The 57,419-nt window shown below is 66.1% G+C and carries 52 protein-coding genes (1 of these 52 running past the window's edge); 33 read left to right on the forward strand and 19 right to left on the reverse strand.

Going from position 1 to position 57,419, the window contains the following annotated elements:
- The 7 genes from BM287_RS02330 to BM287_RS02360 form a co-directional block, all read right to left on the reverse strand.
- The coding region (locus BM287_RS02330) for a transposase (protein WP_139230599.1) at positions 1-265 on the reverse strand (265 nt) is incomplete at its 3' end.
- A 45-nt stretch (positions 266-310) separates the two neighbouring features.
- Positions 311-823 carry an acetolactate synthase small subunit gene (ilvN, locus tag BM287_RS02335; protein ID WP_090035641.1) on the reverse strand — a complete coding sequence of 171 codons (513 nt, stop codon included), beginning with the start codon at positions 821-823 and terminating at the stop codon, positions 311-313.
- A gap of 12 nt (positions 824-835) precedes the next feature.
- Complete coding sequence (locus BM287_RS02340; RefSeq protein ID WP_090035644.1) at positions 836-2,545, reverse strand: alpha-keto acid decarboxylase family protein; 1,710 nt, start codon at positions 2,543-2,545, stop codon at positions 836-838.
- Positions 2,546-2,631: 86 nt separating this feature from the next.
- Positions 2,632-3,009: a hypothetical protein gene (locus tag BM287_RS17435; RefSeq protein ID WP_139230600.1), complete on the reverse strand. Its 378-nt coding sequence runs from the start codon at positions 3,007-3,009 to the stop codon at positions 2,632-2,634.
- 116 nt (positions 3,010-3,125) lie between these two features.
- Positions 3,126-4,007: an alpha/beta hydrolase fold domain-containing protein gene (locus tag BM287_RS02350; RefSeq protein WP_090035647.1), complete on the reverse strand. Its 882-nt coding sequence runs from the start codon at positions 4,005-4,007 to the stop codon at positions 3,126-3,128.
- A gap of 46 nt (positions 4,008-4,053) precedes the next feature.
- Complete coding sequence (locus BM287_RS02355) at positions 4,054-5,334, reverse strand: MFS transporter (RefSeq protein WP_170857398.1); 1,281 nt, start codon at positions 5,332-5,334, stop codon at positions 4,054-4,056.
- A 192-nt stretch (positions 5,335-5,526) separates the two neighbouring features.
- Positions 5,527-6,186, reverse strand: a complete 660-nt coding sequence (locus tag BM287_RS02360; protein ID WP_211772946.1) for a TetR/AcrR family transcriptional regulator — start codon at positions 6,184-6,186, stop codon at positions 5,527-5,529.
- Between the two features lie 179 nt (positions 6,187-6,365).
- Between BM287_RS02360 and BM287_RS02365 the strand changes: the two genes are divergently transcribed.
- Positions 6,366-7,256 carry an alpha/beta hydrolase gene (locus tag BM287_RS02365; RefSeq protein ID WP_211772947.1) on the forward strand — a complete coding sequence of 297 codons (891 nt, stop codon included), beginning with the start codon at positions 6,366-6,368 and terminating at the stop codon, positions 7,254-7,256.
- A complete protein-coding gene (locus tag BM287_RS02370; protein ID WP_090035653.1) occupies positions 7,253-9,607 on the forward strand; it encodes an alpha-L-rhamnosidase in 2,355 nt (784 codons plus the stop codon). The genes BM287_RS02365 and BM287_RS02370 overlap by 4 nt, the downstream gene beginning before the upstream one ends.
- Before the next feature lie 110 nt (positions 9,608-9,717).
- Here BM287_RS02370 and BM287_RS02375 read toward each other — a convergent pair whose 3' ends face one another.
- A complete protein-coding gene (locus BM287_RS02375; RefSeq protein ID WP_170857399.1) occupies positions 9,718-10,497 on the reverse strand; it encodes a FadR/GntR family transcriptional regulator in 780 nt (259 codons plus the stop codon).
- Positions 10,498-10,625: 128 nt separating this feature from the next.
- On the opposite strand from BM287_RS02375, the gene BM287_RS02380 reads away from it, so the two are divergent.
- The 5 genes from BM287_RS02380 (at position 10,626) to BM287_RS02400 (ending at position 17,402) form a co-directional block, all read left to right on the forward strand.
- Positions 10,626-11,723: an enolase C-terminal domain-like protein gene (locus BM287_RS02380; protein WP_090035655.1), complete on the forward strand. Its 1,098-nt coding sequence runs from the start codon at positions 10,626-10,628 to the stop codon at positions 11,721-11,723.
- Positions 11,724-11,758: 35 nt separating this feature from the next.
- The gene (locus tag BM287_RS02385) at positions 11,759-13,090 is read left to right on the forward strand and encodes an ABC transporter substrate-binding protein (protein ID WP_211772948.1); all 1,332 of its coding nucleotides are present in this window, start codon (positions 11,759-11,761) and stop codon (positions 13,088-13,090) included.
- A gap of 79 nt (positions 13,091-13,169) precedes the next feature.
- Entirely contained in the window at positions 13,170-14,075 is a 906-nt protein-coding gene (locus BM287_RS02390; protein ID WP_090035657.1) for a carbohydrate ABC transporter permease, read from the forward strand.
- The gene (locus tag BM287_RS02395) at positions 14,075-15,037 is read left to right on the forward strand and encodes a carbohydrate ABC transporter permease (RefSeq protein ID WP_090035658.1); all 963 of its coding nucleotides are present in this window, start codon (positions 14,075-14,077) and stop codon (positions 15,035-15,037) included. Before BM287_RS02390 ends, BM287_RS02395 begins: the two co-directional genes overlap by 1 nt.
- 34 nt (positions 15,038-15,071) lie before the next feature.
- Positions 15,072-17,402, forward strand: coding sequence for a glycosyl hydrolase family 95 catalytic domain-containing protein (locus tag BM287_RS02400; protein WP_192628647.1), 2,331 nt, complete (start codon positions 15,072-15,074; stop codon positions 17,400-17,402).
- 45 nt (positions 17,403-17,447) lie between these two features.
- Here the strand turns inward: BM287_RS02400 and BM287_RS02405 are convergent, their stop codons facing one another.
- Both BM287_RS02405 and BM287_RS02410 read right to left on the reverse strand, forming a co-directional pair.
- Positions 17,448-18,419, reverse strand: a complete 972-nt coding sequence (locus BM287_RS02405; RefSeq protein WP_090035661.1) for an acetylxylan esterase — start codon at positions 18,417-18,419, stop codon at positions 17,448-17,450.
- A gap of 155 nt (positions 18,420-18,574) precedes the next feature.
- Positions 18,575-19,576, reverse strand: a complete 1,002-nt coding sequence (locus BM287_RS02410; RefSeq protein WP_244527834.1) for a family 43 glycosylhydrolase — start codon at positions 19,574-19,576, stop codon at positions 18,575-18,577.
- Positions 19,577-20,085: 509 nt separating this feature from the next.
- On the opposite strand from BM287_RS02410, the gene BM287_RS02415 reads away from it, so the two are divergent.
- The 11 genes from BM287_RS02415 to BM287_RS02465 all read left to right on the forward strand — a co-directional run bounded on the left by BM287_RS02415 (position 20,086) and on the right by BM287_RS02465 (position 31,775).
- Positions 20,086-22,569: an RICIN domain-containing protein gene (locus BM287_RS02415; RefSeq protein WP_211772949.1), complete on the forward strand. Its 2,484-nt coding sequence runs from the start codon at positions 20,086-20,088 to the stop codon at positions 22,567-22,569.
- Positions 22,570-23,158: 589 nt separating this feature from the next.
- Complete coding sequence (locus tag BM287_RS02420; RefSeq protein WP_090035663.1) at positions 23,159-23,917, forward strand: IclR family transcriptional regulator; 759 nt, start codon at positions 23,159-23,161, stop codon at positions 23,915-23,917.
- A gap of 97 nt (positions 23,918-24,014) precedes the next feature.
- Positions 24,015-25,178, forward strand: coding sequence for a 4-hydroxybenzoate 3-monooxygenase (locus BM287_RS02425; protein WP_090035664.1), 1,164 nt, complete (start codon positions 24,015-24,017; stop codon positions 25,176-25,178).
- Positions 25,179-25,187: 9 nt separating this feature from the next.
- Complete coding sequence (gene pcaH / locus BM287_RS02430; RefSeq protein ID WP_090035666.1) at positions 25,188-25,952, forward strand: protocatechuate 3,4-dioxygenase subunit beta; 765 nt, start codon at positions 25,188-25,190, stop codon at positions 25,950-25,952.
- Positions 25,945-26,490: a protocatechuate 3,4-dioxygenase subunit alpha gene (gene pcaG / locus BM287_RS02435; RefSeq protein WP_090035668.1), complete on the forward strand. Its 546-nt coding sequence runs from the start codon at positions 25,945-25,947 to the stop codon at positions 26,488-26,490. Before pcaH ends, pcaG begins: the two co-directional genes overlap by 8 nt.
- Positions 26,477-27,610, forward strand: coding sequence for a lyase family protein (locus BM287_RS02440; RefSeq protein ID WP_170857400.1), 1,134 nt, complete (start codon positions 26,477-26,479; stop codon positions 27,608-27,610). Before pcaG ends, BM287_RS02440 begins: the two co-directional genes overlap by 14 nt.
- Positions 27,607-28,773 carry a bifunctional 3-oxoadipate enol-lactonase/4-carboxymuconolactone decarboxylase PcaDC gene (locus BM287_RS18015; RefSeq protein ID WP_244527835.1) on the forward strand — a complete coding sequence of 389 codons (1,167 nt, stop codon included), beginning with the start codon at positions 27,607-27,609 and terminating at the stop codon, positions 28,771-28,773. Before BM287_RS02440 ends, BM287_RS18015 begins: the two co-directional genes overlap by 4 nt.
- On the forward strand, positions 28,766-29,548 hold the full coding sequence (locus tag BM287_RS02450; RefSeq protein ID WP_090035672.1) for a CoA transferase subunit A: 783 nt from the start codon (positions 28,766-28,768) through the stop codon (positions 29,546-29,548). The genes BM287_RS18015 and BM287_RS02450 overlap by 8 nt, the downstream gene beginning before the upstream one ends.
- A 1-nt stretch (position 29,549) precedes the next feature.
- Complete coding sequence (locus tag BM287_RS02455; RefSeq protein WP_090035673.1) at positions 29,550-30,200, forward strand: CoA transferase subunit B; 651 nt, start codon at positions 29,550-29,552, stop codon at positions 30,198-30,200.
- Entirely contained in the window at positions 30,193-31,407 is a 1,215-nt protein-coding gene (locus BM287_RS02460) for an acetyl-CoA C-acetyltransferase (RefSeq protein WP_244527836.1), read from the forward strand. The genes BM287_RS02455 and BM287_RS02460 overlap by 8 nt, the downstream gene beginning before the upstream one ends.
- A 5-nt stretch (positions 31,408-31,412) precedes the next feature.
- Complete coding sequence (locus tag BM287_RS02465) at positions 31,413-31,775, forward strand: hypothetical protein (protein ID WP_139230602.1); 363 nt, start codon at positions 31,413-31,415, stop codon at positions 31,773-31,775.
- A gap of 55 nt (positions 31,776-31,830) precedes the next feature.
- Here BM287_RS02465 and BM287_RS02470 read toward each other — a convergent pair whose 3' ends face one another.
- The 3 genes from BM287_RS02470 to BM287_RS02480 all read right to left on the reverse strand — a co-directional run bounded on the left by BM287_RS02470 (position 31,831) and on the right by BM287_RS02480 (position 33,986).
- Positions 31,831-32,184 carry a hypothetical protein gene (locus BM287_RS02470; RefSeq protein ID WP_090035676.1) on the reverse strand — a complete coding sequence of 118 codons (354 nt, stop codon included), beginning with the start codon at positions 32,182-32,184 and terminating at the stop codon, positions 31,831-31,833.
- Positions 32,185-32,261: 77 nt separating this feature from the next.
- Entirely contained in the window at positions 32,262-33,671 is a 1,410-nt protein-coding gene (locus BM287_RS02475; protein WP_090035678.1) for a type II toxin-antitoxin system HipA family toxin, read from the reverse strand.
- A 3-nt stretch (positions 33,672-33,674) separates the two neighbouring features.
- Positions 33,675-33,986, reverse strand: a complete 312-nt coding sequence (locus BM287_RS02480; protein ID WP_090035680.1) for a helix-turn-helix domain-containing protein — start codon at positions 33,984-33,986, stop codon at positions 33,675-33,677.
- Positions 33,987-34,181: 195 nt separating this feature from the next.
- On the opposite strand from BM287_RS02480, the gene BM287_RS02485 reads away from it, so the two are divergent.
- From BM287_RS02485 to BM287_RS02495, 3 genes are all read left to right on the forward strand, one after another.
- Positions 34,182-34,544, forward strand: coding sequence for a TA system antitoxin ParD family protein (locus tag BM287_RS02485; RefSeq protein ID WP_090035682.1), 363 nt, complete (start codon positions 34,182-34,184; stop codon positions 34,542-34,544).
- A 3-nt stretch (positions 34,545-34,547) separates the two neighbouring features.
- Positions 34,548-35,111 (forward strand): ATPase, encoded by a 564-nt coding sequence (locus BM287_RS02490; RefSeq protein ID WP_090035683.1) that lies wholly within the window; start codon positions 34,548-34,550, stop codon positions 35,109-35,111.
- Positions 35,112-35,549: 438 nt separating this feature from the next.
- On the forward strand, positions 35,550-38,777 hold the full coding sequence (locus tag BM287_RS02495) for a LamG-like jellyroll fold domain-containing protein (protein ID WP_170857401.1): 3,228 nt from the start codon (positions 35,550-35,552) through the stop codon (positions 38,775-38,777).
- Between the two features lie 85 nt (positions 38,778-38,862).
- Here BM287_RS02495 and BM287_RS02500 read toward each other — a convergent pair whose 3' ends face one another.
- The 5 genes from BM287_RS02500 to BM287_RS02520 form a co-directional block, all read right to left on the reverse strand.
- Complete coding sequence (locus tag BM287_RS02500; RefSeq protein WP_090035686.1) at positions 38,863-39,678, reverse strand: ABC transporter permease; 816 nt, start codon at positions 39,676-39,678, stop codon at positions 38,863-38,865.
- A 1-nt stretch (position 39,679) separates the two neighbouring features.
- Positions 39,680-40,597 carry an ABC transporter permease gene (locus BM287_RS02505; protein WP_090035688.1) on the reverse strand — a complete coding sequence of 306 codons (918 nt, stop codon included), beginning with the start codon at positions 40,595-40,597 and terminating at the stop codon, positions 39,680-39,682.
- Entirely contained in the window at positions 40,594-41,790 is a 1,197-nt protein-coding gene (locus BM287_RS02510) for an ABC transporter ATP-binding protein (RefSeq protein WP_090035689.1), read from the reverse strand. The genes BM287_RS02505 and BM287_RS02510 overlap by 4 nt, the downstream gene beginning before the upstream one ends.
- A 39-nt stretch (positions 41,791-41,829) precedes the next feature.
- Positions 41,830-42,924, reverse strand: a complete 1,095-nt coding sequence (locus tag BM287_RS02515) for an extracellular solute-binding protein (RefSeq protein ID WP_090035691.1) — start codon at positions 42,922-42,924, stop codon at positions 41,830-41,832.
- A gap of 406 nt (positions 42,925-43,330) precedes the next feature.
- On the reverse strand, positions 43,331-44,308 hold the full coding sequence (locus BM287_RS02520) for a LacI family DNA-binding transcriptional regulator (RefSeq protein ID WP_244527859.1): 978 nt from the start codon (positions 44,306-44,308) through the stop codon (positions 43,331-43,333).
- A 225-nt stretch (positions 44,309-44,533) separates the two neighbouring features.
- On the opposite strand from BM287_RS02520, the gene BM287_RS02525 reads away from it, so the two are divergent.
- From BM287_RS02525 to BM287_RS02570, 10 genes are all read left to right on the forward strand, one after another.
- The gene (locus BM287_RS02525) at positions 44,534-45,316 is read left to right on the forward strand and encodes a LamB/YcsF family protein (protein ID WP_090035693.1); all 783 of its coding nucleotides are present in this window, start codon (positions 44,534-44,536) and stop codon (positions 45,314-45,316) included.
- Positions 45,313-46,044, forward strand: a complete 732-nt coding sequence (locus tag BM287_RS02530; protein ID WP_090035695.1) for a 5-oxoprolinase subunit B family protein — start codon at positions 45,313-45,315, stop codon at positions 46,042-46,044. Before BM287_RS02525 ends, BM287_RS02530 begins: the two co-directional genes overlap by 4 nt.
- A complete protein-coding gene (locus BM287_RS02535) occupies positions 46,041-47,072 on the forward strand; it encodes a 5-oxoprolinase subunit C family protein (protein WP_090035696.1) in 1,032 nt (343 codons plus the stop codon). The genes BM287_RS02530 and BM287_RS02535 overlap by 4 nt, the downstream gene beginning before the upstream one ends.
- A 19-nt stretch (positions 47,073-47,091) precedes the next feature.
- Positions 47,092-47,838 carry a 4-carboxy-4-hydroxy-2-oxoadipate aldolase/oxaloacetate decarboxylase gene (locus BM287_RS02540; protein WP_090035698.1) on the forward strand — a complete coding sequence of 249 codons (747 nt, stop codon included), beginning with the start codon at positions 47,092-47,094 and terminating at the stop codon, positions 47,836-47,838.
- Positions 47,835-49,079 carry an aspartate transaminase gene (locus BM287_RS02545; protein WP_090035699.1) on the forward strand — a complete coding sequence of 415 codons (1,245 nt, stop codon included), beginning with the start codon at positions 47,835-47,837 and terminating at the stop codon, positions 49,077-49,079. Before BM287_RS02540 ends, BM287_RS02545 begins: the two co-directional genes overlap by 4 nt.
- 64 nt (positions 49,080-49,143) lie before the next feature.
- The gene (locus tag BM287_RS02550) at positions 49,144-50,193 is read left to right on the forward strand and encodes a D-2-hydroxyacid dehydrogenase (protein WP_170857402.1); all 1,050 of its coding nucleotides are present in this window, start codon (positions 49,144-49,146) and stop codon (positions 50,191-50,193) included.
- 112 nt (positions 50,194-50,305) lie between these two features.
- Entirely contained in the window at positions 50,306-50,845 is a 540-nt protein-coding gene (locus BM287_RS02555; RefSeq protein ID WP_090035702.1) for a gluconokinase, read from the forward strand.
- 17 nt (positions 50,846-50,862) lie between these two features.
- Positions 50,863-51,234: a hypothetical protein gene (locus tag BM287_RS02560; protein ID WP_090035704.1), complete on the forward strand. Its 372-nt coding sequence runs from the start codon at positions 50,863-50,865 to the stop codon at positions 51,232-51,234.
- Positions 51,235-51,561: 327 nt separating this feature from the next.
- The gene (locus BM287_RS02565; RefSeq protein ID WP_090035705.1) at positions 51,562-52,959 is read left to right on the forward strand and encodes an MFS transporter; all 1,398 of its coding nucleotides are present in this window, start codon (positions 51,562-51,564) and stop codon (positions 52,957-52,959) included.
- A 40-nt stretch (positions 52,960-52,999) separates the two neighbouring features.
- Positions 53,000-53,758 carry an SDR family oxidoreductase gene (locus BM287_RS02570; RefSeq protein WP_090035707.1) on the forward strand — a complete coding sequence of 253 codons (759 nt, stop codon included), beginning with the start codon at positions 53,000-53,002 and terminating at the stop codon, positions 53,756-53,758.
- Positions 53,759-53,768: 10 nt separating this feature from the next.
- Here BM287_RS02570 and BM287_RS02575 read toward each other — a convergent pair whose 3' ends face one another.
- Positions 53,769-54,821 carry a Fic family protein gene (locus BM287_RS02575; RefSeq protein WP_244527837.1) on the reverse strand — a complete coding sequence of 351 codons (1,053 nt, stop codon included), beginning with the start codon at positions 54,819-54,821 and terminating at the stop codon, positions 53,769-53,771.
- A gap of 413 nt (positions 54,822-55,234) precedes the next feature.
- Between BM287_RS02575 and BM287_RS02580 the strand changes: the two genes are divergently transcribed.
- Together BM287_RS02580 and BM287_RS02585 are read left to right on the forward strand one after the other, a co-directional pair.
- Entirely contained in the window at positions 55,235-55,861 is a 627-nt protein-coding gene (locus tag BM287_RS02580; RefSeq protein ID WP_090035709.1) for a DUF2625 family protein, read from the forward strand.
- Positions 55,862-56,230: 369 nt separating this feature from the next.
- A protein-coding gene (locus tag BM287_RS02585; RefSeq protein ID WP_090035711.1) for a 3' terminal RNA ribose 2'-O-methyltransferase Hen1 crosses the window boundary here: on the forward strand, positions 56,231-57,419 show its 5' portion. 227 nt of this gene lie beyond the right edge of the window; only the first 1,189 of its 1,416 coding nucleotides appear in the window; the start codon lies at positions 56,231-56,233; its stop codon lies beyond the right edge, outside the window.

Raw genomic sequence — 57,419 nt, forward strand, 5'->3', positions numbered from 1 at the left:
CGTCGGCGCGGGCCAGCAACAGTGAATGGACCCGGTCCCAGGTGCCGTCGCCGGCCATCCGCCGGTGCCATTTCCACACCGTCTGCCAGGGTCCGAACACCGTGGGCAGGTCCCGCCACGCGATCCCGGTCCGATAGCGATACGCGATGGCCTCGACCATCGTCCGGGCATCCGAGAACGGGCGCCCCCTCCGGCCGGTCGGCCCGGGAAGCATCGGGCCGATCAGATCCCACTGAGCATCCGAGAGCAACTGGAAACGTGACACCACTCCAGCATCACAGCATCAACCCAAAGATTTAGGAGACACGCCCTAGTTGGGCGCGCCTTCCCGCGCGTCGAGTCCAGCCGGCTCTCTGGTCCGCCTGGCGAGGGTGAGGCTGGTTGTCGTGATCCGGGCTGGCTTGAACGCCCTGACGACGTCGAGGAATGCGGTGATCTTCGATGATCGGCCCCGTACTTCGACCGTGATGGATTTGCGGGAGAGTTCGACGACCTCGCCTCGATAGGCCTCGACGGCTCGGAGCATCCCGGGGTCCCGGGATGCTGGCCCCGTGAACTGAACGAGGGCGTATGCGCGAGAGAGAGTGTCGCTCATCACGTTGTGCACCCGTACTGTCTCGACCGACACCACCCGGTTCAGCCGCTTCTGGATCAAGTCGCCGGCGGCCGAGTCGGCTTCGACAACGAGCGTCGCATAGCGCCCGCTCGGGTCTTCGGAGACGGCGAGACCCTCGAGCCGAAATTGGTTCGTTGAGACGATTCGTACAATTCGGGACAAGGTCTCCGGCGCGTTGTCGAAATGTACATCCAGAACATGGCGCATCAGAGCCAACCGTCAGCCGACCGCATCCGGGATACGCGCGTTCGTCTCGGCGATTCCGTTGACGAGCTCGATCAGGAGGCGAGGAGCGTCCATGACCGGGAGTGCGACCTCCACGAAGAAGGGCCGGCCGGGAGTCGCCGTGGCGCGGAGGAGGACCTTCTCCAGTTCACTGACAGTCGTAACACGAACCGCATCCACATGGGTCGCTCCCAATGCGGTGGGCATTGAGGCCCAGTCCCAGCTGACAACGTCCTGATATTTGGCTTCGGGGCTTTGGATGATTCGCTCGATCGTGTAGCCATCGTTGTTCAGGAGGAACACAACGGGATTGAGTCCGCGTGCGAAAACGGTGCCGAGCTCTTGAACGGTGAGCTGCGCGGAGCCATCACCGATGAAGAGGATCGGTCGGCGATCGGGACGCGCCAGCCCAGCCCCGAGCATCGCGGGGATTGCATAGCCGATTGACGACCAGACCGGCGATCCGAGAAGGTCTGACCTCTCGGGCAGGTCGAGATCCAGCGCTCCGTAGAAGGCAGTGCCGGCTTCGGCGATGACTGTGGTGTCGGGGCCGATCCACGGCTCGACGAGGCTCCAGAAGCTTTCGTGATCGAGCGTGGACCCGGGGTCGAGCGCAACCTGCATTCGCGGACCACGAGCCACCGGTACGCAGGGCGGGAAAGTCTTCTCCGCGACAACCTCGCGGAGCACCCTGATCGCATCTTCCAGTCGCACGCCGGGGTAGACGGCGTGGCCGATCCGGGCATGATCGATGGCGAGCTCGACGGCATCGGATGGAATGTACAGGTTGCTGAAGAAGCCGGTCGTGAAGTCGCTCATCACCGTCCCGGCCAGGACCAGGAATGATGCACTGTCGACGCGGGCACGCGCCTCCTCGGAACGGGTGGTCTTGCCCACGTAGGTTCCGAGGCTCGCCGGATGGCGCTCGTCGAGGATCGCCTTCGCACCCGATTGCGAAGCGATCTGCACGCCCGGCAGTTCGGCGAGGTCTCGCAGGTCCTGTTCCACGGCAAGGCGTTGGATACGCGGGCCGGCGAGTACTGTCACTACGTTCTCGGCCGAGGCTCGCACCCGGAGTGCCTTCTCGAACGCAGCGACCGCACCCGGGTCGCTCGCCGGGCGGACCATCACCGTGTTGAGACCTTCCGGTTCGACCGGGGCCGAGGCAACATCCAAAGGGACGCCGATGTAGACCGGCTTGCTCGTCGCTAGGGCGACACCGAGAATCCGGTCGATCTCCGCGGCCGCGTCGGATGCCGACAACACGACCTGCGCCGCCGTCACCTCCGAGAACATGCGAAGGAACCGGGAGAAGTCGCCGTCGAGGAACGTGTGGTGCAGGGGAGTGCCGGAGTCCATGGTCGTCGTGGAGGGCATCCCGCCGATGTGCACCACAGGAACATCCTCGGCAAAAGCGCCGGCAATACCGTTGATGGCGGACAGCTCTCCGACACCGAAGGTGGTCACCAGCGCGCCCAGGCGTCGTCCGACCCGAGAGAAGCCGTCTGCCGCATATGCGGCATTGAGTTCGTTGCTCGCACCGACCCAGCGCACCTCACCGGTCGCGAGCATCTCGTCGAGAAGTGTCAAGTTGAAGTCGCCGGGCAACCCGAAGACCTGATCCGCGCCGAGCTGCGCGAGGCGAGTGGCAAGGTAGCCCCCGACCGTGAGGTGGTCACTCGTGGTGTTTGTGCTCAGTGACATGGCGTTCGTCCGATCGTGTCTTACGCCCGAGTGAGTCGGGAGAGTGTTGGGGGTAGTCGTCGGTCCCAGGGCTGAGGCCCGAGTTCTCAAAGATGGTCGTCGCGTCCAGATCGAACATCACAAGGTTGGCGGGCACGCTTGTCCTGTGTGGACGATGTGCCCGCCTTGAATGACGGCGACCAGGTGCTCGTCGATGTCGGCGAGCACGTCGATGTCGACGCTCGGGTCGGAATCGAGGATGAGTGGGTCGCCGTCGCTCCTTCGCTGACGATTCCAAGTTCCCCGGAGCACTCCAGCAACGCGGCCGCGGTCACGGTCGCCGAACGGATTGCATCGATGGCGGGCTGCACCTGCCCGAGCAGACGGAACTCTTCGTTCTGGTGCCGCTGCATGCCGCCGAGCAGGTCGGACCCGTAGACGAGTTTGACCCCAGCGTCGTGGGCACGGCGGCGCAGGTTGCTCATACTTCTCCCTCACAGTGCGGCGCTCGCTGCGCCGTGATCGACGTCATAACCCGTTCTTGGCGCACCAGGCGACCACGGTCACCCGCCGGAAATTCGGGATGAGACTCTCCGCATTTTTACTGGGCCGTCAGGAACCGTCGCATGTGAGCCAGCGTCCGCTCTGCTGCGGGGCCCCCGCGGCCATTGAGATACCCGTGCTGCGTGCCACGCTCCCGAATCACCTGCACATCCACCCCACCCCGGGCTAGGTCTGCCGCGAAGGACTCCCCGGACGGCCGGAGCTGGTCGCGTTCCGCGTTGATGATCAGCGTCGGTGGCATACCACGCATGTCGTGCCCGCCTGGGAACGCGTAGACCTCGTCCGATGATGCTCCTGCGAGATAGCCTTCATTGATCGCTCGGATGGCTCCGGGCGGCAACGCCGCCGCGTCTTCCGGAGATTCGTCAAGGAAGGCCTGCAGCTCGTCGTCCGACGCGGGGACTTCCGAGTGGAGGAGCGGATAGACCAGAAGCAGAGACGCGAGTTCTGGGCCGCCGACGTCGCGGAGCCTAGCCGCTGCGCTTGCGGCGAGCGTGCCGCCCGCGCTGGCCCCACCGATCGACACTTTGGCCGGATCGCCTCCCCAACTCGACGCGTTGTCCTGAGCCCAAGACGCGGCGGCCGTTGCCTGGAGGGAGGCCGTCGGATACGGAGCTCGCGGGCCGGCCGCGGCCAGATAAGCGGCAACTTCCTCCGGAGTGTGATCCCCGACGAGCGTTGGGAAGTACTTCAACGCGTCGAGCGGTGCGAGCGTGTAGTCCACGGTCGCCACTGTGATGCCATTTTGACTGAGGACCTGTGCTACTTCATCGGCTTCGGGCATGTCGATCGTGCCGAAGATGAACCCACCTCCGTGGAGCCATACGAGCACTGATCCGTTTGGCGCGTCGGCCCGGTAGGTGCGCACCCGGAAATCAAACTCTGCGGCGTTCAAGGTGTGTTCGGTTATTTCCGGCATGTGTCTGTCCTATCTATCGGTGCTGGTCGACGGCGCTGGCGCAGTGTTATCGGACCCCGCGGATGGGGATGACGGCCAGGGCACCCAAGACTGCGATGCCGATCGCGACGAAGAACATACTGATGTACCCACCGAGCAGGTTGATGGCGGATGCAGCGACGATCGCCGCGACTGACTGCCCGATCAGGGTGGCGAGGTTGAGAATTCCGAGGTCCTTTGCCGCGGAACCCTCTAGGTTCGGAAGCACTTGGGTCATCACCACGGAATCGGAGGCCAGGTACATGCCGAACCCGAGACCCATGAACACGGTCATCAGGAACAAGGCGGGAACCGTCGGTGATGCGATCAGGACCACGTAACCGGCAACCGCTAACGCGGAAGCAATGTAAAGGAAGATCTTGCGGCGGCCGAGTTTGTCACTGAGCGCACCGGTGATGTATCCCGCAATGATCGCCGGGACGATCGATGCCAGACCGGTCAGGCCGATCAGCGAGTTCGTGTCCGCGAGGCTGAGCTTGAGATAGTCGCTGATGATGAAAAAGAGGTACGTCTGGAAGATGAAGAAGGCGAGGATGAACAGGAAGCGCGCCACGAAGGCCCAGGCGAAGGCCGGGTTTTTGACCGGATTGATCCAGAAGCTCCGAAGGAATGACCCAAGACTGAACGGCTCCACGGCCATGTCCTTGTTGGGTCGGTCACGCGCGACGAGTACGAAGGCGATCAGGAGCACGGTGAGCCCTGCGCCGAATGCGACGTACGCGAGCGGAAGGTTGAATGCCAGCATGCTTGCAACGATCACGCCGGCTGCGTACCCGAGGTTGAGCCCGAAGCCGATGAACGCGGAAGCCATTCCTCGGCGATCGATTTCGTATCGGTCAGCAATGAGTGCCGCGAGAGGTGCACTGATCGTTGCCGACCCGGCCTGTACCACGCATGCAAGCAAGACGATCAGGGCTACCGATTGCAGCAGTCCGATCCCGCAGAAGGCGGCAGCCATGAGGAGGCCTCCAGCGAGCATCCACGGCAATCTTCTGCCCCAGCGTGATCTCGTCCGGTCGCTGAGTGCCCCGACAAGCGGCTGGACGATCACGGCGGAAAGGATCGAAACCGACGTCACCAGGGCCAGATTGGAAACCTTGTTGTCCGCATCGAGCAAGGTGAGCTGATTGGGCAAGAGGACCGCACTGAATCCGAGGCCTGCAGAGACGATGGCGAAGTTGATGATGCCGAGGAACGGCATCAGCGCCCGGCCGGCGGGCGCGGAAACGCGCGTCGGGAGTTGCGAATCGGGCGTCGTTACCGCGGGAACATCAGGCGACATTGTCATGACAGATCCTTTCAGTGAGGGGGCAAGCGATCCGCGCATCCGAGGGCCTCTGCGGAGTGGTTCACAGGGTGCAGCGCAATGGCTACTGTCTGCGAACGATAGCCACAAAAAACCCTAACGGCAACTGTTTTTATGAATCGCGTGCGCCGGAGCCGTCTTCGTCGGCAGAAAGATCGCGAAAGGATCCGCCCGTTACCCAGTCAGCCAGGGCGCTCCCGCGGACTCGACGACTCTGCCGATGACGCGACGCATGTGGCCGACGATGTCGGTGGCTCCGTCGGTGACGACATATTGCAGCTGCAGACCGTCGAGAGTCGCGACCAACTCCTCCGCGGCAGCGCGTGCATCGAAATCGTCGCGGATGTCGCCGTGTTCCACGAGAGCGTGGATCGACTGGGCTATCGCCTGGATGATCTGCTCGTATCGCTCGGCATAGAGCCGATGCTCCTGGGATTCCGGGTCTGACGCCTGTGCCGAGACCAGCACGAAGAGTTCAATCAGCCCCGGCTCGGCGGCGATCCGCTCGGTGACCTGGAGCAGCAACCTGAACACGGACACCGCGTCCTCGTAGGCGATCGTTTCCGGATGCTGTGGGTATGACGGGTCGACCTGACGCAATGCGACCGCTGACAGCAGGTCGAATCGCTTCTCCGCCACGGCAGAGAGCAGAGCCTTCTTGGAGGCGAAATGGTGCAGGAGACCCTGCGGTGTCAGGCCGACGTCGTCAGCGATCTCCTGCATCGAGGTGCGGTGGTAGCCGCGTTGTTTGAACCTTTCGACGGCCGCTTCGAGGATCGCCTCCCGACGTGCGCGACCGACTGCGTAGCTTCCAGACTTCTTGCGAGTGCGCACATTTGCACCGTAGTACATGCGCAATAGATAAAAACAGGTGTATAACTGGTTTTTATTGAGCACTCGTCGTCTCGAGCGCTCGCACCGAGATGCAAAGGGGCAACGCGATGACTCGAGTTCCGTACGATTCCGAAGTTCAACCGGTGGCCGAGTGGTTCATGGCCACCTACGGTCCGACCATGCCCGCCGAGGTCGTACCGATGGCGCGCGCAGCGTTCGAACAGCAGCGCCTTGCCCGGGGGCTGGATGAACTCGTCGCCGGCCGCCCGGTCTCGGTGACCAACGTGGAGGTCCCTGGTGATGAAACGGGTCCGGCGTCCGAAATCACCATCTTTTCGCCGGAGTCGACCTCCAAGCGGAATGCTGTGTTCTACATCCATGGCGGAGGGATGGTGATGGGCCATCGCTTAGACGGCGCGGAGGAGTTCATCACCATGGCTGAGCAGTTGCAGGTGCCGGTCATCGCGGTCGCCTATCGGCTTGCACCCGAGAATCCATTTCCGGCAGCCGCTGACGATGTACGACGTACCTGGCTCTGGGTCGTCGAACATGCAGCCGAGCTCGGTGTCGATGCGGACGGCCTGCTACTCGTAGGCGCCAGCTCCGGCGGCGGACTGGCGGCTGGCCTGGCCCTGCGTCTACGAGACGAGAAACAGCAGGCCCCTCTGGCCGTCGGCCTGCTGTCGCCGATGCTCGACGATCGCAATGACTCCGTTTCCAGTCGCGACTACGATGGCACCTCGATCTGGGACCGGCGCTCCAACCTGATGGCATGGGACGCGTACCTAGGTGCGGAGCGATCGGCGGTTTCGCCGTATGCGGCACCAGCACGTGCCGCGGATCTCTCCGGGCTGCCACCCACATTCCTGGAGGTCGGTTCTTCGGAGGTGTTCCGCGATGAAGTCACTGATTTCGCGTCCCGGCTGTGGGCTACCGGTAACCAGGCCGAGCTGCACGTGTGGGCGGGCGGTTTCCACGGGTTCTCCGGCTTCGCCCCAGAAGCGCGGGTGAGCGTGGCTTCGCTCGCCGCTCGCGCTGATTGGCTGCGTAGGATTCTCGCGCACCGATGAGCGGCCTTCATCGATCAGACCTGGTGACGACCCACGCGAAATTCGCAGGACGGTTCATCGCGCCGGACTGTGCCGAAATCGAGGCTCCCCGACTTCGGACAGAGGTCGAGATCGTGGCCGGACACGGTGCGGTCGTGGAAGCACGAATGCTGCTCTCTGCCCTGGGTGTGGTCGAGGCGTCGATCGACGGGGAGCAGGTCTCTGACGATCTGTTCACTCCTGGATGGACCAGCTTCGAATGGCGCATCCGCTATTCGGACAGCGACGTCACCGAACTCCTCAAGGAGAAGGCCGGACGACGGGTTGCGATTGGCCTGGCCCTCGGCAACGGGTGGTACCGAACCCGGCTGGAGGGGGCCGGGGGAAGCGTGGCCCCGCACTATGGCGAGGAACTGGCGGGGTTCGCCGAGATCCACGTGACCTTCACGGATGGGCATCAGCAGGTGATCGCCTCGGATGCCACTTGGATGGCAGCACCCGGCGACACGTCCCAGAACGGGTTGTATGACGGCCAGCATGTCGACGCACGGCTTCGAACTCCAGGCTGGAACACGGTCGGATTCGACGAGACAGGATGGGGGTCGGTACACGCGGTAGATGTGGATGCGGCCAAACTGACGCCCTACATCGCTCCACCGGTGCGCCGCCAATTCACATTGTCGCCGGTTCGGATGTGGGAGAGCCCGCGGGGAACCGTTCTCGTCGACTTCGGGCAGAACCTGGTGGGCTGGGTCCGTGTGCGTGTGGAAGGCGCAGCGGGAGACCAGATCACTCTCCGGCACGCCGAGGTGTTGGAGGACGGGCAGTTGGGCACACGTCCCTTGCAGGGGGCGAAGGCCACCGACGTCTACACGTTGAGCGGAGGCCTGGATGTCTTCGAACCCACATTCACGTTCCATGGGTTTCGATTCGTCGAGCTGGAGGGCTGGCCAGGCGGTCTTGCCGGCGTCGGCCCCGAGGCGTTGCTCGCTACTGTCGTCAGCTCCGATCTCCGCCGTATAGGACACTTCAGCTGTTCCGACCCACGTCTGAACAGGTTGCATGAGAACGTCGTGTGGAGCATGCGCGGGAACTTTCTCGACGTGCCGACCGACTGCCCCCAACGTGCAGAACGGCTCGGATGGACAGGGGACATCGCCGTCTTCGCGCCGACCGCCGCGTATCTCTTCGATGTGAGTGGGTTTCTGCGGGACTGGCTCCGAGATATGGCTGCTGAGCAGGCCAAACACAATGGGCGCGTTCCCCTGGTCGTTCCCGACGTCTTCAAATACATGGAACTCCCATTTGCGGCGCCGGAGTCGGTTGCGATCTGGAGCGACGCAGTAGCGTGGGTTCCTTGGGCGATGTGGCGCGCGTACGGCGATTCCGCTGCGCTCGCCGAAGCATTGCCGGCCATGATCACTCACGCAAAACGCGTCCAGACGCTTCTCTCCGAAGGCGGCGCTTGGGACCAGGGGTTCCAGTTCGGCGATTGGCTTGACCCAGATGCACCGCCGCATCGTCCCTGGGAAGCGAAGGCGGATAGTGGAGTGGTGGCCACAGCCGCCGCTTACCGCACCGCCTGCATGGTCGCCGAGGCCGCAGTGGTATGCGGCAACGAAGGCGAAGCGGCAGTGTTCGCAGCGATGGCCGAGGAACTGCGAACGGCTTTCCACCGTCAATACATCAGTGAGGAGCGGATATTCAGCGACTGCACGACGGTGTACACGCTCGCGATAGCGTTCGACCTCCTTACCGACGATGAGCAGACCTGGGCCGGTGCGCGACTGGCGGAACTTGTCACGGAGAGCGGCAACCGCATCTCGACGGGATTCGCGGGCACTCCGTTCATCCTCGATGCACTTACCGCCACGGGACACGACGAAGTTGCCTTCGGCCTCTTGTTGCAGGAGCAGATGCCTTCATGGCTCTATCCCGTCACGATGGGAGCGACGACGATCTGGGAACGATGGGACTCGATGCTGCCAGACGGCTCCATCAATCCTGGCGAGATGACGAGCTTCAACCACTACGCGCTCGGTTCTGTCGCCGATTGGATGCACCGAACCATCGGTGGGATCGTCCCGTTGGGCGCAGGCTATGAACGCGTGCTCTTCTCCCCACACCCCGGGGGTGGCATCGACTCTGCCGAGTCAAGCCTGGACACCCCTCGAGGGCGGATCGCACTCCGATGGAACCTGGCCGACGACAGGCTCGAGATGTCCTTTGACCTCCCAGCGGGAGTGACGGCCGTCATTCCCGATCAGTCAGGAATTGAGCAGGAAGTTGTCGGGCCGTGCAAGAACAGCGTCTTCGCCTCCACGATCTTTGGCCCAGCAGCGCATCCCTCAGCCCTACCTCGCGCCGTCTGAACGGATCGACCGCCACTAGATCTCGAAAGCCCGGAGATACCAGGAAGTTGGTGCTTTTGCCTGGCGGTCGGCGATCCGCTGTGGGAGGTCCGAGTGACGCTCGCGGGTGCTCAGTTGGCCTCGTGGGGCCGCCATGTCCAAGACTCGCGAACATGCCGCGCGATGGCATCTATCGCGTCATCGGTGCGTCCGTCGAGCAGCGCTTCGTAGATCTCCCAGTGCTGCTTGTTGGCGAAGTCGTACATCGCTCGCGGGTCCCGCATGATGCGTTCCGCAAGCGGCATCTCCTCCACCAGGAGCCGAGCGATGCTGGATTTCAATTCATTTCCCGCTCGCTCCCGGTAGATCTGATGGAACGCCAGATCGGCGCGCTGAAGCTCGGTGAGATCGGTTGAAGAGTCCATAACCCGAAGGTGGTCGACCATTCTAGAGAAGTCGCCGTCGGTCAGTTTCTCAGCAGCTTCAGCGACGAGTGAACGTTCCAACTCGGCGCGCAAATCTATTGCATCATCGACAAGTCGGGAGCCGGCGCTATACGTCAAAGCTACTCGGAGCACGCGTTGGTCGAGGATGCTCCATTCCTGGCGTGCCCGAACGACGGTGCCTTCCCCTTGACGAATAGAGACCAGACCGGCGGCTTCCAGAGACTTCACGGCTTCGCGCGCGACCGGACGGCTGACTTCGAACTCGTCCACGAGCAGCGGTTCCGGAGGCAGCTGCGCGCCGACCGCGTATTCCCCGGAGACGATCCGGCGCAGCAACTCGTCGGCAACCGCGGTGCTCAGCCTCTGAGGCCGGCGGCGCGACGCAGGTACGGCGCTGCTCGGGAAGTCTCGAGCGGACAAGCTCTCGTCGAGTCTCTCGGAACGTGAGGCGGTTTCCCTCCACATGTACGTACCCTTTCGGCCGTTTTCCCGTAGAAGCACAATACTACTTGAACAAAAAACGTCGAACGTATAACGTCTAAGCAATCGGAACGTTTGAGCATGGCGAGCTTCCCGGCTGAAAGAAGGCATCAATGAAGATCACCCATATCGAGGCCCACCCCGTGAGGGTGCCCGACGTGCCTCCGTTCCGGTGGCGCGAGGGCCTTCCGGGCAGCGCCGAGTACGGCGGGGCAGATGGGGTCATTCTTCGGATTGGGACCGATACCGGCGCGGAGGGAGCGGCATACTTGTCACGCCTCGGCGCGTTCCCGCTGGTGGCGGCGCTGGTCGAGAAGGTGTACAAGCCTGAATACCTCGGGAAGGACCCGCTTCTTCGGGAGTGGCACTACCACCGCATGTGGGAGTTGGACCGACTTCACGAATTCCCCCTTCCCGTCTTCGGTCTGATCGACGTCGCCCTCTGGGATCTGGCCGGTCGAGTGGCCGGCGTACCCACCTGGAAGCTTCTGGGCGGCATGAGGGAAACCATCCCGGCGTACGCGTCGACGGTGACCTTCGACAGCACCGCACAGTTCCTGGACGTTGCCACCCAATGCATCGAGGCCGGCTACCCGGCGCTCAAGCTTCATGCATGGGGCGACGCGAAACGTGATGCGGCACTGTGCCTTGCACTACGGGCTCATCTGGGCGACGACATCGACCTCATGTACGACGGGTCTGCCGGATTCGACCTGCCGGATGCCATCTACCTCGGACATGCGCTCTCGGAAGCGAATTTCCGCTGGTATGAGGAGCCGATGCGCGAGTTCAGCGTCAGCGCCTATCGAGAGTTGGCCCGGTCGGTCCAGGTGCCGCTGCTGTCCGCAGAGACATCCGACGGGGCCTACATGAACAGTGCCGATTTCATCATGGCCGGAGCGGCCACCTTCGGCCTTCGAACGAGTGCTGGGCTGCGCGGCGGGATCACCGGTGCCATGCGGATCGCGCACCTCGCGGACTCATTCCGGATCCGTGCCGAGGTCCACGGCGGCGGGATCATCTCCGAGCATCTCTGCATGGCGATCTCCAACACCACCTATTACGAATCACTCATCACATCCAGCTCGGTGACTCGTGAATCGATCGTGGGGGCCGACGGGCTTGTGCGCGCCCCTACCGAGCCGGGAATCGCGCTCCCTCCAGGCATCGACTACCCAACAGCCGTCCGGCACCTCGCTCGAGCCGCATAGACGCGGTCCGATCCCATCAAGAAAGGGCAATCACAGTGAAACTATCCAAGTACCGCCGCCTTCGTGCGGCAGGAGTCGGCCTGGCCGCCATCAGTGCGCTCGCAGTGCTTTCCGCCTGCGCCAGCGTCGCCCCATCCTCCGGCAGTACCGGCGGGTTCAAGCCGGCGGCGCAGGATGACAAGTCCGGCATCACCGTCCTGGTCGACCCCACGCGCGAGGCCGCGGTTCAGGCGTATCAGAAGGCTCATCCGAACGTGAAAGTGAAGGTCACCACGTTCAACGGGACCCTGCAGACCAAGATGTCGCTGTACGACAAGGCGGGATCAGGCTGGCCGGACGTGGTCTTCTCCTCGAGCTCCAGCGACCCCACCTGGGCGTCGAAGTCCAGCGGAAGCGGAGTTCAGCCGTACGCTGCACCGCTGAACCAGAACCTTATCCCGCAGTCCACCCTGGACGGGTGGGCGGACGGTTCCCTCGCCCCGTGCCAATTCGGGGGGAACCTGTACTGCCTGCGCAACGACATCGCACAAACAGTGACCTGGTACAACAAGACACTGTTCGACCAGTGGGGATACACGGTCCCGAAGACCTGGGACGACTTCCAGACTCTCGGTCTGAAGGTCGCCAAGGAGCACCCGGGATACCTCCTCGGCGAATTCGGCGACGCATGGGGGCCCGAGATCTTCTTCCAGGCCAGCAAGTGCCCTGTGCAGGGGACCACTGACAAGGCGGACACTATAAAGGTGAATCTGCAGGCCCCAGAATGCACCCGGATGGCGAAGGTCATCGACACGCTGCTCGATGCCGGTGCCCTGGGTAAGCAGAGCTACTTCGAGAAGGGCCTCGACGGATCGAAGGTGCTGATGTCGGTCGGACCATCGTGGTTCGGTCAGTACCTCTTCAACGCGACCTACAAGGTTCCCGCCGGCCAGATCGGCGTCGCCGACCAGCCCCAGTGGGACGCCTCGGCACCGGCGAACGGCAATGTCGGCGGCGGTGTCTGGATGGTCTCCTCGCACAGCAAGAACCTGAAGGCAGCGACCGACCTGGCCACCTGGGTGACCAGTGACACCGGATTCCAGAAGACGGCGCCGACGTACCCGGCGAACAAGGCGGCAGCTGCCGCATGGCTGACGAACCCGGCCAACGTCTCGTATTTCGCCACCCCCGTGAAAGCACCCTTCCAGACGGCCGCCGGGCAGGTGTGGAAGGGATGGGCCAACACCACTTTCGGGGACTCTGCCGCGTTCCAGAAGGTCGTGCTGCCCGGCATCACCGGTGGAAAGAGCTTGACGTCGCTACTGCCCGCCTGGCAGACCGAGATCGTCAACTCCGCGAAGGCCGCCGGTTACAAGGTCGTGCAGTAGCACCACCTCAGGTGCGTCCGTGCGGACGAGCATCGCTTGCCCGCACGGACGCACTACACCCGAAGAAAGGCCCGCAATCATGACTACCGCCCAGACCCTCCGTCCCGCGCAGCGCGAGCGCAGCAACAAAGCTGGTTACCTGTTCGTCGCCGGTTATACGGTGCTGCTGATCGCATTCGGCGTGCTCCCCACGACCTACGCTTTGGCGCTGGCGTTCACCAACGACCAGTGGCAATTCACCGGTTTTGGCCAGTTCGTCGTCGCTGTGACGGATTACCGATTCCTGCAGTCCATGGCGAACATGGGTGCCTTCCTCGTCATCTGGCTAACCGCCACCGTCGTATTCGCCGTCGGCCTCGCTCTAGTCCTACGGAACTTCGTTCGCGGACGAGCCTCGGTGTTCTGGCGATTCATCTTCTACCTTCCCGGGGCGCTTGCCGGCGTCGCCAGCACCCTTGTGTGGATGTTCATGCTCTCCCCGCAGGCCAGCCCGATCGCGCCGCTGCTGCATGCGATCGGATGGACGGACTTCGGCCAAGTCGTGCAACCCCAGAACCTGCCGGGCATCTTCGCCGTCATGGCGTTCTGGGTGGGAGTCGGCGGCTGGATCATCATCATGTACGGCGCAGTGAACAACATCTCCGATGATGTGATGGAGGCGGCCCGGCTTGACGGCGCCTCCAGCTGGCAACTGGCCTGGTACGTTCAGATTCCGATGATCCGGCAGTGGGTCGTCTACATGCTCATCCTCGCGTTCGCCGGCGGCACTCAGCTGTACGTCGAACCGCAATTGCTGTTCGTTGCCAGCAAACAAGTCGATCCCACGTGGTCTCCGAACCAGCTCGCCGTCCAGTTCGCATTCGGCGCGACATCGAACCCGAACGTGGCCGCTGCGCTTTCGGTTGTCCTCCTGGTAGTAGGGCTCATGTTCGCGGTGGTCCTGGTGAAACGATCCGGAATGTTCAATGTTGAGGCGGAGGACTGATGACAGTGACACGCAATCCTGTGAGGGCGACCGAGTCCACAGGGACGACGCCCCAGGTTCGTCAAGCGACCCCGACCCGCAGGCGCCGTCCTCGGGCCAATGGGTGGGCGCGCCCCGTTCTGGTGTGGTTGATCCTCCTGGCCTTCGGCTTCTTCTTCGTGCTTCCCATCGTGTGGCTGATCCTCGCCCCGACCAAGACGTCCACCGAGCTCGCAAATTCCTTCCCCTTCGCAGTGGGCTCCCTCGGCGAAGTGGGTCAGGCGTGGCAGCATCTGGTTGCCTTTCAGAACGGGATCATCCTGCGGTGGTTCGGCAACTCCGCCCTCTACTCCTTCGGCGGGCTTGCCCTTGCCTTGGTGACGAGTATCCCGGCGGGGTATGGACTTTCCCGCATCCGGTTCCGAGGTCGGAAGCTGCTGCTGACGATCACACTGATCGTGATGATCATGCCGGCGGCAACCCTGGTGATCCCGATGTTTCTGGAACTGAACGCGGTCAAGCTGATCGGGACCCCTCTGGCCCTGATCCTGCCCTTCGCCTACTTCCCCTTCGGCGTCTATCTGACCTACGTCTACTTCTCCACTAGCTTGCAGAGCTCGATGCTGGAAGCTGCCCGCATCGACGGCGCCAGCGAGTTTCAGATCTTCTTCCGGATCGCCGTCCCACTGGCCAGGCCGGTCATCGCAATGGTGACCTTCTTCAGCTTCGTCGGCAACTGGCAGAACTTCTTCCTGCCCTCCCTGGTGATGCCCTCCGACGACCAGCAACCCATCCAGGTCGGATTGAGCCAACTCATGTCCTCTTCGCCGGCATTCAACCCCGGAGGGACAGCGAACCTGGGCATCGACGCACCGGAACTGACACTGGCCATTCTGCTCTCGGTCATTCCTGTTCTCATCTTGTTCCTGTTCGCGCAACGCTCACTGGTCTCCGGGATGTTCTCCGGCGGAACCAAGGGCTAGAGCTGGATTGACCGCAATGGGATCTGACCCGGCAGTGCTGATCGGCGATGAGCCGGCCACGCAGTTCACGGACGCTTTCCTCCTCGGAAATGGTTCGCTCGGCGCGACCTTCTACGGAGGCCGCGGCGTCGAGACTTTCGACCTCAACCTCGACACGGTCTGGTCGGGCGGCCCCACGGTGGAGGAAGATGCGGACCACACGAAGCTCATCGCCCGACTGCGCCTCGCGATAGCCAACGATGATCACGAGCTGGCAGACCAGTTGGCGGGACGTCTCCAGTCCGATCAGTGGACCCAGTCGTATCAGCCGGTCGGGCGCCTCTCCTGGACGTGGGGTGATCCGGCGCGGCTCGGCGAATACAGGAGGAGCCTCGACCTGAACGTGGCCGAGGCGAGGGTCGTGCATGCGGGGCAGGAGATGGCGGCGTTCGTCAGCGCGCCCGACGGTGTTCTCGTCGCCGAGACGCTCGGAAGTCCACGTGCAGGTTCCGCGGTTTTCAGCAGCCCGCACCCCGTGTTGCGCGAGGAACGGTTCGGCTCAGGCGACATCGAGTGGATCGTCGCCGCTGGGCGTGCGCCCGCGCTCGTTCTGCCGAACTATCTACCACGGTCAGACTCGGTCATCTACGGCGATGAGCCGACCGGTCCCGGTGCCACGGCACCTGCAGGAATGGGGTGGGCCGTAGCAGCAGCAGTCGTGCGCTCTCCCGCCGGCCGCACGCGGATGATCGCCGCCGTGACCAGCGGCTTCCGCGGCCACCTCGAGCCAGTCAGCATCGACCTCGAGGAACTCATCGCCGAAGCCCGCGCTCGCGTCGAATCAGCATCGACCGTCCCGTCGGAAGAGTTGACCGATCGGCATCGCGCGGATTACCGAGGGCTGTTCGATCGAGCGAGGATCGACCTTGCGCCCTCAGGAGCCGACTCGGCCATCGCTGCCCAGCGCTACTTCGACCTGGGGCGCTATCTGCTCATCTCCTCGTCCCGCCCAGGTACACAGCCGGCAAATCTGCAAGGCATCTGGAACATCGACGTGCGTCCCGGCTGGAGTTCCAACTACACCACCAACATCAACCTCCAGATGAACTACTGGGGAGCGGAGGTGGTCGACCTCGGCGAACTCGTGAGGCCATTGCACGACTTCGTGGCAGATCTGGCAGACTCCGGACGACAGACGGCCCGCACCCGTTACTCGGCTCGTGGTGCAGTTGTGCACCACAACACTGACATCTGGCGGTTCAGCGCCCCGGTCAAGGGGGAACCGAAGTGGTCGAACTGGAGCATGGGTCTGGCGTGGCTCTGCGCGCACCTCGGCGACAGACTCGACTTCGCATGGTCGGACGAGTTCGCTCGAAGTGTCGCTGCCCCGGTGATCCGTGCGGCTGCGGAGTTCATCCTCGACCAGCTGGTCGAGGATTCCGATCAGCTGCTCGTGGTGAGCCCGTCGAGCTCACCCGAGCATCGCTTCAGCCACAACAACACCGTCGCAAGCGTGACGGCCGGAGCCACCATAGATCAGGAGCTGGCTCACGAGGTTCTGTCACGCTACCTTCAACTCGCCGATGCGCTCGGGCTCGCGGATGAGTTCGCGACCGACGTGGCTGTGGCAGTCCCACGCCTGCGCCTTCCCGGGATCGACTCCGAGGGGCGGACCGAGGAATGGCGGCCGGGATTCTCAGCAACCGAACTGGACCACCGGCATCTCTCGCACCTTTACGGTGCATATCCGGGAAGCCGGATCACGGTCACCGCTGATCCGGCCGGGTTCAACGGCGTGCGAGCGGCCCTTCGCTCGCGGCTCGCTCATGGTGGGGGGTACACGGGGTGGAGTCAGGCCTGGGTGTTGTGCCTCGCGGCGAGACTCGGCGAGACGGGGTTGGCTGAGCTATCGCTCTCCCGGTTGCTCGGAGACCTCAGTTCCACCTCTTTGCTCGACCTGCATCCGCATGGCGACTGGCCCGGAGGGAACATCTTCCAGATCGACGGCAACCTCGGAGCGATCTCGGGCATCGCGGAGCTCCTTCTGCAAAGCCACGACGGTGCGGTGTCTCTGCTCCCCACCCTCCCACCGAGCTGGACGAACGGATCGGTCCGCGGGATGCGGGCACGGGGCGGCATCGGCGTCGACATCACCTGGACGGATGGTGAACTTCAGTCGGCGGAGTTCAGGGTCGAGCGATCGAGCGCCGTCGTCGTGGAACTGCCAGCGTGTGTCGACATCCGTCTGATCGATGATCGCGAAAAGCCCGTGCCGCTCATCGCCGTTGCGAGCGCGGGGCAACGGCAACGCTGGGAATGGCGTGCGACCGGCGGTGGTCGGTATCGCCTCCTGGCTGGTAGGACGACGGCGCGACCGATCGCCTGAGCGACTCGTCCGTGCCACTGAACCAGGACAACGTTTGCAGGAGACCTACTCCGCGAGAATTTGTCTCAGCCAGGCGACCTGGCGCCGCCATTGATACGCCTGCCCGGCCTCGTGGCCGTTGAACTCGTACTCGACGATCTGCTTCGCGCTCGCATAGTGATTGAACGCGGCGTAGACCGTTGAGGGCAGCACGATGTCATCCATGAACGCGACCGAGAACAGGCCGGGGGCGGATGCGCGTTTCGCGAACGCCACCCCATCGAAGTAGGAGAGCGTGGTGAAGGTCTGCGCGACCAGGTCGCGGTGCACCGAGAGGTAGGTGCGTAGCTCGGTGAACGGATCTGACGGCGTCAGCGTCGCCGAGCGGCGAAAGTCGCAGAGGAACGGGACATCCGGCATCACAGCGATGAGATCAGGCACGAGGCCGGCGACCGCGAGTGTGATGGCGCCGCCCTGGCTGGCGCCCGCGACGGCGACTCGATCGGCGTCTACGAAGTCCAGGGTGCGTGCGGCGTCGACGAGACGCACGGCATCGGTGAACAGCCGTCGGTAGTAGTACGTTCCGGGGCTCTCGATGCCTCGCGTCATCACGCCGTGTGTCGCAGGACCGGAGCCGTGCGGGTCGGGGGTGTCGCCGCCGGTGCCCCAGTTGCCGCCCTGCCCGCGCGTGTCCATGAGAATGTGCACGAACCCGGCAGCAGCCCACTGGATGCGCTCGAACGGCAGGCCGCGACCGCCGCCGTACCCCACATACTCGATGACGGTTGGCAGCGGCCCCACGCCCCCGAGCGGGCGGGTGACCCAGGCGCGGATCGGCTCGCCTTCGAAGCCCGGGAAAGTCAGGTCTTCGACGACGAGCTGGGTGATCTCGCCCTCGATCCGCTGGAGGCGGATCTCCCCAGTCACTGCTCGTGACTCGGCGAGCGTTACCGCCCAGAACTCGTCGAAGTCGCGGGGGTCGACCAGCTCGGGAGTGTACGCACGCAACGCGGTCGGCGGGAGGTCTGAGAACGGCATGGCTCAACCGTAGTTCCGCGAAGGGCTTGCAGATGCTCGGCCGAGCTGCGTCGCTCCGCTTACCGTTTCCGGGCGCTGGAGGACACGGAAGACCATACGCGAACTCACGCCGGCCGGTTCAGTGACGTCGACGATGGTCGGTCGATGCTCGAGGGTCATACGTCCGGTACCTCCAGCCGCCACTCGTCGACCCAGCCGATCCTCGCCTGACCGCCGGATATCTCCATGGGGAGCCAGACGGCGGGGGAGTTCGCGAGGTCGTCCTGGTTCCAGCGGTCGCCGACATACACGAACGACGATCGGACCCCCTCGCCGATCGGCACGACGGTGCTCACCTGTGAGTCGAAGGTCGCGGAGCCTGCAGGGGCGATGTCCTGCCAGGGCGACCAGGGACCGCGCAGGTCCGTCGCCGTCGACACCTTGTTGTCGTTCGTCGACCAGCCGGTGAGGTCGGAGCCGAAGAGATAGTACGTGCCGTCGTGACGGATCAGGGCGGGCGACTCATACCCGTGGGCGCGGTCGTCCTTGAGCGTCGTCGTCACGAGAGCCTCGGCCGACAGGTAGTCGCTGGCGAGCCGGTAGATATGCAGTCCCTGCTCCCGGTCCTCCGACAGCAGGTAGCCGACGCCGTCCTCCTGATAGACGCCGATGTCACGGCTGGAATTCCCCAGCGGGCGCTCGCTCCCGAGGTACCGGAACGGGCCGACGGGTTCGTCGGCGATTGCATAACCCACCCGGGCGAGCGCATAGTCGGTCGTGTCGATGTGCAGCAGCATGACGTACTTGCCGTCCGAACGACGCAGCACCTTCGGGCGCTCGACAACTCGGTCCGCTCCGATGTCACCGGAGTCGGCGACGAGCGAACGGCGCTCGAATCGCCAGCGGGCGAGGTCCGTGGAGGAATAGCAGGCCACTGCCGTGAACGTCGAGCCGGCACTCTTGTCCTCGCCCCAGGCGTAGAACCGGTCTCCGAACCTCTGAATCCCGACTCCGTGCAACTGGGCCACGTCGCCGCGGTCGTCGATGAACACCGTCCCGGGACGGATGCCGACGGCCTGCGGGGTCTCGAACGTCATTTCAGGCTCCCCCTCCGTCACACCTGAAGGGCAGTAGAACTGCATCGCGATCATCAGCCGGACCATCTGAATGGTCGCCATGCGCGAGTCCGTGATCACCAGGTTGGGTGAGGTCGACGGCGGACGTCATCGGTAGTTCTCCTTCCAGACGGGCCGATCGTACGACGGCCTGTCAATCAAAGCATATATTCAGCAGACGTTTGACGTTTGATGGACCTCGACAATCTCGTGGACGGGTCCGCGCCGTTCGCGTACGGCACTCGGTACCGCACCAGTCCCGGAAAACTTCTCTTGCCCGAGTCCCGTGATTAGGGTTACATGAGACGTTAAACGACTGACGCCCGACTCAACGATGAGGAGATCACGCAATGCGCAAACGTTTCGGCATGTCCATAGGAGCCTCCGGGCTCATAACTGCAGCGGCGATCGTAGCCGCCGTGCTGATCCCCGGAGCACCAGCCTCCGCTGCAGCCACGACTTTGTGGGTCGACCCGGTGAACGGCAGCGACGCCAATTCCGGCACGAGCAGCACGCAAGCATTCCAGACTTTGGGAAGAGCGCAATCGGCGGTCCAGGGCATGGATACGTCGATGTCCGATGACATCGTCGTGGACCTGCTCGGCGGTACCTATTCACAGACCAGCCCGCTCTCGCTCACGGCGGCGGACTCGGGCACCAACGGTCATGTCGTGCGGTGGCAGGCTGCTCCGGGCGCCGCGCCGGTGATCTCTGGAGCGCAGGCTGTGACCGGCTGGACTTCCGCGGGCAACGGCGTGTATAAGGCCAGTGTTGGATCGTTGGACTTCCGGCAACTCTATGTGAACGGTAAGCGCGCCACCCGGGCCCGGTTCCCCGATATCGGCTCCTGGTCCCAGATAACAAGCTCCTCGGCCACCAACAAGACGGTCACCGTCCCAGCCGCATCCGTCGGGAGTTGGGTCGGGTCGGGCTCGCCGGAGATGGTGCTGGAAACCCAGTGGGCTGAGGACTATCTCCGGGTCAAGGACATCACCGTATCGGGTGCGTCCGCGACCGTCAGCTTCCAAGACGCCGAGTCGAACATCCTCTTCCAGCGTCCGAATCCGGTCCTGGCGAACGGATCGCCGTTCCACTGGGAAGGAAATGCGGCATTCCTGACCCAACCTGGGGAGTGGTATCTCGACAACGCCAGCAGCACCGTGTACTACATGCCGCGACCCGGTGAAGACATCGCTGACGCCGCCGTCACCGTGCCTGTTGCTCAGACCGTCCTGGAAGTCTCCGGCACGTCTTTGGACGCGCAGGCGTCTAACATCAGCTTCGCCGGAATCACCTTCACAGGAACGACCTGGACGCGACCGACGACAAACGGCTACCTCAATGCTCAGGGCGGTCAGTACAGCCTCAGCGCCAACATGCAGAACCAGCAGTACATCGGCCGCCCGCCCGCTGCCGTGCATGTGTCGGACGCCACGAACATCCAGTTCACGGGGAACAGCTTCGTCAACGTGGGATCCACGGCGCTGGACTTCGACCACGGCACACACTCGAGTTCTGCCATCGGCAACCTCATCCAGGGCGCCTCGGGCAACGGCATCATGGTGGGCAAGTTCGCTGACCCGACCGTGGAGATGGGCACTCTGTACAACCCTCCGTCCTCGCCCGCAGGCGAGGACGTCAGGGAGGTCGATACGGGCAACACGATCAGCGACAATCTCATTGCCCAGACCGGGCAGGACTACTACGGAACGGCGGGGATCAACGCCGGCTGGGTCAACTCGACCACGATCACCCACAACGAGATCACCGACGTCCCGTGGGCGGGGATCTCGTTTGGGTGGGGCTGGCAGTACACCGCCGGCGCCGCGGCAAACAACACTGTCCAGTACAACGAGATCAGCAACGCCATCAATCGCCTCTGTGACACCGGCGGCATTTATCACCTCTCCAACGACCCCGGTAGCAGCGTCTCGAACAACTACATCCACGAAGTTCGGGGAAGTGCCGGAGGATGCGCCAGCGCCCACGCGGCGCTGTACTTCGACCAGGGCTCAGACGGGATGACCGTGTCCAACAATGTGCTCTCCGACGTCGATAAGACGATCAACCAGCACAACAACGGATCCAATATGACGCTGAGCAACAACACCAGCAGCGGCAAGTCTGTGATCCAAGCAGCCGGTCTCGAACCGGCGTATCGCGCGCTGCGTTCCTCGATCGACGTCGCACAGGGCAAGTCGGCTACGGCATCGAGCTCTGCGTCGTCGAGTTGGGTCGCATCCAACGCGAACGACGGCAACCCGGCGACCGGATGGTCTGCTCGCGGGACGGACACGAACGCGTGGTGGCAGGTCGACTTGGGCTCGGCCATTCCGATCTCGCAAGTCCAGGTCCTCACGCGGCAAGACATCGACCAGTCGGCAACGAGGACGGGATTCCAGATCGAGCTCTCCAACGACCCGACCTTCGCCACGTACGTCACCGTCGGCCGACAGACCAGCACCATCCCAGACGCCGGCAGTGACAGCTTCAATGTCTCGACCACGGCCGCATTCCGCTACGTCCGCGCACAAAAGACGGATGGACAATATTTCTTCATCGCCGATGTGCGTGTCATCGCTGCCGCATCGGCGATCGGAAGCGCTCCCGTCGATCCCGGCACGACAAATGGTGTCTACTACACCCTGACCAGTCAGAGCTCTGGCTTGGTGGCCGATGTCGACGCCACGAACACCGCGGACGGCGTCGCCGTGCAGCAGCACGCCGGCACCGGTGGGATCAACCAGCAGTGGCAGATCACGCCGGTCGGTGGGGGTCTGTACCAGATCGTCAACCGCAACAGCGGCAAGCCGATGACGGTCAGCGGAGGCTCCTTCGCCCATGGCGCCGCCATCGTCCAATTCACTGCCGGAACCGGAAGCGAACAGCTCTGGTATTTCCTGAGCGGACCGAGTGGATCTCTCGAGATCCGTAGCTTCCTCTCCAACCAATCGCTGGAGGTCAGAGGCGGGTCGACCAGTGCCGGGGCCGCGCTGGATCAGTGGATCCCGGTCAACGGGTCCAACGAGTTCTGGAATCTCACTCCCGCCTCGTGATCGGAAAGGCGGAGGGAGGGGCAAGGATCGCCCCTCCCTCCGCTATTGGGCGTCTGATCGATCGCCCGTCACCTCCGCTCGATCGTGGAGCTCCCGCCGAAGTCTGGGATGCGGAGGCTCACTGTCGCCTCGAACGCCACGAGGCAGGGCGCCGCGAATCAGGCGCCTCTTCCGTCCTGCGTACATGTACCTGTGCGGTTCCGGACAGAAAACCGGTCATGAGCGGGGGCGCCAGCGGAATGACTGGGCGAAATCGCTGCTGGTGTCGGTTTGGACTTTCTCGATCTTGAACGGCGGCTTCGAGAGCACGTGATCGATGAATCGTGGCGGCGAGTGCCTGTTTGACCGAGCGGATGCCTGTTCGACCGGTAGCGTCGAATTTTGAACGAGGGCGGCGCGGGTGTCCTGTTGATCGACCGGCTATCAGGGCAGCCTGACCGGCACCAGTCCCTATCGATCGGAAGCAAGCCCTCCGTATTCCTCGGCAGGCAGGGCGGCCGCGGGGCGCCAAGCGCCGGAGTCACGGGGTAGTCCATGGCATCCGCTAGGCCGGATCCCGGAGCCCCGCGGCTGCGGTTAGGCTGACGCCATGGCGGGAGGCGCAGCGGATGAGCGGAGCGTAGCCGCCCGCGTCTTCGCCATCGCCGACGCCTTCGAGCAGGGCGACGAACTCACGTTGAGCGACGTGGCCCGCCGCGCGCGCCTTCCCGTCTCGACCACGCATCGGCTGCTGTCCGAGTGGGTGCAGTGGGGCGGCCTGGTGCGCGGCGAGGACGGACGCTACCGGGTCGGGATCAGGATGTGGCGGTTGGGCACGCGCCAGCCCACCGCCCGGCGGATGCGCGAGGTCGGTCGCCCGTACCTCGACGATCTGCTGGAGGCGACCGGGGAACACGTGCATCTCGCGATCCGCGACGGGCTCGGCGCCGTGTACCTGGAGAGGCTCTCCGGGCCGGGCGCCATCTCCGTCATCAGCGACATCGGGTCCGAGCTGCCCCTGCACGCGACGGGCGTCGGCCTGGTGCTGCTCGCGTTCGCGAGGCCCGAGGTCTTCGACGCGGTAGTGGCCTCCGGGCCGCGCAAATTCCTGCCGAACACGCTCACTGGCGAGCGGGAGCTGCGCGCCCGCCTGGCGGACATCCGCGCGACCGGCCTCGCGGTCACTGTCGAGGAGCTCACGCGCGGGGCTTTCTCGGTCGCCGCCCCTATCCGCGCCGGCACCGGGGAGGTGGTGGCCGCCGTGTCGATCATCGCCCACGCGGAGCGGCGGAACGAGCCGCACTTCGCTCTCGGGGTGCGAATGGCCGCCCGGGGGATCTCCGACGCCCTGCGGACCACCCCCCGCTAGCCGAGGGATTTGTTTCCGCTGAGTGGAAAGGGTGCCCTGCGTCCGCCACGGCGTGGCGATCATGGCGATATCTTCCCGACGTCGTGAGAGGCGGAGCATGCGCACTGAGGTAGCCATCATCGGAGCGGGTCCCGCGGGCCTCCTCCTCGGCCACATCCTTCAGCGAGCCGGCATCGGCTTCGTCATCCTGGAACGGAAGAGCCGCGAGTACGTTCTGGGTCGCATCCGGGCGGGCGTGCTCGAGCAGGGGTCGGTCGACATCCTGCGCGACCTGGGACTCGATGCCGATCTCGAGGCGCGCGGGCTGACCCATCACGGCATCTACCTGCAGTACGAGGGTCGCCGTCGGCACGTCGACTTCGTCGACCTGATCGGCCGTACGGTGACCGTCTACGGTCAGCAGGCGCTCGTCGCCCACCTGCTCGCCGAGCACGACCGGATCGGATCGGACGTGCGGTTCGATGTGGAGGGGGTGCAGCCGCACGACGTCGACACAGACGCCGCGTACGTCACCACCGGCGACGGCGAGCGGATCGACTGCGACTTCGTCGTCGGCGCCGACGGCTACCACGGGGTGTGCCGCTCGGCGATCCCGGGCGTCACGGCGCTGGAGCGCGGCTACCCGTACGCGTGGCTCGGCATCCTCGCCGATGTCGCGCCCTCGACCGACGACCTCATCTACGCGCTCCACCCGGACGGATTCGCCATGCACTCGATGCGCTCGCCCGAGGTCTCCCGGCTGTACCTGCAAGTCGATCCGGACGAGTCCATCGACGACTGGTCGGACGATCGCATCTGGGAGCAGCTCCAGCTCCGGCTCGGGATCGACGGCTGGACGCTGAACGAGGGCACGATCACCGAGAAGTCGATCACTCCGATGCGCAGCTTCGTCGCCTCCGCGCTGCAGCACGGGCGGCTGTTCCTGGCGGGCGACGCCGGCCACATCGTGCCGCCGACCGGCGCGAAGGGCCTCAACTCGGCCATCGCCGACGTGGCCCTGCTGGGCGGCGCGCTGGCGGCGCAGTACCGCGGGGACGGGTCGCCGCTCACCCGCTACAACAGGTCAGCGCTGGCACGGCAGTGGAAGGTGCAGCAGTTCTCGCAGTGGATGACCGAGATGCTCCATGTGCACCGCGAACCGGGCGACGCTGCGACGCGGGCCTTCCGCTACCGCAGCCAGGTGGGTCAGCTCGAATACACGACCGGATCCCGCCACGCGCAGGCGGCGCTCGCAGAGCAGTACGCGGGCCTTCCCTTCTGAGGAGCGACGATGACAGTGCCGACCCAGCAGCAGATCAGCGCCGAGATCGAGGCAGCGCACGCCGCGGCTGCCGCGACGGGGCCGCTACGCATCCATGCGCTCCGCGACTTCGCGCCGTATCGCAGCTCGGCGCTCAGGCACCCCACGCACCAGTTGGTGCGGGCGGATCCCGAGGAGATCGAGCTCGTCTCGCCCGCGTTCGGGCACTCGGACGTGGCCCCGGAGGAGAGCGACCTCACGATCCAGCACGGCGGCGAGCCGCTGGGGGAGCGGATCATCGTCGAGGGGCGCGTGCTCGACGGCGACGGCCGCCCGGTACGCGGACAGCTCATCGAGGTCTGGCAGGCGAACTCGGCCGGCCGCTACGTTCACAAGCGCGATCAGCATCCCGCGCCGCTCGACCCCAACTTCACCGGCGTCGGCCGGGCCATCACCACAGACGACGGGTCGTACCGGTTCGTGACCATCAAGCCGGGGCCTTATCCGTGGAAGAACCACCGGAACGCGTGGCGGCCGGCGCACATCCACTTCTCGCTGTTCGGCTCGCAGTTCACCCAGAGGCTGATCACGCAGATGTACTTTCCGAGCGACCCGCTGTTCGCCCTCGACCCGATCTACCAGTCCATCGTCGACCCGGACGCGCGGAAGCGGCTGATCGCCGCATACGATCACGACATCAGCGAGCCGGAGTGGGCCATGGGCTACCGGTGGGACATCGTCCTGACCGGGCCCGGCTCCACCTGGATGGAGCGGGATGAGGGCGACCATGCGTGAACAGACGCCCTCGCAGACCATCGGCCCGTTCTTCGGCTATGCGCTGCCCTATCCCGGCGACGCGGAGATCGCCGCACGGACGGATCCCGACGCTATCCGCCTGCACGGGACCGTCTACGACGGGGCCGGTGCGCCGGTCCCCGATGCGCTGGTGGAGATCTGGGGACCGGATGCGTCCGGCTCGCCCATCGACCGGCGCGGGAGCCTCCACCGCGACGGCTACACAGCCACCGGCTTCGGCCGCGCCGCAGTCGACCGCGCCGGGCACTACTCCTTCACGACGATCCGGCCGGGCGCCACGGCCGCCGGTCGTGCGCCGTACCTCCTGGTCGCGGTCTTCGCACGCGGTCTGCTGCACCACCTCTTCACCCGGGCGTACTTCTCGGACGACGACCCGTTCCTGGCGACCGTGGCGGAGGACCGGCGCGGCACCCTGCTGGTTGAGCCGGATGGCGAGCGGAGCTTCCGCTTCGACGTCCGGTTGCAGGGCGACGGCGAGACCGTTTTCCTGGACTTCTTCGGGGATGACCGTGGTTGACGCGTTCGACTGGGGCCTGCTCGAACCTGCAGGAGCGGCAGCCCAGGGAACCGGCGACGACACGGTGCTGACCGCAATGGTCGAGACGGAGGCGGCGCTGGTCGCGGCGTGGGACGACCTCGACGGGGTGGCATCATCCGTGTCGTTCGATAGCGGCGCCCTCGACCGCGGACGTCTCGTCGCCCGAGCACGCACCGACGGCGTCCCGATCGTCGCGCTCGTGGAGCAGCTGCGGGAGCAGGCCGGCACGCACGCCGACCGGGTCCACCGGGGCGCCACCAGCCAGGACATCGTCGACACCGCCCTCATGCTCGTCTCACGTGACGCCTTGGCCGCAGCACGAGGCAGACTCACCGCCGCAGCCGGCGAGCTCGCCGCCCGAGCCCGCGAAGCGCGATCGACGCCGCTGCAGGCTCGGACCCTCACGCAGCCCGCCGAGCCCACCACGTTCGGCGCACTGCTCGCCGGCTGGCTCGACGTCGTCATCTCCGCCGGGCAGGCGCTCGATGCCGTGCGCTACCCCGTCCAGCTCGGCGGCGCGGTGGGCACCGGCGCCGCCGTCCTTCGTTCGGGCCGATCTCTCGACGTGCTCGACGCGCTGCGCGCATCCCTCGCCGGCCGTCTCGCACTCGACAACCCGGGTCGCGCCTGGCACACCGACCGAGCCCCGGCGCTGGCGGTCGCAGGTGCCGCCGCGCAGGTGGCGGCGGCCGGCGGCAGGATCGGCCGCGACCTCGCACTGGCCGCCCGCGACGGCTACCTCCGCCCCGCGACCGGCGGCGCATCATCGGCCATGCCGCACAAGAAGAACCCTGTGGATGCGGTGCTCCTCACCGCGAACGGCCTGCGTGCTCCCGGCCTGCTCGCGACCCTCCACACGGCGGCGCTGAGCTACGACGCGCGCCCCGCGGGGGAGTGGCACGCCGAATGGCAGGCATGGCGCGGGCTACTGCGCCTCGCCTCGGAGAACGCCGTCGTACTCGCCCACGCCGTGCCGGACGCCACGATCGTCGCGTCCGACGTCCCGCGGCCCGAGTCGATGGACGCGGCGGCGCTCGCCGCGGCCGAGCACGCGGTCGATGCCGTCCTGGCCCGCCACGAGAGGACGGCGACGCTGTGACCACTCCCCGTCTGCGCGGCTCGATGACCGCGACAGCCCCGGCGGCACCGTCGTCCGCTCTCCTGGTGCTGCTGCCCTCGCTCGGCTCCACGACCGAGCTCTGGGACGGCGTGCTGCCTGCTCTGGCCCGGCATCCCGGCGCTCCCCGCATCCTGCGGGTCGACCTTCCCGGGCACGGCGCGTCTCCCGCGGCACGCGAGCCGTTCACCGTCGCCGAGCTCGCGGATGCGGTCCTCGCGGTGGTGGACGAGGTCGGCGGCGGGGCGTTCCACGTCGCCGGGGATTCGCTCGGCGGCGCCCTAGCACTCGAATTGAGCATCACCGCGCCGGACCGTGTGCGCAGTCTGGCGATGTTCTGCTCCGGCGCGGCGATCGGCACGCCGGCCGCCTGGGCGCAGCGCGCCGCCCAGGTGCGGGCGTCGGGGACGGCCTCGGTCGTCGCGGGGAGCGCCCAGCGCTGGTTCGCGCCCGGGTACCTCGATGCGCATCCCGACGGCCCCGGCGGCCATGCCCTCCGCACACTGGTCGAGGTCGACGACGAGTCGTACGCGCTGTGCTGCGAGGCGCTCGCCGCCTTCGACCGGCGCGGCGACCTCGCGGGGGTGCGCGCGCCGTCCGTCATCGTCGCCGGTGCCCACGACGCGGTGACGACGCCCGCGCTCATGCGGGAGCTGGCGGACGGCATCCCGGGGGCGCGGTTCGTCGAGCTGCCGCATGCGGCGCACCTGATCCCCCTGGAGGATCCCGGGGCGACCGCCGAACTGCTGACCTCCGCGTCTTCGACGGAGGCAGGGATGCGCGTGCGGCGCGAGGTGCTCGGCGACGCGCACGTCGACCGGGCCGCAGCGGCGGTCACCCCCGAGACCGCCGCCTTCCAGGACTTCATCACGCGATACGCGTGGGGGGAGGTGTGGGCGCGCCGGCAGCTCACGCGGACGCAGCGGTCGATCGCGACGCTCGCCAGCCTGGTGACCGGGGGCCACGAGAACGAGTTCCGGATGCACGTGCGCGCAGCGCTGCGCAACGGCCTGACCCGGACCGAGATCGCGGAGGTCGTGCACCACACCGCCCTCTACGCGGGGCTGCCCGCCGCCAACAGCGCGATGGCGATCCTGCGCGAAGTGTTCGCCGAGCCCGCCGAGTCCGAGGAGTCCCATGGATAAGACGTACGTGTCCGCCGCCGAGGCCGTCGCCGACATCGCGGAGGGCGCATCGCTGGCTGTGGGCGGCTTCGGCCTCTCCGGTGTGCCGATCGTCACCATCCGCGCCCTTCTCGCGCGCGGCGTCGGCGGCCTCGAGGTCGTCAGCAACAACTGCGGCGTGGACGGCTGGGGCCTGGGAGAACTCCTCTCCGCGGGCCGGATCCGCCGGGTGATCGCGAGTTACATCGGTGAGAACAAGGAGTTCGCACGCCAGTACCTCGGCGGCGAGGTCGAGGTGGAGCTCACTCCGCAGGGGACTTTGGCAGAGCGCTTGCGGGCGGGCGGTGTCGGCATTCCCGCGTTCTTCACGGCCACAGGGGCGGGCACCGCGGTCTCGGACGGCGGGATGCCCATCCGCTACGCACCCGACGGGTCGGTCGCCGAGGCCAGCGCACCGAAAGAGCTGCGTCCGTTCGATGTGTTCGGATCGGCGAGGGAGTACGTGCTCGAGACCGCGATCCGCACGGACTTCGGTCTCGTGCGCGCCGCGGTCGGCGACCGGCACGGCAACCTGCGCTTCGAGAAGTCGACGCGCAACTTCAACCCGCTGGCCGGGATGGCCGGACGCATCACCATCGCCGAGGTGGACGAACTGGTCGAGCCGGGCGTACTCGGCCCGGATGACGTCCACCTCCCCGGCATCTACGTCGACCGGGTGATCGCGCTGACGCCGGAGCAGAGTGCCGACCTGCCGATCGAGAAGACCACCGTCCGCCCCCGACCGGAAGGAGACTGAGATGCCGCGGTCGCGCGACGAGATGGCGGCCCGCGCCGCCCAGGAGCTGCAGGACGGCTCGTACGTCAACCTCGGGATCGGGCTGCCCACACTCATCCCGAACCACCTGCCGGAGGGTGTGCACGTCGTCCTCCATTCGGAGAACGGGATCCTGGGTGTCGGGCCGTATCCGTGGAAGGGCGAGGAGGATCCGAAGCTGATCAACGCGGGCAAGGAGACGGTGACCGTATTGCCCGGCGCGAGCTTCTTCGACTCAGCGACCAGCTTCGGGATGATCCGCGGCGGCCGCATCGCGACCGCCGTCCTCGGCGCCATGCAGGTCTCGGCCGGCGGCGACATCGCCAACTGGGCCGTGCCCGGGAAGATGGTGAAGGGGATGGGCGGGGCCATGGACTTGGTCAACGGCGCGGAGCGCGTCATCGTCGTCATGGAGCACGTCGCGAAGGACGGCACTCCCAAGCTCGTCGAGCAGTGCACTCTGCCACTCACCGGACGCGACTGCGTGGACCGCATCATCACGGACCTGGCCGTGATCGATGTCACGGGCGACGGACTCGTGCTGCGGGAACTCGCGCCGGGCGTCACCCGGCAACAGGTGATCGACGCCACCGGGGCGCCGCTCGCCGTCGCGCTGGAGGCCGTCGATGTCTGAGCTGCGCGAGGTCGTGATCTGCTCGCCCCTCCGTACGCCGGTGGGGCGAATGGGTGGCACGCTCGCGCCCCTGTCGGCTCTGAGCCTGGCCGAGACCGCGCTTCGCGGCGTGCTCGAACGAACCGGCCTCGACCCGGCCGCGGTGGAGGGCGTGATCGGGTCGCAGGGCTACCCCACGATGGAGGCGCCGGCGTTCGGTCGCGTCGCTGCGCTGAACGCCGGCTTCCCGGTGACCACCACCGGCTACCAGCTCGACCGGCGCTGCGGGTCGGGACTCCAGGCCGTCATCAACGCCGCGATGGAGGTGCAGACGGGCGCCAGCGACATGCTCATCGCGCTCGGCGCGGAGTCCATGTCCAACGCTCCGCTCTACACCGAGCGGGGACGCCGCGGCCTGCCGCCCGGTGGCCTGATGCTGCACGACGCCCTCGCCCGTGGCCGGGAGACTGTCGGCGGCCGCGACTACCCGACGCCGGACGGCAACGTCGGCTCGGCCGAGGAGCTCCGACGGCGCTACGGCATCCCGCGCGATGCGCAAGACGCGCTCGCGCTGCGGTCGCACCGCCGCGCGGTGAGCGCCCAGGAGTCCGGCGCCTTCGACGCCGAGCTGGTCGCGGTCACCGTGCCCGGCCGGAAGGGCGACACGGTCGTGGAGCGGGACGAGCATCCGCGCGCCGACACGACGCTTGAGGTCCTGGCCGCACTCCGCCCCATTCTGGGCCGAAGCGACCCGGAGGCGACCGTGACCGCAGGCAACTCGAGCGGGCAGAACGACGCGGCCGCCGCCGCGATCGTCACGACGCCGGAATGCGCGCTCGCACGGGGCCTGACGCCGATGCTGCGTCTACGCTCCTGGGCGGTCGCCGGCAACGATCCGCGGGTGTTCGGTGTCGCCCCCGTCCCTGCCGCGAACAAGGCGCTGGAGCGCGCCGGTATCGCGTGGGACGACGTCGACGTCATCGAGCTCAACGAGGCGTTCGCCGTGCAGGTGCTCGCCTGTCTTGCGGACTGGGGGATCGACGCCGAGGACCCGCGGCTCAACCCCCGCGGCAGCGGCATCTCGATCGGCCACCCCATCGGCGCCACCGGGCTCCGGATACTCGCGACCCTCGCGCACGAACTGCCGGCCCTCGACGGAACGCTCGCGGTGGAGACGATGTGCATCGGAGGCGGTCAGGCGCTGGCGGCCGTCTGGGAGCGTGTGTGACGGGAGTGACCTACATCTCCATCCTTCCCAAGAACGAGAACGCCCAGTCGCGGATGACTGAGAACCGCGACGTCGTCATGGACCTGCTGTTCACGGCCGCCAAAGAAGTCCTGCAGATTCCCGACAACGACAACATCGTGGAGTTGAACCGGTGCACCACGATCTCGTTCAATCGGTCCGCAATGGAAGCCGCGGTAGCACCCGACGTAGTCGTCACGTTCGCCACCAGCGACGATTACCTACAGCCTCGATTCCAGGCTCTCAGCGACCGGGTGGTGAGCGGCTGGAACGGCCGGTTCGGAGACATCAAGCTGGAAGTGTGGATAAGTCTGATCGACATATCGGGAACCAACATCGAGTTGCGATGAGCTCACGAGGAACGGGTTCCGGTCAACTGTCGGGCGCGTGGAACGCGATGTCGGATCACTCGGCGTCGGCATCGAGGAGGAACCGGTCGATGCCGCGCGAAGGGAGGTAGGCGAAGTTGTAGGCGTAGCCGACGACGACGATCCCGCCCGCGATGCTCAGGCTCACCCATTGGGTCGGATCGAGCACGCCGAGGATCAGCACACTCGCGATCACCACGAGAGCGACGAGGGCTGGGAGCGGCCACCAGGGCATGCGGTACAGGTCGGCCGGGCGGTCGTCTCGTCTCTGGCGTCGCACGGCGATGGCCGCCAGTGCGATGAAGGCGAATCCGGTGACGACGGTGGAGCCCGTGGCGTTGACGAGGACGGTCATCGGGATCAGGCAGGCGAGTCCGGAGAGGACTCCCATGACAATGGTCGCAATCCGCGGCATGCGGGCTGCACCCGATACACGGGAGAGGGGCTTGGCGTAGCGTTGGCCACCGTCTACAACTCCAGACCGCGGTCGGTCCGTACGCCGTCTTCGGTCTCGAACAGCTCCGGGAAGCGCCGCCGGCGGCCGGAGAGGCTCTTGGTTCCGGTGGGGAACTCGTACCGGGAGACGAAGGCCGAGGCGTGCTCCAGCTGCGTCTCGTCGAAAGCCGACGCCATGCTCTCGATCTCCGCAGGGCGGATGCCGTTTCCGGCGGCCACGTCGCGCCACTTGTCGACGGCTCGCACGACCGGCAGCAGCGCTGCGGCGGCGTCCCCCTTGTTCAGCCGGTAGACCTCGCTGGTCTCTAGCAGGTTCCGAATGTCGCGGTTTGACGGATCGTCTTGGTCGCTGATGCGGCGGGAACGGACGCTGTGACCTGCCCGCACTGGGTTGACGTCGTAGAGCGGGCTCAACCGCCACCCGGACTGCTCACGGACGAAGCCGTGGTTCTTCCAGTGGTCGTCGACGTTGCCGACGAGCACAGTGAGGGCCACGCGCTGGAACAGCTCACGCAAGTCGGCAGCCGCGTGCTCAGGCACGAGCTGGTCTACTGTGTCAGCGAAGTCGGCATAGGTGGCGCGGTTGTTCTGCGCGCTGAGCTGCATCGCCGTCATCGCGGAGATGAAGCCGACGCGGTGCTCGCCTGCCCGGTCGAAGCGCTCGATGAGGAGCGACGACTCGTGCTCGGCCAATCTGATGAGCCGGTGCCTCGGCACGCGGAGCCCGGCGTTCTTGGCGATGTCGAGCGCAGTGGCTTCCCACGCCTCGAGGTCCGAGCGGCGGTCGCGGTTGGAGGGCAGCTTCAGCATCCAGAGGCTACCGTCGTCGTCCTGGATCGTCGCTTTCGGGCGTGCGCCGCCGAGGCTGGACCCGGCGAAGCCGAGGATCTCGATGTCCTCGTCGGTGGCCTCGTACTCCTCGAAGCGGGACGCTGCCTCGGCGATGCGACGCACGTCGTGCCGATTAGGGGCGGTGTGCTTCGCGGCCGTCACCCACTGGCCGGGCGCGGGGGCGGCACGAGGGGCGGTGAAGCGCAGAGCGCCCATGCGAGTGAGGTCGTTCTGCTGGACGAGATGGTCGAATTCGCCGATCACACGTGGCTGACCGTTCTCGCGCTGCAGGGCGTACTCGGCGTCGATGAGGCCGGTGCCCCAGTCGTCCGGCGTGACATCCGCGAATGCACCGAGGAGGGTGATGTCGGCGCCGGAGTACTGGCGGCCGGCCACGAGCGGCACGTCGGGGGAGAGAGCGTAACGCCCGGGGTGTGCGAGGTAGGACGGCGCGTACTCGAATGAGCTGCCGGCCAGGGTGCGGCCGCCGGTGAACGAAGCCCGCAGGGAGCCGACCAGGACAGGTGCCGCGGGACCCTCGTCGAGGTAGACGTCGACGGCGTCGAGCAGGGGGATCCGTTCGGTGGCCATGGCCTACCTCCTCTCGGTGTTCCGGGTGCGGATGCCGACTTCCTCGTCCATGAGGGCTCGTCCGGCGGGGGAGTTCCAGGGGTCGGTGCTCTCGACCACGGTGTTCGCGATGCCGAGCGAGGTCAGCACAGCAAGGACGGAGTCCAGGCGGGGAGACCCAGCGCCCTGCTCCAGGGCACGGAGAGTGTCGCGAGTGATGTGCGCTCGCTCGGAGAGCTGGACGGTGCTGAGACCCTGAAGCTTGCGCCAGCGCTTGATGTTCGCGCCCAGCTCAGCGAGGAGCCGGTCGCGTGCCGGAGACTTCCTGCTTACCATGACTACTCCCGCCTGACGTTTATACGGGTCAATTCTAGGGGCAGTTGGCGTGTCTAGCTATCAGCTCTCTTGCGTTTCTACTTTAGGTCCGTCGCGAGGGCGGGTCACGCGCCACCTCCTGGCAGGAAGCGCTCGAGGAATCGCTCGGCTGTACGCCCCTCTACCGCCGCTGTAGCAAGTTGCTACAATCGAGTCATGAGTCACACGATGCCGATGCGGATGGACGGCGACCTCGTCGATGCGGCGAAGGCCGTCGGTGCCGTCTCCAGTCGCAGTGCGACCCAGCAGCTCAGTCACTGGGCGCGCATCGGACGCGAGCTCGAGGCGTCCCCCGGGACCAGCCAGCGCGACATCCAGCGCGTGCTCGCTGGCGAGGCTGCGTACGACGACCTCGGCGAGCGTGGCCAGGCCATCGTGCGAGCGGTCTGGGACGAAGAGATGGCCAAGCGGTTGGCGCGCCTGGACCTCGCTGCGGAGTTCACCGCGGCCGACCGGTCCTGGACCGAGGCGGACGAACAGGGCAACGCCGTCGTCCTCGGCGGCGACGCGAGCGCCTGACACGTGCCGGTTCTCCACCTCGTGGCCGGGCCCAACGGCTCGGGCAAGTCGACCTACGTCGCGCGCCTCCTTCAGTCGGTGACGCACCTGCCGTTCGTGAACGCTGACGTCATCGCTGCCGAACGCTGGCCGGACGCCCAGTCCGAGCATGCCTACGACGCGTCTCGCGCGGCAGCCACCGAGCGGGAACGGCTGCTCTCAGAACGCAGATCGTTCATCACCGAGACGGTCTTCAGCCACCCCAGCAAGCTCGCGCTCGTCGATGAGGCGATCGCGCTGGGCTACCTCGTGCACCTGCATGTGATCCTCGTCCCGGTGGAGGTGAGCGTGAACCGTGTCGCAGAACGGGTCCGCGACGGCGGACATGGTGTGCCCGAGCAGAAGATCCGGGAGCGATACAGCCGACTGTGGGAGCTCGTCGCGAAGGCACGCACCGTTGCCGATCGCAGTGAGTTCTTCGACAACAGCAGCGCCAGCCGGCCATTCCGCCGAGTCGCCGCGTACGAGCACGGCCTGCCTTTAGGTGCGCCGAGCTGGCCCGCCTGGACGCCAGCAGCGCTCGGCTGAGGCGCACGCCACCTCCTGCGCGCCCACATCGCTGACCTGGGCTCGATCAGAGCCGCGGGTAGCAGTGTGAGCGATCACAGAGCGCGCCGTATCGATGGGCACCGCTCCCCGACGCCCACACTCTTGACTGCCGACCGCTGCATCTGCTCTAATTCGAACACAATGTGATCGCTCACAATTACGGGCGATCACAGTGGCATCTCGACCCCGTTGCAATGGAACCTGAACGATGAAGATCACGATTCCCGCGCTCGCCCCTGCCGCGGCAGTGGCGGCGCTCGCGCTGTCGGGGATCGATCGACGTCGACCAGGGTGGTCGCGATGCGGCTCTACCGCGTTCGGGCGCGGTACTTCCGCCACTGCCCGGAGCTGAACATCCATCTCCTCCACGAAAGGCGCACCATCATGCATTCTGACGACTCCTCGAGGCGACGGCGCGTGGGAAGCGGCATCGTCGCCGCTTCCGCCGCGGTCGCCGTGCTCGCGCTCGCCGGCGCGGCCGTCGCGAGCCCGCCTCCGCCCGATCTGCTCAGGACCTCGGCCGTGACAGCGGTCCCTGCGGCCTCCGTCATGACCACGACGTCGGTGCCGAAGCCGGCGAGCGCGTGGTCCCTCGACGAAGGAACCGGCACCTCCGCAGCCGATTCTGCGGGCACCGACACTGCGACGCTCGGTTCCGGTGCGTCATGGATCACCGGTGCCGTCGGATCGCACGCGGTGTCCCTCGACGGCAGCCCCAACGGCGCCGTCGTCGCTCCGGCTCCCGCGGTCGACACCTCGAAGAGCTTCACCGTGTCGGCGTGGGTGAACTTCTCATCCGTCGGCGGCTACCAGACGATCAGCGGCATCGACGGGGCGAACATCGGCGGGTTCTTCCTTCAGCTCTCTGGGCAGACCGGGAAGTTCGCGATGACCCGGCGCGCAGCGGACAGTGACTCCGCGGCCGAGGTGCGAGCGGATTCCGACGTGGCTCCCGTGGCGAACACCTGGTACCACGTCGTGGGCGTGGATGACACGGCCTCCTCGTCGCTCCAGATCTACGTCGACGGCCAGGCCGGCTCCGCCGCCTCGTTCTCGTCGCCGTGGCAGGCGACGGGCGCGACCTCCATCGGCCGCGGCGACTACAACGGTCCGACCGACTACGTCCACGGTGCCGTGGACGATGTGCAGTACTTCGCGTCAGCGCTGACAGCGGATCAGGTCGCCAACATCGACGCGTCCGCGCACTGGACGTATGACGAGGGCACCGGGACGACAGCGGCCGACTCGACGGGGAACGGCAACGCGCAGACGCTCGCCGCCGGTGCCGGCTGGGCGGACGGTCGCGTCGGTGCGCACTCGGTGAGCTTCGACGGATCGAGCACCGGGTACGCCTCCGCGGGCAAGCCCGTCGTGGACACGCGCTACTCGTTCTCAGTCGCCGCCTGGGTCAAGCTCGCGTCGACCACCGGCTTCCAGGACATCGCCTCGGTCGACGGCGCGAACGTCAGCGGCTTCTATCTCCAGTTGCGGGGTGACACCGGGAGGTTCGCCTTCACCCGGCTCGCCAGCGACTCGACGAGCGCGGCCGCCAGCTCTGCGTCCGCCAGTGCGCCGCCCACGGCAGGCACCTGGTACCACCTGGTCGGCGTCTATGACGCCGCCGCGAAGACCCTGGCGCTCTACGTGAACGGGACCCTGCAATCCACGGTCGCGTTCACGACCCCGTGGCAGGCCACCGGTTCGTTCGCCACGGGACGCGGGACGTACAACGGTCCCACCGACTTCCTCTCCGGCGATGTCGATGACGTCCAGGTGCTCGACTATGCAGCGACCGCGAACGATGTGTCGGGCATCGAAGGCAACTCCGGAGGACAGCTCACCGTCGACGCCACCAACCCCGCACACGCGCTTCCGAGCAGCTTCTTCGGCCTGATGACGGAGGACATCAACCACTCGATGACGGGTGGACTGTACGCGGAACTGATCAACAACCGGTCGATGATGGCCAGCACCACCGCGCCCGTCGAGTGGAACAGCGTGAACGGCGCCGCCCTCTCGCTGGACAAGTCGAACCCGCTCAACAAGGCTCTGACCCAGTCGCTGCGGGTCGACCTGGGTGGTGCGGACGCGCACCGAGCCTCCGGCGTGTCGAACAACGGATACTGGGGCATCCCGGTCACGCCCGATCAGACGTACTCCGCGCAGTTCTTCGCCATGGGGACGAAGGGCTTCCACGGACCGCTCACGGTGTCTGTGGTGAGTTCCGACGGCTCCACGGTGTACGCGACGGCACAGGTGAACGGCGTCACCGACGCGTGGAAGCAGTTCTCCGCGAAGTTGAAGACGGGCTCGAAGGCGCCGACCACCGCGGATGCGCGTTTCGTCATCACCGCAAGCGGAAACGCGGGTCAGAGTCTGTGGCTCGACAATGTGTCGCTGTTCCCGCCGACGTACGACAACCTCGCCAATGGCCTCCGCCCGGATCTGATGACCAAGCTCGCCGGGCTGAAGCCGGCCTTCATCCGCGAACCCGGCGGCAACTACCTGGAGGGCAACACGATCGACACCCGCTTCAACTGGAAGAACACGATCGGACCGACCTGGACGCGTCCCGGCCACCAGGACGACGCGTGGGGGTACTACTCCACCGACGGGATGGGCCTCCTCGAGTACCTGGAATGGTGCGAGGAACTGGGTGCCCAGCCGCTGCTCGCCGTGTACGCGGGCTACTCGCTGAACGGTTCGGTGGTTCCGCAGGATCAGCTGCAGCCGTACGTGCAGGACGCACTCGACGAGATCCAGTTCGCGACAGGACCTGCGACGAGCACCTGGGGCAAGATCCGTGCTGAGGACGGTCACCCCGCGCCCTTCAGCATCTCGACGGTCGAGATCGGCAACGAAGACTTCTTCGACAGGAGCGGCAGCTACAACTCCTACCGGTTCCCGATGTTCGCGGACGCGATCAAGAAGGAGTACCCGGACCTGAGCCTCGTGGCGACGGCCGCCGTGACCTCGCGCACGCCGGACATAATCGACGACCACTACTACAACTCGCCGTCGTGGATGAACTCCAACGCCAACCTGTACGACCACACCTCGCGGACGGGCCCGAAGGTCCTGGTCGGCGAATGGGCGTCGCAGGAGGGTGCGCCGACGCCGGACCTGGCGGCCGCGATCGGAGACGCCTCCTGGCTGACCGGCCTGATGCGGAACTCCGATCTGGTGATGGGGGAGTCGTATGCGCCGATGCTGGTCGACGTCAACGATGACCGGTGGAAGACGAACCTGATCGGCTTCAACGCCCTGACGAGTTACGTGTCACCCAGCTACTGGGCGCAGTCGATGCTGGCCAAGAACCACGGCGACCAGGTGCTCAACGCCTCCTACAACGGCATCGGCGGCATGAACGTCACCGCGACCAAGGACAGCGTCACCGGAAAGATCTACGTGGTGATCGTCAATCCGAGCTCCAAATCGCAGAAGGTGCAGCTGAACATCACGGGTGTGGACTCGCTCAAATCCACCGGAACAGCCGTCGTGCTGACCTCCGCGAGCGGGACGGACACCAACACCATCAACGATCCGAACAACGTGGCCCCGGTCACGACGTCGATCAGCGGTGTCACTCCGGCGTACGAGCGCGCCGTTCCCGCGAACTCCGTGACGGTCCTCGACCTGAACTGATCGCAGAACTGCGCAAGAGCCCACCCCGGCACGGACGGGGTGGGCTCTTGTGTCTGCTGCGGTCCTCGCTGACTGTGAACCGACCTCAGCGGAGTGCGCGTCTCAGGCCGACCAGTCTCTCGACGACGACGACGATTATGGCCGAGAAGACGATCAACACGACGGACAGGGAGGCCACGGCCGCGTCCGCAGACGTCGCCACATAGTTCATGAGCTGCACTGGCAGGGTCGGCTTGCCCGACTGCGCGACGAAGAGTGCGATCACGAGTTCGTCGAACGAGACGACGAAAGCCATCACAGCGCCGGCGATGACCCCCGGAAGGATGATCGGGAAGGTCACATGCCGAAAGACCGTGGACCCGCTCGCGCCCAGCACTCGCGCCGCCTCCTCGCTCGAGGTGTCGGATGTGGCCAGGCTCATCATTGTCGTGCGCATCACGTACGGCAGGGTGATGCTGATGTGGCCGATGACGATCGCGGCGTAGGTGTTCATCAGGCCGAGCGGCCCGAGTACCAGGACGAGGCCGAGGGCCAGCACGATCGTGGGCACGAGGAGCGGGCTGAGGAAGAATGCCGAGATGGCGCCGCGGCCGGGGAAGTCGTAGCGCTGGATGGCCAATGAGGCGGGCACTCCCACCAGGAGCACGACGACTGTCACGATCGACGCGGTGATCAACGACGTCTGCAGCCCGCTGACGAACACGGTCTTCTGCGGCAGGATGGCGTACCAGTTCCAGGTGAATCCCTCTGGCGGAAAAGAGAGATAGGTGTTGGAGCTGAACGAGATCACCACCACGATCAGCAGCGGCGCGAGCAGGAAGAGATACAGCACGCCGACAAGGATTCTGAAGGCGATGGCTCCGGCGTCGATCCGTCGACGCGAAGGTGTGAGCTGGGTCATTTCAGGCTCCGAGTCTGCGGGCGAGGCGCTGGTACAGCGCGACGACCGTTCCGAAGAGGATCAGGAGGATCACCGAGAGCGATGCAGCGAACGGCCAATTGAGCAGTCCCGTTGTCTGGTCGTAGATTTCGGTCGCCATGACGTGGACACGCCCACCGCCGAGCAGCTGAGGAGTGACGAACGTGCTGATGCTGAGGACGAAGACGAGGAGGAAGGCGGTCAGGAGTCCGGGCAAGCTCAGCGGAAGGGTCACACGCAAGAAGACGGATGCCCGGTTCGCGCCGAGTGAGGACGCGGCCTCCTCGAGTTGAGGGTTCAGCCTCCCGAAACCGGACATCATTCCGAGGATGGCGTACGGCATGAAGATCTCGACGAGGCCGATGACGACGCCGAGGAAGCTGTTGGCGAGCGGGAGGGGTGCGCTGATGATCCCGAGGTTCTTCAGGGTGGAGTTCACCAGCCCCTGAGGGCCGAGGATGACCATCCACCCGAAGGTTCGCACGACCGCCGAGGTGAGCAGGGGCGCGATCGCGAGCGCGACGAGCACGCTCTTCCACTTCGATGACGACTTCGTCAGGAACAACGCGATCGGGTAGGACACGAGGATGCAGAGAACGGCCGACAGGATCCCGAGAAGCAGCGTGTTGCCGATGACGCCCCAGTAGTACGGGTCGGCCAGTGGCTTGATGTACGAGTCGAGCGAGTACGTCGTGTCGTAGAGACCGTCGCCGTGCCCGATGTTGAACGACATCCTGATCATCCACACCAGCGGGTACGCGTAGCTGACGATCAGCGCGAGGAGTGCGGGAAGGGCGAGGGCCCAGGCGATCAGCCGGTTCTGCCGCGTTCGCGACCGCTCGAGGCGGCCGCGGTCGCCGGCCCGACCGAGATTCAGGGTGCTGATGGCGGTCGTGGTCATCGCCCGGTCGCCTCCTCGTGCGGGAGGAGATAGGCATCTGCGGGGTCCCAGCTCAGCTGCACGTGGTCGCCCGCAGAGGGGAGGTCGGACGAGGACGATGTCACCTCGGCGACGAAGTCGCCCTGAGTCGTCGTCACCCGATAGCCGACCGCGTCTCCGGTGTAGGTCATGGAGACGACCGTGCCCCTGAGGGAGTTCGCCTCCTCTGCGTCGTCCGCACGGCGCACCCGGAGGTTGTGGGGCCGGAGCACAAGGGTCGTGTCCGTACCCTCCAGCCCTGGCCGGCCCACGGCGCCGCCTGATCCGAAAGACGGCGCCGCGATCCGGTAGAGCTTCTCACCGTGGTCCGCCGGAGCGAGTTCGGCCTCCACTGCGACGTCCAGCAGATTGGCCCGGCCGATGAAGTCGGCGACGAACCGGGTTCTCGGCCGCCGGTAGATGTCGCGGGGGGCGCCGAACTGCTCGATCAGGCCTCCGTTCATCACGGCGATCCGATCGGCCATGTCGAGTGCTTCGTCCTGGTCGTGCGTGACGAAGAGCGTCGTCGCCCGGGAACGCTGCTGGAGCATGCGGATCTCGGTGCGCATGGATTCGCGCAGCTTCGCGTCGAGATTCGACAGGGGCTCGTCGAGGAGCAGGAGTGTCGGCTCCACGACGAGCGCCCTGGCGAGTGCGATGCGCTGCTGCTGTCCTCCGGACAGTTCCTTGACCCGGCGCTTCGCCAGGTGCTCCAGCTTGACCATGGCGAGCGCTTCGAGGGCACGCTTCCGTTGCTGCTCGCGGTCGACCTTGCGCATCTTCAGACCGAACGACACATTGTCCAGCACGTTCATGTGCGGGAAGAGAGCATAGGACTGGAACACCATCCCCATCCCGCGCTTGTGCACGGGAGTGGAGGTGATGTCGGCGCCGTCGATCAGGATCGAGCCGGAGGTGGGTTCCATCAAGCCGGCGACCATGCGCAGCGTGGTCGTCTTGCCGCATCCGGACGGACCGAGTAGAGCCACCAGGTGGCCCGACTCGATTTCCATGTTGAGCTTGTCGACGGCTGGATCGGTGCCCGCGCTGTACTGCTTCGTCAGGTCGACGAGCGACAGCTTCGCCTGCTCCCTGCGTGCGCCGGAGTCTCCAGTGCCTCGCGCCCGGATGGGTGCAGAGCGCTCACTCGCGGCGATCGTCTGGTTCGTCTGCATGATGGTCCTCAGGTTCGGATTGATCGATGTGGAGGCCGGTCAGCCGCCGATGATCTCGCGCTTCCAGATGTCCGTCCACTGGGAGCGGACCGTTGCGAGCCAATCCGGGTCGTAGGAGATGATCTTCACCGACCCGTCGGTCTTCACGATCCGGTCGGCGACATCGGCGGGCAGTGTCACATTGTCGACGGACGGTGCGTAGTACAGCGCCTTGGCGAATGCGGTCTGAGCTTCAGCACCGAGGGCATAGTTCATGAACAGCTTCGCCGCCGCCGCGTTGGGCGCGTTCTTGAGCAGGTTGATCGTGTTGATCTGGTACATCGTGCCCTCCTTCGGGAAGGCGATCCCCAGCTTTCCGCCACTCTGATCGCTGTAGTACTGGCCGCGGGCGTTCTGTCCGAGGTCGAGCACGGTCTGACCCGTGATGACGCTCTGGTACTCGTCCGGCAGCGGAGCCCAGGTCTGGACATTCGGGGCCAGCTGCTTGAGGCGGGCGACCGCCTTATCGATGCTCTTCGTGAAGTCCTCGCCTTGCATTTTCGCTGCGATCATCGTCAGGTCGATGCTCAGGGCAGAGGGGGGAGCGGTGATCCCGATCTTCTGCTTGTACTTGGAGTCCCAGAGCACGTTCCACGACGTGGGCGCCTTCGGGAACGTCTTGGTGTCGTAGAGGAGACCCACAGCGTCCTCCTGAAGGACGGGACCAAAGCCCTGGGTGTCGAGGATGTCCTTCTTGACGTGCTTGATGTTGGGAACATCCGTTGCCGAGATCTTCGCGAAGATGCCCTGCTTGTTACCGGTCTCGGCAACCGTGCTGTCCATGATCGCCACATCGGTCGACGGAGTGCCGGCCTCCGACTGGATCGCGGCGAGCATGTCGCCCGACGAGCGCTTGGATTGGTACTGGACCTTGATCTTCGGGTACTTCGCCTCGAACGGCTTGATCACGGCGTTCCAGTACTGGTTCTGCCAGATGTCCGCGTAGCCGATGATGCTGAGGTTCCCGCTCGGCTGCGCTCCGGCGGCCGAAGGAGTCGAACCGGACGAACTGCCGCTCGCGCATCCGCTGAGCGCAGCAAGCCCAACAGCGACGGTCGCCGCGGCGAGCACTCGCTTCCCATAACGACTGAACATCTGAGCTCCTTCTTCGGGGCGCGGAAGAGCTTCGATACAGGCCCTACGTCGCGCGCTGTGTTGTGGGGGTGGCGGCCGGGGTTATATACCGCCCAGTCGCTTGACGCGACTTGTTGCGATCACGGTAGCTTTCCGGCGCCAGCTCTGCCTCAAGAATTCACAGTGCGTGCCAACGTTGTGCGCAGGTTCGACACGGGGGACTATTGAGGAGAGACGCGGAGCCAGACGAAACGGCCTGATCAAGTTGGAAAAAAGGGGCGGGAATAAAACAAGACGCGGAGGCGGCTGTCGCAGTCGGAGAATTCCCGGATGGCAATATTTGTGCCATCGGTGTGCGACATTGACCACCGCAAAGCACCGCGCACGGCGCAGGTGGAGGAGCCCATGCGTCGGGAGCGACCGAGAATCACTTCTTCGGCGAGCCTGTCGACTCCCGAACGGTGAGATGAGTCGGGATCCGGTCCAGCCGGTGCGACCGGTCCTTCGTCGTGAAGCTTCCGAGCAGGATGTCGGTGATCGCACGGCCCGCCTGCTCGCCGCCGGCGGTCACCGTGGTGAGCGGCGGATTGGTGAACGACGCCCCGAAGATGTCGTCGCAGCCGATGACGCTCATGTCGTCGGGAACGCGGATGCCGCGGTGCTCGAAGCGGCCGAGAGCGCCGATCGCCAGCGTGTCGTTGAAGAAGATCGCGGCCGTCGCTCGGGAGAGCTCGACGGCATCTGCCGCTGCGGCACCGGCGGCAAGAGTGGGACGAAAGTTGCCCACCGGGATCAACTCGACATCGTGTTGACTCGCCGCCGTCCGCAAGGCCCGATAGCGGGCCTGGTCGGACCAGGAGGTTGCGGGGCCGCGAACGTACGCGATCCTCGTGTGTCCCAAGGAGACCAGGTAGTCGAGGCCCTGGGCGAGACCGGCGGGAGTGTCGATCACGACACCCGAGATCCAGGGGACTTCACGGTTGAGCACGACAAGCGGGACGCGTTCGGCGACCTGATTGAGGATGGGGTCTGGGCTACGGGGGGACGCGAGAACGATCCCGTCGACACTTTCGGCGAGCTCCACGAGCCACTCCGCCTCGACTTGCTCCGATTCATCGCTGGTGACGAGCAACTGCATGAAGCCGGCCGCCTGCGCTTGTATCTGACTGCCGCGGATGAGGTCGAGGTTGAACGGATTCGTCAGATTGGGGAGCATCAGCGCGATCGTGCCGCGGGCGATGCGCTGACGGCTCGACGGCAGCGTTGCGGACTCGTAGCCCAGTTCGCGGGCCTTTCGCACTATCCGCTCGTACATTTCCGGGCTCACCCGGTTCGGGTTCGACATCGCGCGCGAGACGGTCGAGGGTGCCACTCCGACCGCCGTTGCGATCTCGGTCAACGTCACCCTTCGGTGGATTCGCCGTTCGGGAAGCGCCACCAGAGTCTCCTTCGTGCATGGAATATGGCAAGGATTTTGCCACTAGTGCCACGTCTGCGATCCGAAGATCCGCGTTGTCACGACGATTAGCACCCGTAGTCCAGCACAAGCTTGGCACACCTAGTGCGACGTCGCGCGGTGGAAACGTAGTCTCTACGCATGCTGGTGACGACGCGAGCACAAGGAGCCGAAATGTCCAGGAAAGTCGATTTGGTCGCCGACCTCGGCGAGGGATACGGCGATTGGGCGATGGGCGACGATGCGGCTCTCCTCGAGATCGTGACCTCGGCCAACATCGCCTGCGGCTTCCACGCCGGCGACCCGCGGATCATGGATCGCACGGTGGCCGAGTGCGTGCGCCGCGGCGTCGGTATCGGCGCCCACCCAGGCTTCCCCGACCTCGTGGGCTTCGGCCGCCGCGCGATGGACCTCACGGAGACCGAGGTCCGGACGGACGTCGTCTACCAGCTCGGCGCGCTCTCCGCGTTCGCCGCCTACCACGGCGCTCGCGTCGCACACGTCGCCCCGCACGGGCGTCTCGGCAACCTTGTCGCGACTCGCCCGGATTACGCCAGGGCGGTGGTCGACGCTGTGTCCCACATCGACCCGGGCCTGCGCATCCTCGCTCAGGATGGTGAGCTGGCCGATGCCGCCCGTGCCGCAGGGGTGGTCGTCGGCATCGTCGGGATCGCCGACCGTGCGTACGAGGACGACGGAACGCTCGTCCCACGATCGCAGCCAGGCGCGGTGATCCACGATGCAGGGGAGATCGCCGAGCGCACGGTTCGCATGGTGACGGAGGGTGTGATCGACAGCCGTAACCGGGTCGCCATTCCGGTTGCTGTGGACACTGTCCTTCTCCACGGCGACACCCCGGCCGCGGTCGAGCTCGCCCGTCGCATCCGCGCCGAGCTCGAATCCGCGGGCGTGGTCATCGCGGCGCCCACCGCACTCGACGCGGAGGCGCGGCGATGACCGGAGTCGACCGCTCCGACGTGCTCATCGCTGCCTGCGGCCCGGCTGCTGTCCGCATCGACGGCGTCTCGGGCGATCGCGAGCAGGACTGGCGCGTCGTGCATCAGATCGCCCGCCGCCTGGCGGCCCGCGGAGAGCTCGGTTTGACCGGCTCGATCCCCACGTACGAGGCGGTGCTCGTCGAGTTCGATCCGATGCTGATCACGATCGGAGCCGTGACGGAGCGGATTCAGGATGCGCTCGACGCTATCGATCCCGACGCTCCGCTCACCGCGGAGCCGCGCACTTTCGTCGTACCCGTGCTCTACGGCGGAGACGGCGGCCCCGACCTGGACGACGTCGCCTCGCTGACCGGTTTGGACCGGGAAGAGGTGATCCGTCTGCATCAGGAGCCTGAGTACATCGTCCGCTGTCTCGGCTCGCCGGGCGGCTCGCCCATGCTCGACGGCCCGGCCTTCCCGGTCCCGGTGCCGCGGCTCAGCAGCCCGCGGGCAAGCGTTCCGGCCGGCGTCGTCTCCGTGGCCGGCCGTCAGGCCACGATCGCCCCGGCCTCCGCTCCGGGCGGCTGGTGCGTCATCGGGCGCACACCGCTGACCTTGCTCGATCTGTCCCGCGAGCCGCTGGTGCCCTATGCGCCGGGCGACCGCATCCGCTTCACACGCATCGACGAGGCGGAGTACACACGCCTGGAGGGTCGCGCGCTCGTAGCCGAAGAGGTCGCGGCATGAGCGGCGGAATCAGGGTCGACACGGCATCGATGGCCGTCGTGACGGACCTCGGACGTACCCGGGGTCCCGCCCAGGGACTGCCGGTCAACGGAGCGCTCGACCAGTACTCGGCACGAATCGCGAACATCCTCGTCGCGAACCCCGAGCAGGCGCCCCTCATCGAGGTCACCGCCTTCGACTTCGCCTTCACCGCTCAGGCCGATCTGCTCGTCAGCGTCACCGGCGCGCCGATGACCGTCGATGTCGACGGCGTCGCCCGCCGCATGTGGGAGCCGGTGTCGATCGGCGCCGGTCAGCGTGTCGCGCTCTCCGCGATGACGGAGGGGCTGCGGACATACATCGCCGTCCATGGTTCGTTCGACGTGCCGCTCCTCCTCGGCAGCTGCGCGCCGGACACGGTCGCGGGATTCGGCGTGGTCCTCACCGCAGGGTGGCGACTCGATGTGCGCACCCCGGTGGCTCCCATCGTGAACCCCTACTTCGACATGTCGCTGTTCAACCTCGACGTGCTGATCCCCTACTTCGGCGACGACGCCGTCATCGACGTCACCGACGGCCCGGACGCGGGGCAGTTCCGCGGCGCCGGCGCGCGTCTTTTCGAGGCCACGTACACGGTCACGGCCAAGAGCAATCACATCGGGCTGCGCATGGCCGGCGACCTACCCGTCCGCAGCAGTTCCGAGGAGATGATCTCTCGCGGTGTTCCCATCGGTGCTGTCGAGGTTCCGCCCGGCGACGAACTCCTCGTGCTGCACCGCGGGCGCGGTGTCACCGCCGGTTACCCCGTTCTGGCCGTCGTCACGCCGCTCGCGCTCGACGACCTGGGGCAAGTCCGTCCGGGCCAGCAGGTGCGCTTCCGCCGCACGACCGTCGAGCGCGCTGAAGAGAACGTGCGCGCGTGGCGCGCACGACTCGACCGCCTCCGGCAGCGAGTCGACACCGTCTACGCCTGCCTCGGCGTCGACCGGCATCTCGAGCTGTGGGATCCCACGGGATCCCCTCGGCCTTCCCGGGCCTCTGCGGCCTGACCATCGATAGGAGACAAGCATGACGCTCACCGCACCCGCCGCCGTATCCACGAAACCCCCGCACGTCACGACACGCATCGAGCGTGCCGACCCGGACGCCATCGCGCGGCTGGGCGAATTCACCGCGGCCACCATCCACGAAGCGCAGGGCCGCCGCGGCGCCCTCTCGTCGCGGATCAAGCCCATCGACCGCGACCGATCGTTTGTCGGGTCGGCCTTCACGGTGGTGTGCGCCCCACGCGACAACCTCATGCTGCAGGTCGCGATCCACTATGCGAAGCCCGGAGACGTGCTCGTCGTGTCGGCCGGGGAGTTCACCGAGGCCGGGATGTTCGGTGACGTGCTCGGCAACGCCTGCAAGGCGAAGGGCATCGCCGCCCTCGTCACAGACGCCGGTGTACGCGACACGCACGAACTGCGCGAGCTCGGGCTGCCGGTCTTCTCCGGCAGCGTCTCCATCAAGGGCACGGTGAAGGAGACGCTCGGCCACATCAACCAGCCCCTCGTCTTCGGCGACGAGATCATCTACCCGGGTGATGTCATCAAGGGCGACGCCGACGGTGTGGTGGTGGTGCGGCGAACCGAGGTCGAGGAGGCCATCTCGCTCTCGGCCGCCCGCGACGCCAACGAGGCACGCCTCATCGAGCTCTACAAGCAGGGCCGGACGACGATCGACCTCTGCAACCTGCACGACGTGCTGCGCGACAAGGGCATCACGACCGATCTCGACTCCGTCGACCCCGACCAGGGGCTGGGCGCACGATGAGCGCCACGGAGTCGGTCCCCACGGAGTTCGCGGCGACGGAGTTCGCCGCATCGGATCGCGTCCGCCGCATCCGTGAGTCGCCGAGCTCGGCGGCAGCCCACCGTGTCCGGGAGCTGAAGGCGAAGGGCCGCCGCATCGTCGACTTCACTGTCGGGGAGCCCGACTTCGACACCCCGCAGCACATCAAGGACGCCGCTATCGCAGCGATCGTCGCGGGTGAGACGAAGTACACCCCGGTCAACGGGACGCCCGCACTCCGCGACGCCGTGCGCACCCGGATGCTGCGCTCGTCGGGTATCCGCTACGAGGACACCCAGATCACCGTCGGGGGCGGCGGCAAACAGATCCTCTACCTGACGTTCGCCGCGACGCTGAACCCAGGTTCTGAAGTCATCATCCCGGCACCGTACTGGGTCTCCTACCCGGACATGGTGCTCGCGAATGACGGCACCCCGGTCATCGTGCAGACCTCGGCCGAATCGGGCTACAAGCTGACTCCGGAGTCTTTGCGCGCCTCCATCACTCCGCGAACCCGGTGGGTCGTCATCAACGCCCCCGGCAATCCGACCGGCGCCGTCTACAGTGCCGAAGAAATCGCTGCGCTCGCCGCGGTGCTGGAGGAATCTCCGCACGTCTGGGTCCTGACCGATGAGATCTACGACGAAATCCTGTTCACCGACGACCGATTCATCGGTTTCGCGGTGGGCGCACCCACCATCCGCGACCGGGTCTTCACGGTCAACGGCGTCTCGAAGTCGTACGCGATGACCGGGTGGCGTCTCGGGTATGCGGTCGGAGACGCCCGCCTGGTCGCGGCCATCAACAAGCTGCAGTCGCAGAGCTCGTCCTGTCCTTCGTCGATCAGCCAGGCGGCGGCCGTCGCCGCGCTGACCGGCGATCAGACCTTTGTGCGGAAGAGCGTCGCGGCCTATGCCGAGCGTCGCAACCGCGCGGTGGAGCTGATCGGGGCGGTCGAAGGGCTGCGCCCGGTCGCACCCGACGGCGCCTTCTATCTCTTCGTCGAATGCGCCGGACTGATCGGGAAGCGCACAGCAGAGGGTCAGCTTCTCAAGACGGACCAGGATGTGACGCTCTTCCTCCTCGACACTGCCGGTGTCGCGGTGATCCAGGGTTCGGCCTACGGCAGCGAGCCGTTCTTCCGCATCTCATTCGCGACGAGCCTGGAACAGCTCGAGCTGGGCGCCGCTGCCATCGCCGAGGCGGTGAAGGGGCTCTCCTGACCGCCTCCGCGGTCGCGCGACCTCCCGAATCGCCACGCCATGATTTCATGAGAAGGAACCGACTGTGTCATCACGTCTTCGCGTCGCGGTTGCTGCGCCCCTGACCGACGCGCTCCACGCGCTGATCGAGACCGCCGAGCCGCGGGTCGAGCTCATGCGCGATGCGAGCCTGGTCGCACCGAAGCGGTGGGACGCGGACTTCTCCGGTGATCCGGGATTCCGGCGCACCCCGGAGCAGCAGAGCCGTTTCGAGGCCTTGCTCGACTCCGCCGACGCGCTCTACGGCATCCCGGACGTCGATCCGGACGCGCTGTCCCGCACCATCAAAGCGAACCCCGGGCTGCGCTGGGTGCACACGATGGCCGCTGGCGGCGGCGGCCAAGTGCGGGCCGCAGGCCTGTCGCCGGCGGAACTCGAGCGGGTGGCATTCACAACCTCCGCCGGCGTCCACGGTGGCCCGCTGGCCGAGTTCGCAGTCTTCGGCATCCTGGCCGGTGCCAAGGATCTGCCCCGGCTGATCGCACAACAGCGTGCCCGGACGTGGAGCGGGCGGTGGGCGATGGGACAGGTGGCCGACCAGACGATCCTTGTGCTGGGCCTCGGCGGAATCGGGGGCGTCGTGGCTCGCCGGCTCTCGGACCTGGGTGCGACCGTCCTCGGCGTCAGCCGCCGAAACGTGGAAATCGACGGAGTGGACCGAATCGTGCATCCCGATGACATCGTGGCGGAGGCGCCGAAGCTGGACGCGGTAGTGAGCACGCTCCCCGGCACCGACGCGACGCACCATCTTCTCGGCGGCGAGTTCTTCGCAGCACTGTCCGGCGGAACGACGATCGTGAACGTCGGCCGTGGCAACGTGATCGACGAGGCCGCGCTGGTGGAGGCGCTGGACGCCGGCCGAGCCGGTTTCGCCGCGCTCGATGTGTTCGAGGTGGAACCGCTGCCGGACACGAGCCCGCTGTGGTCCCGCGCCGACGTGCTGATCAGCCCGCACACTGCCGCACTCGACGCCGGCGAAGAGCGCCGCATCGCGGAGCTCTTCGCTGACAACGCCGGCAGGCTGCTCGACGGACGGCTGCTGCGCAACCGTGTCGACACCGTCGAGTTCTACTGACTTTCATCGTCCCTCCGGAGCAGAACATGATGTCGAACACCACCACAGCGGTCGTCGTTTCCGCAGTCGCTGCGAACCCCTCCGTGTCTGGCACCGTTCTCCTGGAGTGCTCATGACCGCGCCATTGATCGTGCTCATGGGGGTCTCCGGCAGCGGGAAGTCCACGATCGGTGCCGCTTTCGCACAACGGCTCGGCGTCCACTTCATCGATGGCGACGATCTGCACTCGGCGGCGAACATCGCCAAGATGACGGCGGGGATCCCGTTGGAAGATGCCGACCGCTGGCCATGGCTGGCCGACATCGGGCGCACTTTGAGCGACCACAGCACCAGCGGCCTCGTGATCGCCTGCTCGGCGCTCAAGCGAACCTACCGCGATGTGATCCGTTGGGAGGCGCCCACGACGGTCTTCGTCCATGCCCACGGCGAGGCCGAGCTCATCCACAGCCGCATGGCGGCACGGCCCGGCCATTACATGCCCGTCGCGCTGCTGCACAGCCAGCTGGCCATCCTCGAACCGCTGGCGGAGGACGAGAACGGCCTCGTCCTCGACATCCAGCTGCCCGTCGACGAGCTGGTCGAGTCTGTTCAGCTCACCCTTGCAACCCAAGAAGGGTTGTCATGGGCCACGACCGAAGAGTCCAACCGCTAGCGACGAAGGAGCCCACCATGTTCACCGCCCCACTCGAATCCGTCCCAGGTCTCGACAGCGGCGAGGCCCCGACTCAGAAGGTCGGTGCCGGCGTCCGCCATCGGACTGAGAACGGTTCTCCGTTCGTGATCCTCACCGGCCGCGCCATGATCGAGTTCGACGACGAGGACTCCCTCGTCTTCGTCCGTCGGGGCTCGATGTGTCGGCTGCCGACAGGCGCCGCGACCCGGTGGACCGTGTCAGAGCCGATCGAGTATCTGCCTGTGACCGAAGCCTCGGTCGTGTTCAGAGACCACGACGATGGACGGGCACGGGGTGCACGGGGTGGAGTGGACGTCGACCAGGGCCGCCCGGTGCGCCCCTTCCGGCCGCGCAGGCACGTTTCCTGACCGCGCGGTCGCGTGGCCGCTGCTTCGGCACAATTCGTGCCATTCATGCACAGGCAACGCCCTCAGATCCGGACACACGGAACGCGACATCGGGCGTGGGTATAAGGCTTTTGACCAGGTATTTGTGAGCCGGAAAATCTCGGCGACGCGAGCTAGCGACGCAAGCGGGCCCGCACATGTTTGGCACAGAGTACCGACGGGAGGCGACGGCTTCGCTCAACGCAGCTACGGTGGTCGATCAGGAGCACCGACCAGCGTGGAGCAGCTCGCGTTCTCTCACCCCGCGCTCCGGAGATCAGCTCCGCCCTCATCGCCGATGGAGACGATATGACCCAAATCGCACTTCCCCGGAAGACCCCCGCCAGAGCGGCGGTCGCCGCCTGGATCGGCACGACGCTCGAGTACTACGACTTCGCGGTGTACGGCACCTCGTCGGCGCTGATCCTGAATGTGCTGTTCTTCTCGCCCGAGCTGCCCGAGGGCATCAGTGTGCTGCTGGCGATGATCACCTTCGCGGTCGGATACGCGGTGCGTCCGCTCGGGTCACTCATCTTGGGTCCGATGGGGGACAGGTTCGGTCGCAAGTTCGTGATGATGATCACACTGTTCGGAATCGGCGGCTGCACCTTCCTGATCGGCTGCCTGCCGACCTACGCGCAGATCGGTGCCGTCGCCCCCATTCTTCTGGTGCTGATCCGCGTCATCCAGGGACTGTGCCTCTCGGGCGAGCAGCCCAGCGCCATCACGATGAGCCTGGAACACGCGTCGGAGCGCCGCCGGGGTTTCATCACCAGTTTCACCACGCTGGGCTCCGCCTCCGGCACGCTGCTCACGCTGCTGGTCTTCATCCCGATCGCCTCGATGCCGTCCGCGCAGTTGCTGACCTGGGGATGGCGGCTCCCGTTCTGGTTCTCCGCCATCGTGGTCGTCGTCGCCTACCTGATCCGCCGCCACGTGCAGGAACCACCGGAGTTCCTCGAGACCCAGTCCATCAAGGTCAACATCGCTCCGCTCAGTCAACTCCTGCGCTTCCACTGGCGGGCTGTGGCGCGGATCATCTTCTGCGCCCTCATCGCGGGAACCAGCTACATGATGCAGACGTTCTCGGTGGCGTTCGGAACCGCCGGATACAAGCTCGATAAGCCGACCATGCTGCTCACGACGACCGTTTCAGCACTGATCGCGCTCGGCATCACACCCATCGCCGGCTACCTCACCGACAAGATCGGCCGCAAGACGGTATTCCTCATCGGGACCGTCGGGGTCGGAATCACCATGGTGCCCTACCTCTGGTCGATCACGACCAGCAATTGGGCGCTGATCTTCTTGTTCGGGATCGTCAACTACTCGTTCTTCTACTCGACGGTGAACGCGTCCTGGCCGTCGTTCTTCGCCGAGATGTTCCCCGGCCGTGTGCGTGTCTCCGGGCTGGCCCTGGGCACCCAGATCGGCTTCGCGATCTCGGGGGCTGTCGGCCCTGTTCTCGCCACCGCGCTCTCAGGCGCCGATCTCAAGGGTTGGGTGGGCCCGTCTCTCGTAGCGATCGGCTTCATGGTCTTTGCAGGAGTGTCCGCGCTCACGGCGAAGGAGACCCGGACCTACACGCTCAAGGAGCTCGACGAGGTGCAGCAGAGCGAGCCGGAGAAGGCTGCGGTCACTGCCGCGACAGCGGTCCCGCCCAACGGTGTCCGCGGCCTCGCGGCACAGCCGGGTGTCGCTGAATGACGGCTCGTCGGGGCGACGAGCCGAATCGACAGGAGGAAATGTGACGTTCGCAGACTATTCGACTGCCCTGGTGACGGGTGCGACCTCGGGGATCGGCGCTGCACTCGTCGAGCGCCTTCGCGAAAACGGGCTCACTGTGCACGCAGTGGCCAGGAACGCTGATCGGATCGCGGAGCTGTCGGAGCGGACCGGGGCCATCGGTCACGTCGCCGACCTGCGCGACACCGCTGCTCTGGAGGCGCTGGTTGCGGGCCTTGAGATCGACGTTCTCGCCAACATCGGCGGCGTGTCGCGGACCGGCAATGTGCTTGGCGCAACACGCGACGATATCGACGATCTGGTCGAGGTCAACCTCGGCGCGGTGCTGCACCTGTGCCGCCTCGCCCTCCCGGGAATGGTAGAGCGCGACCGTGGGCACGTGGTCAATATCAGCTCGATCGCCGGCCACTACAACTTCTTCGGGCACACCGCCTATCACGCCACCAAGGCGGCCGTGCACCAGCTCTCCCGACAGCTGCGCAACGACACGCTCGGAAAGCGCGTGCGCGTGACCGAGATCTCGCCCGGCCGCGTTGAGACCGAGATCTTCGCACGTAACACGGGCGGCACCCCCGAAGACATCGCGCAGGCGCACGCAACCTACTTCGAAGGCTACGAGTCGCTCACGACCGATGATGTGGTGAACGCCATCGCGTTCGCCATCGACGCACCCCGCCACGTGAACGTCGGCCTGATCGAGATCATGCCAACCTTCCAGGTGCCAGGAGGGCTGACCTTCGACCGTCGGGACCAGGACTGACCCGACGCTGTTAACCGCCGCGGACCGCCCAGTTCATCTCCGGAAACCGCCGTTCGCGCTGAGCGAGCACGGGCGCAGCGGGCCCGAGCCGTGGCTTCCGGTTGCGCGTGTCCTCCCCGCCCACGCGGTTGCTGCGCTCGGTGAGGGCCACGAGCGCGAGGTGACGGTCGGCCGTCCAGCAGATCGTCCGGCCCTTCTGGTCCTTGCTGCGGCCGAGGATGCCCGCCTCGTGCAGCTCGGTGAGTGCCCGGTGTGCAGCCGCAGGGGAGGCGTTCAAGCGCTCGCTCACGCTCTCGGCTGTGACCACCGGGTCGGTGGCCAGCGTCTCGAGGATGCGTAGCGACACGGCGTCGCGACGAGGCACTGCAGGGTTGCGGCCCTGGGCGCGGCGGAAGTCCACCAGCCGCTCGTGGAGCTCGACGTCGAGGGCGGTGATGTCGTCAGCGAGCTTCACCGCAGTGCCGGCTGCGGTTTCGGTGGCCTGTGCGAAGCCGATCACCCAGTCATCCAGTGCCTGCGGCTCTGCGCGGAACGCGGTAAGCCCGGCGATATACGCGTCGGTGCTGCCCGCGAACACGGTGCTGATGGGGATAAGCGTGTTGCGCACCGCATCGGCACGGCGGAGGACCGTGTGGATGAGCGCCCGACCGGTGCGGCCGTTGCCGTCGACGAACGGGTGGATGGTCTCGAACTGAGCGTGGGCGATAGCGGCGCGCACCAGCGGGTTGCCTGTGGTCTCGGTGAGAAAGCCGGCGAGGTCGTCCACCAAGCGCGGGACCTCGGTCTCCGGCGGGGGTACGAACGCGGCACGAAGCGGAGAGAAGCCGGGGCCGCCGACCCAGTTCTGCTCCGTGCGGATTCCGCGCTCGAGGCGCGGTTCGATGATGTGCTGCAGGTCGATGATGTCCGACGCTGTGATCGGCCGTCCGAGGTCGGCCAACTCGGCGATGGCCTGCTCGGTGGCGCGGACGTTGGCGACGACGTCGAGCGCCTGCCGTGAACCCGGTGCAGAAGTTCGGCGATGGCCAGGCGCTTCGGCGTGACGCGGTTGCCTTCGATCCACGAGGAGGAGATCGACTCGGAACGGATGAGCAGGTGGTTGAGGTAGCCGCCCTTGGCCGCGAGGCGCTCATCGGCGCGGGCGAGGACGACGAGCGCGTCTTCGGCTGTGGTCTGAGCTTCGCTGCCGAGGCGAGGGAGAGCAACGCCCAATTCGTCGGGGAGGTAGGCGCGGTAGCGGCCTGCGGCGCGGTCCTTGCGGCTGAGGCCGGAGGCGTCCTGCGGGCGCCAGGTGCGCTCGACGAAGGTGGCCATAGCTAGCCTCCCTTCGACACGGTACTTCTACTTTAGACGCGCTAAAAGAGAAACTGCCTAGGGCTTACCACTGCTTAGGTATCCGGAATGCCGGACTTCGACGGCGTCCGCGCGGTTGGCTGTACACTCGCGGCATGATCGGGAACTGGTCGGCGCAGGGTCATGTCGCACGCTGAGGAGTCCGCGTGGCCGACAGTCCAGCTCCAGCTAGAAGAATCAGCCGTAGATGTTGAGGTTCTTCCCGTCACCACGACTGAAGGCGTCGATTCCTTGGCGGGGCTCCAGCTCACGGAATGGTCGACGCTAGGGGCCATTGCGGTCCACACCGGTGGTCTTCTTCTCGACAACAGATGGTTGCGCATGCTGGGCGGGGGTGCGCATGGTTTGCCGGCCTTGGCCGAGCAGAACAGCTTGGAGAGTAGCCGGTCGCACCTCGTCGTAGCGTTCGACGTCCTTGGCGGCCAGTTCGCCATCGATGGTGGCGGGCTGGGAATCGCTGCTGGCGAGGTCTGCTACTGGGGGCCCGACACCCTGGCATGGTCGGGGATCGGCGTGGGCTATTCGGCGTTCCTCCGCTGGGCGCTCGGCGGAGGCTTGGCCGAGTTCTACGGCTCGTTGCGTTGGGAGGGCTGGCAGGAGGAAAATCGCGTGCTGCGAATGGACCAAGGGTGGTCCCTCTACCCGCCGCCGTTCGCGGAGCAGGGAAAGGATGCGAACGCGGTGTCTCGCGCATCGGTTCCGTTCGGTGAACTTCTCGGTTTTTACGCGGACGTTGCACGTCAACTCTGAGCATTCCTGCCCAGCTCGACGGCGTCAGGGCCCCACATCATTTCGCATGAAGTAGCGCTCCACCAGGCTGGTCGCTTTGCTGTCCACCATGTGGTCTCGGTCACGCCCGCGATGTGATGCGGGCATCACACACCGGCGTCCGCGAGCGAACGCGCTTCGCACTGCGCTCGACGGTGTCGACTCAACGATTACGCGAAGTCTTCATAGGCGGTGCGGAAGCCCTGCGGCTGCGCGAAACGTCGGCCGGCCAGCGATCTGCTCGTGCCGTCACACGCGGGTCGACCGGCTGCGAGACCATACACTGAACGCTGAGGACGCGGCGAAGCGTCTCGCGGGTATTTCGACAATCGATCTGGGGGAGGACGCCGCGTGCTGCTGACCGTCACCTACCGCGGTGCTGAACCCGGCGACCTCGGGTTTCTGCTGCACAAGCATCCCGAGCGCGTTCATGACTTCGATCTGCCGGTCGGGCGCGCACACGTCTTCTATCCGGAGCTCGAAGAGGATCGTTGCACCGCCGCGCTGATGCTGGAGGTCGACCCGATCGAACTGGTCCGCAGCAAACGGTTCCGCGGTGATGCCGGGACGCTCGGACATTACGTGAACGACCGCCCATACGCGTCCGGATCGATGCTCGCCGTCGCGCTCGGGTCGGTGTTCCGCACTGCCATGACGGGTCGCTGTGACGCGCGACCGGAACTCGCCGCCTCCCCGCTCGAGTTGGAGATCGGGCTGCACGCCGTGCCGCTGCGCGGCGGCGCCGACCTTCCCGAACGACTCTTCGCGCCGCTCGGCCTGTCCGTGGAGCAATCGGAGACGCTGCTCGATGGTGAGTTTCCCGAATGGGGACCCTCTCCGTACGCGACGATCACGCTTCGCGGCACCAAGCTCCTCGGTGAGGTGCTTCGACAGCTCTATGTGCTGCTCCCGGTGCTCGACGACGCCAAGCACTACTGGGTCGCGGATGCGGAGGTCGACAAGCTCCTGCGTGCGGGCGAAGGATGGCTGGCACAACATCCCGAGCGGGACCTGATTTCAAAGCGATATCTCGTCCATCGGCGCGAATACGTCGCTGCCGCTACCGCGAGGCTCGCCGAACTCGACCAGGGGTCGGAGTCGATGGAGCCGGAGCCCGACGGCACAGCTGGTGCCGACGGGGGCGAGGATGCGAACCGGCCGCTCAACCGGGTGCGCGCCGAAGCGGTGCTGGAGGCGCTCGACGATGTCGGCGCACGAACAGTCGCGGACGTCGGCTGCGGCCCGGGCGCGCTGCTTTCCCGGCTGGCGGTCGATCCGCGGTTCACCAGGATCATCGGCACCGACGTCTCGCCCGCGGCCCTGGAGACGGCGGCGCGGCGTCTCGATCTCGCCGAGCGCAGCGATGCCGAGCGCGAGCGCATCCAGCTGCACGCATCCTCCGTCACGTACCAGGACGACCGGATCGCCGGTCTTGACGCCATCGTGCTGATGGAGGTCGTGGAGCACGTCGAACCCGAGCGACTTGACGCTCTCGCGCGCTCGGTGTTCGGATTGGCGGCGCCGTCGACGGTGATTGTGA

The organism is Leifsonia sp. CL147 (assembly GCF_900114565.1).
GTDB lineage: Bacteria > Actinomycetota > Actinomycetes > Actinomycetales > Microbacteriaceae > Leifsonia.

Excerpts from the sequence above, each read along its gene's own strand:
- BM287_RS02460 (WP_244527836.1), top strand. The coding sequence starts at position 30,193 with ATGTCTGAGCTGCGCGAGGTCGTGATCTGCTCGCCCCTCCGTACGCCG.
- BM287_RS02525 (WP_090035693.1), top strand. The coding sequence starts at position 44,534 with ATGTCCAGGAAAGTCGATTTGGTCGCCGACCTCGGCGAGGGATACGGC.
- BM287_RS02470 (WP_090035676.1), bottom strand. The coding sequence starts at position 32,184 with ATGGGAGTCCTCTCCGGACTCGCCTGCCTGATCCCGATGACCGTCCTC.
- BM287_RS02440 (WP_170857400.1), top strand. The coding sequence starts at position 26,477 with ATGACCGTGGTTGACGCGTTCGACTGGGGCCTGCTCGAACCTGCAGGA.
- BM287_RS02450 (WP_090035672.1), top strand. The coding sequence starts at position 28,766 with ATGGATAAGACGTACGTGTCCGCCGCCGAGGCCGTCGCCGACATCGCG.
- BM287_RS02410 (WP_244527834.1), bottom strand. The coding sequence starts at position 19,576 with ATGGCGACCATTCAGATGGTCCGGCTGATGATCGCGATGCAGTTCTAC.
- BM287_RS02530 (WP_090035695.1), top strand. The coding sequence starts at position 45,313 with ATGACCGGAGTCGACCGCTCCGACGTGCTCATCGCTGCCTGCGGCCCG.
- BM287_RS02505 (WP_090035688.1), bottom strand. The coding sequence starts at position 40,597 with ATGACCACGACCGCCATCAGCACCCTGAATCTCGGTCGGGCCGGCGAC.
- ilvN (WP_090035641.1), bottom strand. The coding sequence starts at position 823 with ATGCGCCATGTTCTGGATGTACATTTCGACAACGCGCCGGAGACCTTG.
- BM287_RS02555 (WP_090035702.1), top strand. The coding sequence starts at position 50,306 with ATGACCGCGCCATTGATCGTGCTCATGGGGGTCTCCGGCAGCGGGAAG.
- BM287_RS02405 (WP_090035661.1), bottom strand. The coding sequence starts at position 18,419 with ATGCCGTTCTCAGACCTCCCGCCGACCGCGTTGCGTGCGTACACTCCC.
- pcaG (WP_090035668.1), top strand. The coding sequence starts at position 25,945 with ATGCGTGAACAGACGCCCTCGCAGACCATCGGCCCGTTCTTCGGCTAT.
- BM287_RS02395 (WP_090035658.1), top strand. The coding sequence starts at position 14,075 with ATGACAGTGACACGCAATCCTGTGAGGGCGACCGAGTCCACAGGGACG.
- BM287_RS02500 (WP_090035686.1), bottom strand. The coding sequence starts at position 39,678 with ATGACCCAGCTCACACCTTCGCGTCGACGGATCGACGCCGGAGCCATC.
- BM287_RS02515 (WP_090035691.1), bottom strand. The coding sequence starts at position 42,924 with ATGTTCAGTCGTTATGGGAAGCGAGTGCTCGCCGCGGCGACCGTCGCT.
- BM287_RS02415 (WP_211772949.1), top strand. The coding sequence starts at position 20,086 with ATGTCCGATGACATCGTCGTGGACCTGCTCGGCGGTACCTATTCACAG.
- BM287_RS02380 (WP_090035655.1), top strand. The coding sequence starts at position 10,626 with ATGAAGATCACCCATATCGAGGCCCACCCCGTGAGGGTGCCCGACGTG.
- BM287_RS02420 (WP_090035663.1), top strand. The coding sequence starts at position 23,159 with ATGGCGGGAGGCGCAGCGGATGAGCGGAGCGTAGCCGCCCGCGTCTTC.
- BM287_RS02350 (WP_090035647.1), bottom strand. The coding sequence starts at position 4,007 with ATGCCGGAAATAACCGAACACACCTTGAACGCCGCAGAGTTTGATTTC.
- BM287_RS02580 (WP_090035709.1), top strand. The coding sequence starts at position 55,235 with ATGTCGCACGCTGAGGAGTCCGCGTGGCCGACAGTCCAGCTCCAGCTA.
- BM287_RS02370 (WP_090035653.1), top strand. The coding sequence starts at position 7,253 with ATGAGCGGCCTTCATCGATCAGACCTGGTGACGACCCACGCGAAATTC.
- BM287_RS02480 (WP_090035680.1), bottom strand. The coding sequence starts at position 33,986 with ATGGTAAGCAGGAAGTCTCCGGCACGCGACCGGCTCCTCGCTGAGCTG.
- BM287_RS02455 (WP_090035673.1), top strand. The coding sequence starts at position 29,550 with ATGCCGCGGTCGCGCGACGAGATGGCGGCCCGCGCCGCCCAGGAGCTG.
- BM287_RS02340 (WP_090035644.1), bottom strand. The coding sequence starts at position 2,545 with ATGTCACTGAGCACAAACACCACGAGTGACCACCTCACGGTCGGGGGC.
- BM287_RS02485 (WP_090035682.1), top strand. The coding sequence starts at position 34,182 with ATGAGTCACACGATGCCGATGCGGATGGACGGCGACCTCGTCGATGCG.
- BM287_RS02425 (WP_090035664.1), top strand. The coding sequence starts at position 24,015 with ATGCGCACTGAGGTAGCCATCATCGGAGCGGGTCCCGCGGGCCTCCTC.
- BM287_RS02375 (WP_170857399.1), bottom strand. The coding sequence starts at position 10,497 with ATGTGGAGGGAAACCGCCTCACGTTCCGAGAGACTCGACGAGAGCTTG.
- BM287_RS02355 (WP_170857398.1), bottom strand. The coding sequence starts at position 5,334 with ATGACAATGTCGCCTGATGTTCCCGCGGTAACGACGCCCGATTCGCAA.
- BM287_RS02510 (WP_090035689.1), bottom strand. The coding sequence starts at position 41,790 with ATGCAGACGAACCAGACGATCGCCGCGAGTGAGCGCTCTGCACCCATC.
- BM287_RS02535 (WP_090035696.1), top strand. The coding sequence starts at position 46,041 with ATGAGCGGCGGAATCAGGGTCGACACGGCATCGATGGCCGTCGTGACG.
- BM287_RS02565 (WP_090035705.1), top strand. The coding sequence starts at position 51,562 with ATGACCCAAATCGCACTTCCCCGGAAGACCCCCGCCAGAGCGGCGGTC.
- BM287_RS17435 (WP_139230600.1), bottom strand. The coding sequence starts at position 3,009 with ATGAGCAACCTGCGCCGCCGTGCCCACGACGCTGGGGTCAAACTCGTC.
- pcaH (WP_090035666.1), top strand. The coding sequence starts at position 25,188 with ATGACAGTGCCGACCCAGCAGCAGATCAGCGCCGAGATCGAGGCAGCG.
- BM287_RS02560 (WP_090035704.1), top strand. The coding sequence starts at position 50,863 with ATGTTCACCGCCCCACTCGAATCCGTCCCAGGTCTCGACAGCGGCGAG.
- BM287_RS02365 (WP_211772947.1), top strand. The coding sequence starts at position 6,366 with ATGCCCGCCGAGGTCGTACCGATGGCGCGCGCAGCGTTCGAACAGCAG.
- BM287_RS02475 (WP_090035678.1), bottom strand. The coding sequence starts at position 33,671 with ATGGCCACCGAACGGATCCCCCTGCTCGACGCCGTCGACGTCTACCTC.
- BM287_RS02390 (WP_090035657.1), top strand. The coding sequence starts at position 13,170 with ATGACTACCGCCCAGACCCTCCGTCCCGCGCAGCGCGAGCGCAGCAAC.
- BM287_RS02545 (WP_090035699.1), top strand. The coding sequence starts at position 47,835 with ATGAGCGCCACGGAGTCGGTCCCCACGGAGTTCGCGGCGACGGAGTTC.
- BM287_RS02540 (WP_090035698.1), top strand. The coding sequence starts at position 47,092 with ATGACGCTCACCGCACCCGCCGCCGTATCCACGAAACCCCCGCACGTC.